Origin of the sequence: Paraburkholderia xenovorans LB400 (assembly GCF_000013645.1) — a bacterium.
Classification (GTDB): Bacteria; Pseudomonadota; Gammaproteobacteria; order Burkholderiales; family Burkholderiaceae; genus Paraburkholderia; species Paraburkholderia xenovorans.
The window spans coordinates 2,185,704-2,240,568 of the sequence record NC_007952.1 but is presented as its reverse complement, the minus strand read 5'-3'; the positions used below and the strand labels follow the sequence as shown (position 1 = coordinate 2,240,568).

Genomic DNA, 54,865 nt, shown 5'->3' with positions numbered 1-54,865 from the left:
GCAGTCAGTGTTCCCGCGTGCGGTGCAAAAGGCCGGCACGTCAGACGCAATCCGTAGCGTCACGCGGCCGGTAAATCAGCGGGCAGGGTCAAGCGTAGGCCGCGCTGCGCAGCGGGTGAACCAATCATTCGTCGAAAGCAAATCAGCAGGCAGGTATGCAGAAGCCCCGATCGGATCATATGCGCTGTGTTCGAGCACACTATCCGGCGATGTGAATCGCGGGTCTGTTATGTGCCGCACGGTTTGCACGAACGACGCCACCGTGGGCCGCCCAGGCGGGTCCACGGTGGCGTAAGACGTATGGAGAGAGGGGAGTTAAACCGCGTGCAGCAGGCGTGCGGACGGTGCGTCCTTGAGTGCGCCGCCAAGCGGCGCCGCGTCCGGCGTGCGGTGCGCGTTGAACGCCAGCGCAAATTGCGCGGCTTGCTGGCCGACCGTGGCGAGCTGATCGACCACCTTCGCGTCGGAACAGGTGTCGACGGTATCGAAGCGCGTTTCCAGCGTGTTGATGCCGGCGCCGAAAGGCGTGGGCCAGCCGCGCAGCGCGTGAACGATCGAGCGCAACGAGGTCAGCACCGAGCCGGCGGCCTGCCAGCCATAAGCAGTGACGATACAGCCGACCGCGCGGCCGTCCAGATACGGGCGCTCGTCGGCGCGCAGTTCCTCGAGCGTGTCGAGCGCGTTCTTGACGAGACCGGACACGCCGCCGTGATAGCCGGGCGTGGCGATGATCAGGGCGTCCGCATGGCGCACGGCCTCGATCAGTTCGAGCTGTTCATCCGTGCGCTGCGGCTGTTCCGGAGCATAGTGAGGCAGGCTATGCAGGAAGGTGCCGCCGAACAGGCGGGTATTCGCGCCCGCGGCCTGCGCGCCGCGCAGTGCGAAACCGAGCGCGCGTTCGGTCGACGAAGCGGCGCGTGTCGTGCCGCCAATGCCGACGACGAGCGGCCGGCGGGGATGATCGAAACTGGTCAACGAAATGCTCCTTCGGTAGCGGCTCACGATGCGCCGGCGCGGGGCTGCGCGCAGCGGACCGGGGCGAACCGGACTTTGAAGTGTCATCTTAATGAGCGCGAGGCGCGGCACGAAGCGACTTTTTGTTCTAACGATATAACCGTGCAGGGTGTTGGCGAGCGGCGGCGCCGCGCCGCATGGGCTGCAATGCACTTGAGATCGCGCCGGATAAGCATATGGCGAAGCATTGTTTGGGGGTGTGATAACCGGCGGCTATGATCGGATCGTCTCCTCCATGACATCTCCTTGACATGGGATTGGGCCTCGCCACGCTAGCGGCGAGGCCATTTTTTTGTCCGGCGAGCGAGCGGCGCGGGCGCCGGCCGCTTCACGATAAAGCCGTTTTTTGCATGCTACGATGGTCCGCGAAGTGAATCACGGCGAGGTCGAGCACGCAATGGCAACCCTTTATGACACCCTCGGCGTGCCCACGCACGCCACGGAAGAAGAGATCAAGCGCGCCTACCGGAAGGCCGCGATGAAGTGGCACCCCGACCGCAATGGCGGCGCCGAGGAAGTTGCGCGCGCCACTTTCCAGGAAATCAGGGACGCGTACGCGATTCTCTCCGACGCCGCGCAGCGCAAGGTGTACGACTCGGTCTACGCCGAACAGATGCGCGGCTGGGAGGCGCAGCATGCGCGCCGGCAGCAGGCGCAAACCGAGCGCGAAGCGGCCGCGCGCGCCGCTGACGAGGCCGCGTATGCGGAGATGGTCGCGCTCGCCATGCGTTTCGCCGACGACGGCCACAACCGCGACGTGCTGTTCGGCGTGCTGCTCGGGCGTCGATGCGAGGTGGGGCGAGCCGCGCAGATCGCCGATAGCGTGTCGGCGTTGCAGGCTGCGCGGCGCGAAGCCGCAAAGGCGCAGGCCGACGCAGCGAATGCTCCCGACGTTTCCGGGGCTCACGATGTTTCCGGTGTTGCCGATGCTTCGGCTGAGTCCGACCCAACTTTAGCGAAACAGGACGCCGCCGTGCAGGACGTGCCGGCGAGGCGCGCCAATCCGGAGAAGCAGGAGAAGCGCGCGGAACCCGCAGCCGCGACTCATCCGGCCGGCGTGCTCGAAGGTCTGTGGTTTCAGTTCCTCAACGGATTGCGGTTTTGACGTATCACGCGAATTGTCCGGCGATTTACAACGGCCCGCAGGAGAGGCGACTCGCGAGTCGCGGCGATTGTCGCGTCGCAGACCGGATGCGAGATCACGGAATCTGCTGCCGTGCGAGAAATGGCGCCCTGGCCGCTAGACCATAGACGTAGACCGAATTGATATAGAGAGCGGACTTTAGCGCCGGAATTGGCGCTTCTAGAATCAAACACAGGGCCGTGACATGCGTCGTTCGGACACGGCAAGCACGAGCGACGCCTGCTCATTGCCAAGCGAACTGCTTCGCTCGACTTCCACGCAGTCGATCCCTGGAGGCACGACGGCCATGTTCACTTTCATCGTAGTCGTTGCGGTGGCGGCGTTTATCCCCTACGTCGCGGCGCCCGGTATTGCCAACGGCGTCAAGGCGATCAGTACACCGCCCGCGGCGATGTCGTTCGATACGCCTCCTGCGGCCGGCGCCGATGGAAGCGATGCGGCCAACCGGATCGTGTCAGGCCAACGCGAGACCGAAGCTTCTGTCTGAGGCTGAAATTGAAGCGCGGCGCCTGGTTGAATTTCTCCCTCTCTTTCGAAGGCTTAATGAAAGCTTCGCGCTTGCGCTGATACACTTTGGGGCGAGCGTGAATGCACAACGAGGCGCACGGACCAGGCACACCAACGCACTGCGTTTGCGAGCGAGAAACCCTGGTACAAATTCTCGTGGCGCGACAAATTTGATCATCGTAGTGTCACGAGGGCGCAAGACTGAGCCGGCAGAATGGCACACAGAAGCATAAAAACACGTGTACGGGGTAAGCGTGACCAGAAAATACAAGGTGCTGTTTCTCTGCCGCGAGAATTCAGCACGCAGCATCATTGCCGAAGCTTTATTGCGGGAACTGGCGGGACACCGGTTTGACGCGTTCAGCGCGGGACCGGAGCCGGCCGCGCGGGTTCATCCATTTGCGGTCGCGCAATTGCGGCCCGGCATTTCGGATCTTGGCGTGCTGAGCCCGAAAAGCTGGCTGGAATTTACCGGCGAATGGGCGCCGCGCATGGACCTCGTGATCGCCCTGGACGAATCCGTGGACGCACGGCATGCGCCCGCGTTTCCAGGTGAACCACAGTTGTGCCTCTGGAGCTTTGCCGATCCGCTCGCGGGCGACATGGCCGAGCCGGAGCGCGCACGCCTGTTCGACAAGGTGTTCTGGCAAATCGTGCGGCAGGTCAGCGCGTTTATCGAACTGCCGCAATACGCCATGCCGGCAAGCACCACGGCAAGCGCGGCAGCGGTCCCCGCAGCCATTGATTCGTCGCACCGCGCCACGACGTGCGACGCATGATCGCAGTCCAGCACTTGCATGAGCCGCAATAGCGCAGCGGTCTAGCGGTTGTTCGAGCGTGCGAGCGGACTGCCGGCGAACGGGTCGTTTTGCCAGTCCACACGTTTCTTCTGCTGCGGAGCGGGCGCGGGCGCCGGCGTGGCCGACAGTTCAAAGTGGTCGATAGACTGACCTGCGCTGATGGCCTGTTTCAGCCATTGGGGCATCTCACCCTGGCCATCCCAGCTATCTCCAGTTGCGCTACGGTAGCGTTCAGCCTTTTGCGCGGCCGGCTCGGATGCGAGCACTGCGGCAAGGTCTTCTGGTTTGATACCAAACTCTTCCATGCGGTGGCGGAGATACGCAATCATGCTATCTCGCTTCCTTTCGTCCATAAGATATTCGTCCTTCTAAAACGTCCAGCGTTCTGTCAATTACAGATTGCAAGGGAAGCCCGCGTGAGCATCGAGCCCATGTGAATGGGGACGGCCCGCGGTGTGGTTATCGATTGAAGGAAATTCCAAAGGCAGCGTCAGAAAACGTCGTTCCCTATATCGCGGCGCAGCATATGGCCTATCCGGCCGCCTATCAAACCAGGTTATCAATCAATGAATATTCAAGCGCTCCGCCGCGCGGCAGACAAGACCGGATAAGTCTCATGCCGACAAGGGAAAAAACTGTATTGACGATGCATTGATTGCAGATGGCCGGTTTCATCTCCACGCTCCGTCTCTCGCCGGTGCCTCGCGCGGGGCCGATTATTTACGTTATGCCAGCATCATAACGCACTGTGTGGCCAAAGCACGCGCCGGTCCGGCTGATTTTGTTTCAAATGCCGTCTTTCGAACTTGCCGGCCGCGGTAAACGGGGCCGGGGTGTTCAGCGATTGAATTCCTGAGTGGCCGAGCTATAAAGAAACAGCGGAGCCAAAATCCGCACCGCCAGCCTGCGGCAACCGATTCCGGCCAGTCGCGAGAACGCGTCCGACATCGGTTCAGGTATGGCAAGTCATTTGCCGTTTAGTTCGATGACTCGCCGCAGCAGTTCGCATCGACATCGACTCGTCCGTCAGCCCATCGGGCAGCCTGGCGTTTTTTTCACGGATCAATTGTTTGGAGGACGAGAACTGCTGCGCCGGATTCAAGGAGTCTGGACATGAAACTACGATTATTGATGGCGGTGGCCAGCGCCGTGCTCCTGCTCGCGCCGCGAACGGCGAGCGCGCAGGAGACTCAGGGCCAGCAGGGCGCGGGTGTGCCGGGCCACACGATGATGCAACAGAACGCGAACGAATCGGCGCAGGCCACGACCGATATGCCGTTCAGCGAATCAGGACAGGGCATGACGCCCGGCGCACAGCCGGTGCAGAATGTGTCATATGGAGGCGTGGCAGCAGGGCAGTCGGACGCGGGAGATCGGCAAAACCAGCCATGCACTTCTTCCGGCCCGTTATGCAGGATTTATTTCGGTCAGTGACAGATCCATCTTCGGGAATGCGGCGCGTGATACAGGCGCTGCATTCCCGTTACTTCCGCCGACTTCCCGCCGCGCCTTCCTTAAGCCTGACTCGTGCCTGACTCATGCCAGCGCCATGCCGTGCTGTGAATGATCGGCGTGTTCGCCGAGATGCCCCATCATCGTGTCGAAATCGTGTCCTTGCACTGACGCGCGTTCAGTGAAACCACGGAATTCGTCCAGCAGTGCGCGCCACGAGTCGTGCCAGCGCGTTTCCCTGATACACGTACCCAACGGATCCGCAATGCGCAACACGCCGTTGTCCGGATAGAAGGTGACGGTGACCGGCATGCCGTCGATCACACAAGTAGCGGTACAGGGGCGGGTGGTAAGCATGGGCGATGTCCTCGTTTTCGGTAAGCGGTTGACAGTGCGTTGAAGGCTGACGTGGCTTCAGCAAACGCTGTGCCCAACTGACTCGTGCACTTGCCTGCATCTTGCCCCGTCATTCTCACGCACGGTTGCACGCCCGTGATCCGCATCGATAACCCTACCTCCGACCGCAATTTTCCGGACTCGTCAGCGGACGATTTATTACGATGTTATGGTGTAGTCCATTCGGGTTTTCACTCGCTAATTTCCAGACCGCATTCGCGTCGCTGCCGGCAAGCAGGCCAATATGGCCTGCTTTTTTAATCGTGCCTCATGCCTCGTGGTTCGCCAACGGATTAGCGCGGTGCGGCCGCTCCAATTCCATCTGTTGTTTAGAAACTCGCAAACAATACTATGTTGATCGAAGATAATCTCGCGGCGAGCCATGCCTCGCTGGACGACGGCACGCCGTCGTCCCTGCGTTCGTGGCTCGCTGTTTTCGCGGTCGCCATCGGCGCTTTCGCTTTCGTGACGACGGAGTTTTTGCCGGTCGGACTCCTGCCGCGGGTCGCCGCGGATCTCGGCGTGCTGCCCGGCACGGCCGGATTGATGGTCACCGTGCCCGGCGTGATTGCAGCTATTTCCGCGCCGGGTCTGATGCTGGTGGCGGGGCGTATGGATCGGCGGCGGGTATTTCTTTTACTCACGGCTTTGCTGCTGGCTTCGAATCTGATTTCGGCCTTTGCGCCGAATTTTCTGGTCATGCTGCTCGGGCGCGCGCTGCTCGGCGCTGCATTGGGCGGCTTCTGGACGCTGGCTACGGCGGCGTCGGTACGGCTCGTCAAGCCGAGAGATTCTGCGCGAGCAATGGCGACCATCCTCACCGGCGTGACGTGCGCCACGGTGATCGGCGTGCCGCTCGGCACGTTCATCGCCAGCTTCGCGTCGTGGCGCCTGTCGTTCATGGCGACCGGCGTGCTGGTCGCTATTGCGCTCGTCGCGCAGTTCTTCTTCGTGCCGTCCTTGCCGTCGGACGCCGCGTTGCGCCTGCGCGATCTGGTGGCGTTGCTGCGCCGCCCGCATCCTCGCCGAAGCATGCTGATGGTCGGGCTCGTGTTCGGCGCGCATTTTTCGTCGTACACGTACATCACGCCTTTCCTGCTGCACAATGCGAATCTGGACATGTCGACGATCACGTGGCTGCTGCTCGGATTCGGCGTAATCGGGTTCTTCTCGAACTTCGCCGTTTCGTCCACGGTGACGCGCAACCTGAAAGTCTCGGTAGCCGTGATGGTTTCGCTGCTGATGTTCGCGCTGGTTTCGCTGCCGCTGCTGCAGCATTCGACGATCGGCGTCATGGCGCTGGTGCTCGCGTGGGGCATTTCGTTCGGCGCATTGCCGCTGTGCTTCAGCATCTGGATTCAGCGCGCTACGCCGGACTCGCCCGAAGCGGGTTCGGCCTTGTTCGTGAGCATCATTCAGGTGGCGATTGCGGTGGGGTCGCTGGTGGGCGGCGTGGTGGTCGACCATGTGGGTATTTCGGCCGACTTTCTGCTCGGCAGCGGTCTCGCGTTGCTGGGGCTCGCCGCGCTGGCGAGCTTCGGGCGCAGCGAGCAGCCTGTCGCGCCTGAGGCGTTGGCTTGCCCGGCATGCCCGGATTGACAACCGGTTCAGAGGCTCAGAGGTTTAGTGCTGGTTCAGCGGTTCAGGTTCACATCCAACCGGCGCTCCGGCCATTCGCTCGGAACCGTGAAGGACGATGCACCGACAACCCGATCACAGCGCGAACCTCGCTCGCAATGGGGGCTGTTTGCAAGCCTGGCCGGCCGCCGCCTTCGGGTTCGCGGCCTGACATAACTCTCACGTCGCAGTCTCAAAGGGTACGGTGATATTCTTGCGCCGCCTACCAATCTGATCCAGGTCCCGATGCGCTCAACTTTCACCAAATGGCTGTTTATCGTCTACATGCTCGGTAGCGGGACGCTGTATTCCATCATCATTCTGCTTCTCTTTCCTTTCGTCGGACGCGCTGGACGATACTGGCTTGCGAAACAATGGTGCCGTGCGCTGGTTTTTGTCATGCGTTGGCTGCCCGGCGTGTCATGTTCGATAGACGGGCTTGAACACCTCCCTGACGGACCGGCGATCATTTTGTGCCGTCACGAATCGACTTGGGAAACGCTCGCTTTTCTGGCGCTTATTCCACGCCGAATCAGTTTTGTGTTCAAGGAAGATCTTCTGCGCATTCCGTTCTTTGGCTGGGTGCTGCGCGGACTCGATATGGTCAGCCTGAACCGTGGTTCCGCCCGGCAGGCTCACCAGGCTGTCACGAAGGAAAGCGCGGAGAGGCTGGCAAAGGGCGACGTCGTCGTCATTTTCCCGGAGGGCACCCGCGTGCGTCACGATGCCCCGTTGAGGATGACATCGGGAGGCGTGCGGCTCGCATGCGCGACCGGCGTGCCTGCCGTCCCGGTAGTCCTGAACGCGGGCAAGGTCTGGCCGACGAAAGGCTGGCCCGACCGTCCCGGGCATATTCGCGTGGTGGTCGGCCCGCCGTTCTCGCCTCGGGAGATGACACAGCAGGAGTTGAGTCATGCCGTGCATGAATGGATGAAGAACGAACTGCAGCGGCTCTGACGCTTTTCGGTGACGCGCGACGCACCGATACGCGCAGGGTCGCGGCAGGATCCGCAGATTTCCCGCGACCTGACGCGAGGGCGGCCGCTGTTGTCGACGGCCGATTGAATTGGAGCCGAATTGAGCATAAGGTGTTTGCTCCCAGTCCAATCGGAGTTTGGTATGCGACGTTTTGCAATGACTGCGGCCGCGTTGATGGCCGCCGGTTTCACCGTGTCCGCAGCTGCCCAGGTTGTCGTCACCATCGGTCATTCGGCTCCGCTCACGGGCCCGCAGGCGCCGAACGGCAAGGACAACGAGAACGGGGCGCGGCTTGCCATCGACGAGCTGAACAAGGCGGGCGTTACCGTCGCGGGCCAAAAGGTCACGTTCAAACTGGACTCGGAAGACGACCAGGCCGATCCGAAAATCGGCGTGCAGGTTGCGCAGAAACTGGTCGATAGCGGCGTGGTCGCCGTTGTCGGACCGTATAACTCGGGCGTGGCGATTCCCGCCTCACGCGTCTACAACGCCGGAAATGTGCCGATGCTGCCCGTCGCCTCCAACCCGGCGCTGACCAAACAGGGCTTCAGGAACATCTTCCGTATCGGCGCGAGCGATGAACAACTGGGCGGCACGATGGGACAATTTGCCGCGAAGACGTTGAAGGCCAAAACGGCCGCCGTGATCGACGATCGCACGGCATATGGTCAAGGCGTGGCGGAGCAGTTCACGAAAGTCGCCAAGGCAAACGGCATTCAGATCATCGACCAGGAATTCACCAACTCGTCGGCTACCGATTTCCTCGGCATTCTCACGAACATCAAGTCCAAAAATCCCGACGTGATCTTTTTTGGCGGCTACGCGGCGCAAGGCGCGCCGATGGCCAAACAGATGCGTCAGCGCGGGCTCAGGGCCAAACTGCTCGGCGGCGACGGCATCTGTTCGGCCGACATGGGCAAGGTGGCCGGCGACGCGGCATCGATCGTCTACTGCGCGCAGGGCGGTATCGCGCTCGAGAAAACAGCGGCCGGCCGCGAGTTCCTGCAAAAGTACAAGGCTGCGTACAACATCGATACCCAGGTCTACGCCGTGAGCTACTACGACGGCGTGAAACTGCTCGCCGACGCAATGGTGAAAGCGGGAACGACAACGGACAAGGCCAAGCTGATCGCGCAACTCGCGAAGGAGAACTATAAGGGCGTTGCGGGCACCTATTCGTTCGACGAGTCCGGCGATCTGAAGGGCGCCCCGACCACCGTGTACACCATCAGGAATGGCTTGCCGGTCCCCTACGGTGAATGACGGACAGTAACGTAACGGCAGGCGACCCACCGACTTCACGAAGCAGATATGAAAATTTCACGCACTATCCAGACTGTCGAAGTTCACACCGGCGGAGAGGCATTCCGCATTGTCACCAGCGGTTTGCCGCGTCTGCCTGGCGACACGATCGTCAAGCGGCGCGCGTGGCTGAAGGAAAACGCCGACGATATCCGCCGGGCGTTGATGTTCGAGCCGCGTGGGCATGCCGACATGTACGGCGGGTATCTGACGGAACCGGTCAGCGCCGCCGCCGACTTCGGCATCATCTTCCTTCACAACGAAGGTTATAGCGACCATTGCGGCCACGGCGTCATCGCGCTCGCGACGGCGGCGGTCGAACTGGGCTGGGTTCAGCGTGAGATACCCGAAACGCGCATCGGCATCGACGCGCCTTGCGGGTTCATCGAAGCATTCGTGAAGTGGGATGGCGAGCATGCCGGCAACGTTCGCTTCGTCAACGTGCCGTCGTTTATCTGGAAGCGGGACGTGACCGTGCAGACGCCGTCGTTCGGTTCGGTGACGGGCGATATCGCGTTCGGCGGCGCGTTCTACTTTTACACCGACGGGGCGCCGCACGGCCTCGAGGTGCGGGAGTCGGCCGTGGAAGAACTCATCCGCTTCGGTGCCGAAGTGAAGGAGGCTGCAAACAGGGCGTTTCCCGTCGAGCATCCTTATATCCCCGAGATCAACCACATCTACGGCACCATCATTGCGAACGCACCGCGGCACGCGGAGTCGACGCAAGCCAACTGTTGTGTGTTTGCGGACCGCGAGGTGGACCGTTCACCCACCGGTTCCGGAACCGGCGGCCGGGTCGCGCAGCTTTATCTGCGCGGCAAGCTTGGCAAGGACGAGACGCTTGTGAACGAGTCCATTATCGGCACGGTGTTCAAAGGGCGTGTCTTGAGCGAAACGACGGTGGGCGATTTCAAGGCCGTCATTCCGGAGGTCGAAGGCAACGCTTTTGTCTGCGGCTTCGCGACATGGCTAGTGGATGAGCGCGATCCGCTTACCTACGGGTTCCTTGTTCGATAGGGCGGACGTCGTGCGGATCGGGTGAAGAAGTGAGCGGCCGGGGATCCGGCTGAACGCGAGGAACTGGACATTGCCGATAACGGCAGAGGTTTGTCCGGTCCGGACCGTTGCGCCGGTTCTCAATGCGCGGTTTCGATTACGCTCCAGATCCGTTCAGCGGAGTCGCCCGTGAATTGTCTGGCGATAACCGCCCGGCATTTGTCGCAGCGATAGTGTTCGAGGACGAGTGTGCCGTTGCATTCCGCCACACCGATCAGCGTGAGGTGTTCCTGCCGTTGAACATCGACAGGCCGGCCGTTGATGCCGGAGCATCCATCGCAGACTTCCATCGCGCCTCCCGACTTTTGCATCCATCGTTCAAAAGAAGCCCGCGCGGGGGCGGGCGAAGACTGATGCACCCGCTGAGGAGACAACGCGGGCCGGATTAGTATCCGGCTCGATGGAGCATTTGTGCAAGTGCAAAAAAATAACGTGCAGCATGTTCGGACCGGTGCAGGCCTCGGTGGAGAAAGCCTGTGCGTTTGCTGTACAACCAGTTCTGCGCCCAATGAAGATAAGGAGAGGCCATGTCGATTGATCTCGCGAGTTTCACGCCCGGCCTGTCATTGACGGGCGGCCTGCTGATCGGGGCCGCGGCTGCCGCGCTTGTTTTGTTCAACGGACGCATAGCCGGCATCAGCGGCATACTCGGCGGCCTCGTCGGCACGCCGCAGAAAGACGCGCAATGGCGTGTCGCTTTTCTTGCCGGGCTCATTGGAGCCCCTGTGCTGGCAGGCTTGCTGGGTAGCCGGATAGCGCCGGATATCCAGGCCGGGTGGGGCGAGATACTCGTCGCGGGCTTTCTGGTCGGCATCGGCACGCGTTACGCGGGCGGTTGCACGAGCGGCCACGGTGTTTGCGGCATTTCGCGAGGGTCCATCCGTTCGGTTGTTGCAACCGCAACGTTCATGGCGAGCGGTTTTCTGACCGTGTTCATTTCCAGACATCTGCTGGGAGGCTGAGATGAGTTTGCTCACCGCGTTACTTTCCGGGCTGCTGTTCGGCGTCGGTCTGATGGTGTCCGGCATGGCCAATCCGGCGAAGGTGCTGGGATTTCTGGACATCGCAGGGCGATGGGATCCGTCGCTGGCATTCGTTATGGCTGGTGCAATAGCCATCGGCTCTATCGCATTCCTGCTGGCAAAACGCCGCAAGCAATCCCTGCTGGGGTTGCCCATGCAACTTCCCGCCAGCACCCACATCACGCTGCGGCTCGTGCTGGGAAGCGCGGTATTCGGCGTGGGCTGGGGACTTGCCGGATTTTGTCCGGGCCCTGCGCTGGTCGCATTGGGCGCCGGTTTTCCCAAGGCCTGGGGATTCGTGGCCGCAATGCTCGCCGGCATGAGTGTGTTCGAGTTCTTCGAGCGCGCGAAACTGAGTCGGCAGCAGGCCTGAATGGCGGTGATGGGCCTGGACACCTTCGCAGGCAGCAAACCCTGTCGATACTCCCTTCGATCCACTTTTGTTATCACCCCCTCCAATACTCGAATTGTTAGCGCATCGCACCGCTCGTATATTGGCTGAACCAGCAGCACAGGCAGCCGGATACAACAACACAAAGGCACGCCGCTCAGGTCTGCCACAGGAGCACAGCGATGAATCGGATCGATCTGGAGGGGCGCGTAGTCGCCATTACCGGCGGCGCGCGTGGCATCGGCTACGCGGTCGCGCAGCGGGCGTTGAACTCGGGCGCATCGGTCGCGCTATGGGACGTGGACGCCGAACGTCTCGCCCGCAGCCAGCGTGAGCTGAGCGAGCTCGGCAAAGTCACGGCAGTCGCCGTCGAACTGACACAGGAAGCCGCCGTCGCGCAGGCCGTGGCGCAAACCGTCGCCGATCACGGCGCGATCGACGTGCTGATCAATTGCGCCGGCATCACCGGCGGCAACGGCACCACCTGGGAACTGGAACCCGACATCTGGCGCCGCGTGATCGACGTGAACCTGATCGGCCCCTATCTGACCTGCCGCGCGGTCGTGCCGCAAATGCTCAGGCAGGGCTATGGCCGGATCGTCAATATCGCTTCGGTGGCGGGCAAAGAGGGCAACCCGAACGCCTCGCACTACAGCGCCTCCAAGGCCGGCCTCATCGGCCTGACCAAATCGCTCGGTAAAGAACTCGCGACGAAGAACATTCTCGTCAACGCCGTCACACCCGCCGCGGCCAAAACCGAGATCTTCGATTCGATGTCGCAGCAACACATCGACTACATGCTGTCGAAGATTCCCATGAACCGCTTCCTGTTACCCGAAGAAGCGGCGTCGCTGATCTTGTGGCTCTCCTCTGAGGACTGCGCGTTCAGCACCGGTTCGGTATTCGACCTGTCCGGCGGGCGCGCGACCTATTGAGCCGCCGCGCGATCACACCGGCGTGACGTCATTAGCGGTACATAAGACAGCAAAACGCAGAGCCGCCGACCGCGCGCGCTTTGTGAAGGAGACGAGATGGACCCGCACGCGCCCGTTTCACTGGAGGCGATCAACGGCAAGGTAATGCGCCGGCTGCTGCCGTTTCTGCTGTTCATGTACGTGCTGGCGTTTCTCGATCGCGCCAACATCGGTTTCGCGCAAAAGGCCTTGCAGCACGATACGGGTTTGTCGAACGCGGCATTTGCCTTCGGGGCGGGCGTGTTTTTCGTCGGCTATGCATTGTTCGAAGTCCCGAGCAATCTGCTGCTGCATCGGGTCGGCGCGCGCGCCTGGATGTGCCGGATCATGGTGACATGGGGGCTCGTCTCGGCCGCGATGTGCCTCGCGCATACGCCGACCGCGTTCTACACGTTGCGGTTTCTGCTCGGCGCCGCCGAGGCGGGTTTCTTTCCGGGCGTGATCTATTACCTCACGCACTGGTTTCCGCAATCGGCCAGAGCGCGCGCGGTGGGTGTGTTTTATTTCGGTGCGCCACTGGCGTTTATTTTCGGCAGTCCGTTGTCGGGTTCGCTGCTCGAATTGCACGGCGCGCTGGGTCTCGCCGGCTGGCAATGGCTCTTTCTGGTGGAAGGCGCGCTGGCTTCGGTGGTGGGCGTATGGGCATTCTGGTATCTCGACAATCGTCCCGAAGACGCGCACTGGCTCGAACCGCAGGAGCGCGCGAGCTTGCGCAGTGCGCTCGAAGACGACGCGCGTGCGGCGTCCGCGCACGGTCCGCAGCGCATATTGGCAGCACTGGTGGATCGGCGTGTGCTGCTGCTGTCGGCGATCTATCTGCTGATCCAGATGAGCGTGTACGGCGTGATTTTCTATCTGCCGCAGCAGGTGGCGGCCTTTCTTGGAACGACGGTCGGCTTGCGTGTGGGTCTCGTCGCCGCGCTGCCGTGGTTGTGCGCGCTCGCCGTGACCTGGTATGTGCCGCGCCGCGCGGATCGAACCGGTGGGCATCGGCGCTGGGCGGTGGCGTTGCTGATCGTCGCTGGCCTGGGTATCGGCGTGTCGGGACTCGTGCATAGCCCCGCGATCGGCTTGCTCGCGCTGTGTTGTGCAGCGAGCGGTTTCATCGCCGCACAGCCGCTTTTCTGGACCTTTCCCACGCGCTATCTCACGGGCGCCGCCGCGGCGGGCGGCATTGCGTTGATCAATTCGCTCGGCGGACTCGGCGGCTTCATTGCGCCGAGCTTGCGCACCGCGGCGGAACGCGCGTTTTCGTCGACGTCGGCGGGACTGGTCGTGCTGGGCGTGTCGAGTCTGCTCGCCGCGCTCATGATCGGTACGCTATTGCGCCGCGATCCCGCCCAGCCGGCCGCCGCTTTCGAAACCTTACTGCATCGCGCCCGCTAGGCGCACGCTCGACGTACTCATAACGGAGCCCCATTCATGGCCATGCCTACCATCCGGCACGTGCGTGCCTTCATCGTCCGCGGCGGCGGTGCGGACTATCACGACCAACCTGGCGGACACTGGATCGACGATCACATCTCCACGCCGATGGCGCGTTATCCGGAGTATCGGCAGAGCCGCCAGTCGTTCGGTATCAATGTATTGGGCACGCTCGTGGTGGAGATCGAAGCAAGCGACGGTACCGTCGGCTTCGCGGTGACCACAGGCGGCGAGATCGGCGCGTTCATCGTGGAGAAACATCTCGCGCGTTTTCTCGAAGGGCAGCTCGTTACCGACATCGAGAAAATGTGGGATCAGATGTACTTTTCCACGTTGTACTACGGTCGCAAAGGTGTGGTGCTGAATACGATCTCGGGCGTCGATCTCGCGTTGTGGGATCTGCTCGCGAAAGTGCGCAAGGAACCGGTGTACCAGCTATTGGGCGGTCCGGTGCGCGACGAACTCGTGTTCTACGCTACCGGCGCGCGGCCTGATCTAGCGAAGGAGATGGGTTTCATCGGCGGCAAGCTGCCGTTGCAGCATGGTCCGGCCGAAGGCGACGCCGGTCTCAGGCAGAACCTGGACAAGCTCGCGGAGATGCGCAGCCGCGTCGGCGACGACTTCTGGCTGATGTACGACTGCTGGATGAGCCTCGATGTGCCGTATGCCACGCGGCTCGCGCAAGCGGCGCACGAATACGGCCTGAAATGGATCGAGGAATGTTTGCCGCCCGACGACTACTGGGGTTACGCCGAACTGCGCCGCAACGTGCCGCGCGGCATGATGGTGTCCACCGGCGAACACGAAGCGACGCGCTGGGGCTTTCGCATGCTGCTGGAGATGCAATGCTGCGATCTGATTCAACCGGATGTCGGCTGGTGCGGCGGCATTACCGAATTGATCAAGATTTCCGCGCTTGCCGATGCTCACAACGTGATGGTGGTGCCGCACGGTTCATCGGTCTATAGCTATCACTTCGTGGTGACGCGGCACAACTCGCCGTTCGCCGAGTTTCTGATGATGGCGCCCAAGGCCGACGAGGTCGTGCCGATGTTCACGCCGCTGCTGCTCGACGAGCCGGTGCCGGTGAACGGACGCATGAAGGTGCCGGACGCGCCGGGTTTCGGTGTGAGGCTGAATCCGGAATGCGCACTGGTGCGGCCGTATGCGCGTTGATCGTTCGTCGCGCCGTTCGGGCACTCCTGGCGCTGCCGGGGCGCGCGCCTCGCAGTGTCGAACCAGCAAAGGAGAATGACGTGCTGCTCAAGGACAAGGTCGTGATCGTGACCGGCGCTTCGCGTGGCATTGGCCGCGCGATAGCCGTTGCATGCGCAACCGAAGGCGCGGACGTGGCGATCAACTACTGGGGCGATAACGACGCATCGTACGGACGCCGTTCCGCCGTCGCCGAAGTGGTCGGCGAAATCGAGGCGCTGGGGCGGCGCGTGATTGCGATCGAAGGCAACGTCGCCGCGCGCGAGACCGGCCAGCAACTGGTGCGCCATACGGTGGAAGCCTTCGGCAAAGTCGACGTGCTCGCCAGCAATGCGGGCATCTGTCCGTTCCATGCTTTTCTCGACATGCCGCCTGAAGTGCTGGAGTCGACAGTGGCGGTCAATCTGAATGGCGCGTTCTACGTGACGCAAGCCGCCGCGCAACAGATGAAAGCGCAGGGCACGGGTGGCGCGATCGTGGCGACGAGTTCGATCAGCGCGCTGGTGGGCGGCGGCATGCAGACGCATTACACGCCGACCAAAGCGGGCGTGCATTCGCTGATGCAGTCCTGCGCGGTTGCGTTGGGACCGTATGGCATTCGCTGCAACTCGGTCATGCCGGGCACCATCGCCACGGACCTGAACGCGCAAGACCTCGCCGACGAAGCCAAAAAAGCCTACTTCGAAAAACGCATTCCGCTCGGCAGGTTGGGCCGTCCGGAAGATGTCGCCGATTGCGTGACGTTCCTCGCCTCCGACCGCGCGCGCTATGTGACCGGCGCAGCGTTGCTGGTGGACGGCGGCCTCTTCGTCAACCTGCAGTAACGTGCAATGCCGATTTCAGTTCACCGGAGCCGAAGCCGCGATCAGCGAACTGGATGCGGCGGCGGCCGTGTCGTCGCGCTTGAGCTTGTGCGAGAAACCGCGCAACAGGTCGATGAAGCGCAGCGCCGGTTCAGCCAGCGGTTCTTCCTTGCGCGTGAGAATGCCGAAGCCCGACAGGCTCTTGCCGATTTCGAGCGGCAACGCAACCAGCAGTTTGCCGCGCAAATGATCGCGCACCACGGATTCGGGCAGCATTGCCACCGCATCGTAATTCTCGAGCAGTTGCAGCGTTGCGAAGATCGACGCGCATTCGGTCAGGTTCACCGGCGTGGCCAGTCCCGCACGCGCGAGTTCCTCTTCGAAAAGCACACGCGCCGGACTGGTGACAGGCTGCGCCACCCACGGCCAGTCGATCAGCTCACGCAGGGTAAGGCGCGCGCGCTGCGCGAGCGGATGCACCGAGCGCACGACCAGCAGCAGCGTCTCGCGTGCGAGCGGCTCGAAACTGAAATCGTTGTGTTGCAGCGGACTGGTGAGGCGCCCCAGCGCCAGATCGACTTCGCGGCGATGCAGCAATTGCACGACCTGATCGCTCGTTTCGCCCAGAATGCGCACATTCAGCAGCGGGCTTTCGGTTTTCAGCGCGGCGACTGCCATAGCCAGCAGATCGGGCGCGGCGCCCATGATCGCGCCGACCGTCAGTTGCCCATGACCGCCGCGTCGCTTGACTTCGAGGTCTTCGGCGAAACGGGTCAGTTCGGCCAGCGCGCGCCGCGCGTAGGCCAGCGTGACGACGCCGAGCGGCGTGGGCGTCATACCGCGCGCGTTGCGCTCGAACAGCAGGAAGCCGAACGCCTCCTCGATATCGCCGAGCATGCGGCTCGCGCTTGGCTGGGCCACGTTGACGGCCTCGGCGGCCTGATGGAGATTGCGGGCGTCGTCGAGCGCGACGAGCAGCGCGAGGTGTTTGAACTTGAGCCGATTGACCAGTGCGACAGTTGCTGAGTGTTGGCTCATGGGGCGGGTGCGATTCGGTTTGTGGATCGCCCAATCCCAACAACGGATTGAGATGCTATCGACGCAGGAATTATAGTCGCATCAGACGCTTCTCCCAGAAAGCGCCCGATACGACGGGAGACAGGCCGCAATGGAAACAATCGCTTTCCGGATGGTGCTCAACCCCGGCATGCGCGAGGAATACGAACGACGTCACGCGCAAATCTGGCCCGAACTGGTTGATGCATTGCACAACGCCGGCGTGCGCGATTACCGGATTTTCTTCGACCCGGACTCGCACCATCTATTCGCCATGCTGACGCGCCATAACCATCACACCATGAACGAGTTGCCGCAACTCGACGTGATGCGCAAATGGTGGGATTACATGGCCGACATCATGCAGACGGCAGCGGATCACACGCCGCTTCAGCAGCCGCTCGAACCGGTCTTTCATCTGAATTCGCTGAGCTGAGCTGACTTCGAAACGATCTTCACCGGACGGAGTGTGCCGCATGCAGGTGGTCGATTCGCATATCCATTTGTGGGACCTGAAAACGCATCGCTATCCGTGGCTCGAAAACCCCGGCGTGTCGTTCGTGGGCGACGCGCGCGATCTGAAGCACGACTACCTGCTCGACGATCTGCTGGGTGAGGCGGGCGACATCGAGGTGCTGAAACTGGTGCACGTCGAAGCGAATCACGATCCCGCTGATCCCGTGGAAGAAACGCGCTGGCTGCAATCCATTGCGGATCGCAAGGAATCGCGCGGCCTGCCGAACGCGATTGTCGCCGCGGTGGATCTGTCCGCGCCGAATGCACCGGCCGTGCTCGAAGCCCATGCGTCGTTCGCCAATACGCGTGGCGTCCGGCAGATTCTGAACGTGCACGAGAACAGACTGTTCGATTACGTCGGCCGTCATTTCATGCGCGAGCCGCAATGGCGCGAGCACTTTGCGTTGCTGCGCCGTTACGACATGTCGTTCGATCTGCAACTGTATCCGTCACAGATGGAAGAAGCGGCGGCGTTGGCGCGCTCGCATGGCGACACGCAGTTCGTGATCAACCATGCGGGCATGTTCGTGGATCGCAGCAGCGTGGCCGGTTATCGCGCATGGCGCGACGGCATGCGCCTGCTCGCCGGTTGCCGCAATGTCGCCGTGAAGATCAGCGGCCTTGCGATGTTCGATCATCGGTGGACCGTTGAAAGCCTGCGGCCGTACGTGCTCGAAACGATCGATACGTTCGGCGTCGAGCGCGCGATGTTCGCCTCGAACTTTCCGGTCGACCGGCTGTTCGGCTCTTACGCGGATTTATGGCATGCGTATGCATCGATCGTCGATGGAGCGAGCGTCACCGAGAAAGAGGCGCTGTTTTGCCGGAATGCGGAACGTTGCTACCGCATTTGAAGTGCACTGGAACGCGAAAAAAGGAGACACGCAGTGCAGCAACCCACATCCGCGGTGCCCAGGCTCGAATTGCGGCGCGCGAGTAAATCATTCGGCCGGGTTCGCGCGCTGTCCGACGGCGATCTCGCGCTATGGCCGGGCGAAGTGCATGCGCTGCTCGGCGAAAACGGCGCGGGCAAATCGACGCTCGTGAAAATTCTCGCGGGCGTGCATCAGCCGGATACCGGCGAGTTGCTGGTGGACGGCGTGGCTCGCCGCTTCGCGACACCCGCCGAGGCGCGCGACGCCGGCCTCGCGGTCATCTATCAGGAGCCGACGCTGTTCTTCGATCTGTCGATCGCGGAGAACATCTTCATGGGACGCCAACCGGTCGACCGCATCGGCCGCATTCAGTACGACGCGATGCGCCGCGAGGTGGATGGCCTGCTGGCGTCGCTCGGTGTCGATCTGCGCGCCGATCAGCTGGTGCGCGGTTTGTCGATTGCCGATCAGCAGGTGATCGAAATTGCCAAGGCGCTGTCGCTCAATGCCAACGTGCTGATTATGGACGAACCCACGGCAGCGTTGTCTCTGCCGGAAGTGGAACGGCTTTTTGCGATCGTGCGCAAGCTGCGCGAGCGCGACGTGGCGATCCTGTTCATCACGCACCGGCTCGACGAAGTATTCGCGCTGACACAACGCGTTACGATCATGCGCGACGGCGCGAAAGTTTTCGACGGCCTCACTGCCGATCTCAACACCGAATCGATCGTTGCAAAAATGGTCGGGCGCGATCTGGAAACCTTCTATCCCAAGGCCGAACGCCCGCCGGGCGAAGTGCGCCTGGCGGTGCGCGGTCTCACGCGCATCGGCGTGTTCAAGGACATTTCCTTCGACGTGCGCGCGGGCGAGATCGTGGCGCTGGCCGGGCTGGTCGGCGCGGGGCGCAGCGAAGTGGCGCGGGCGATCTTCGGCATCGATCCGCTCGATTCTGGCGAGATCTGGATTGCCGGCGAGCGTCTGACGGCGGGCCGGCCCGCCGCCGCGGTGCGCGCTGGACTCGCGCTGGTGCCGGAGGATCGCCGCCAGCAAGGGCTCGCGCTGGAGTTGAGCATCGCGCGCAATGCGTCGATGACGGTGCTCGGGCGGCTCGTCAAGCATGGCCTCATCTCGACGCGCAGCGAGACGCAACTCGCCAGACAATGGGGCACGCGCCTGCACCTCAAGGCGGGTGATCCGGATGCACCGGTCGGCACGTTGTCGGGCGGCAATCAGCAGAAGGTCGTACTCGGCAAATGGCTGGCAACCGGGCCGAAAGTGCTGATCATCGACGAACCCACGCGTGGTATCGACGTGGGCGCCAAAGCGGAGGTGTATGGCGCGCTCGCTGAACTGGTGCGCGACGGTATGGCCGTGCTGATGATCTCGAGCGAATTGCCGGAAGTACTCGGCATGGCCGACCGCGTGCTGGTGATGCACGAGGGACGTATCAGCGCGGATATAGCGCGTGCCGACGCCGACGAGGAACGCATCATGGGCGCCGCACTTGGCCAACCCGTCGGCCATCCAGTCCAACCGATTCCACCGCTGGGACACGCCGTATGATGCGCCATTCTTCCACCCATCCCGCGCCGGTCCATCCGCCGGTCGCGAAGCGCACGGCGGGCTCGCCGGGCGGCTTTGCCGCAAGCATCGCGAAGAGCCGCGAAACAACGCTGTTCGTCGTACTGATTCTGCTGATTGTGGGCACCGGGCTCGCGAAACCGCAGTTCCTGAACCTGCAGAACCTGCGCGACGTGCTGCTGAACGTGTCGATCATCAGCTTGCTGACGGCCGGCATGACCGTGGTGATCCTGATGCGGCATATCGATCTGTCGGTCGGCTCGACGGTCGGCATCAGCGCGTATGCGGTCGGCAGCCTGTATGTCGCGTTTCCGCAGATGCCGGTGATCGTCGCGTTGGCCGCGGGGCTTGCCATCGGTCTCGTGGCGGGCGGCATCAATGCGCTGCTCGTCGCGGTGGGACGCGTGCCGTCGCTGGTGGCGACGCTATCCACGTTGTACATTTTTCGCGGTGCGGACTATGCGTGGGTGCATGGCGGGCAGATCAACGCCACCAGCCTGCCCGATGCTTTCTCTCGTCTCGCGACTGGAACGTTGCTCGGCATTCCGACGCTTGCGCTGATCGCGATCGTCGTGCTGGCCGGTCTCGCCGTGTATCTGAAGCAGTTTCGCGGTGGCCGCGAACACTACGCGATCGGCTCGAATCCGGAGGCGGCGCGTCTCGCCGGTGTGAACGTGGAGCGTCGCGTGATGGCGGGATTTCTGCTCTCTGGCGCGATTGCCGGTTTTGCGGGCGCGTTGTGGCTGGCACGCTTCGGCACCGTGGATGCCAGCACCGCGAAGGGCATCGAATTGCAAGTGGTGGCCGCCGCTGTGGTGGGTAGTGTCGCAATCACTGGCGGCGTCGGCACGATTCTCGGCGCCACGTTGGGCGCGCTCGTGCTCGGCGTGATCAGCATCGCGCTGGTCGTGCTGCACGTGTCGCCATTCTGGGAGCAGGCCATCGAGGGCGCGCTGATCGTCGCCGCGATTACCGCCGATACCTTGCTGGCCCGCTCCGTCGCAAAACGCATGATGAGGAAACGCGATCATGGCTAAACCCGATTCCGCGCTGCTCACGCGCAAACGCGAAACGCCGCTGCAATGGGAAGTGCTGCTGGTGATCGTGCTGATTCTCTCGCTCGCGCTAGGGCGGTTGCTGTCGCCGGTGTTTCTCACCGGCGCGAATCTGAGCAACGTGCTGGCGGATCTGACCGAAATTGCGTTGATGGCGCTGCCGATGACGCTGATCATCGTCGCCGCCGAAATCGATCTGTCGGTGGCCTCGGTGCTCGGCGCGTCCAGCGCGTTGATGGGCGTGCTATGGCACATGGGCTTGCCGATGCCGGTCGTGATCGTGCTGGTGCTGATCGCGGGAGCTTTGGCCGGTCTGCTCAACGGCCTCGTGATCGTCAAGCTCAATCTGCCTTCGCTCGCGGTCACGATCGGCACGTTGGCGCTGTTTCGCGGCCTCGCCTATGTGCTGCTCGGCGACCAGGCGGTGGCGGATTTTCCCGCGGCTTACACGGCGTTCGGCATGGGCACGGTTGGTTCGAGTTTCATACCGCTGCCGTTTGTGATCGTGATCGTCGGCGCGGTGGTGTTCACCGTGCTGCTGCAGTCCACGGCGTTCGGCCGCAGTCTCTATGCGATCGGCGCGAATCCGACCGCCGCGGCGTTCTCCGGTATCGAAGTGGCAAAGATCCGCTTGCGTCTGTTCGTGCTGTCCGGCGCCATGAGTGCGCTGGCGGGCGTGGTCTATACGCTGCGCTTCACGAGCGCGCGGGGCGACAACGGTGAAGGTTTCGAGTTGTCGGTGATCGCGGCGGTGCTGTTCGGCGGTGTGAGCATTTTCGGCGGACGCGGGTCGATGATCGGCGTGCTGCTGTCGCTGCTGATTATCGGCGTGCTGAAAAACGCGCTGACGCTCGACGACGTATCCAGCGAAACGTTGACCATCGTGACCGGCGTGCTGCTGCTGGCCTCGGTGCTGATACCGAATCTGGTGGCGCGCTGGCGCGCGGCGCGCGACCGGCGTTTCATCGCGAAGTCCGCATCTTCAGTCTAAGTTTTTAGCCATGCCTGCATCTGCGAAGAGAAAGTCCAACAACCGATAACCCGGACAACGTCACGTCCAACAACAAGGCAGGAGACACTTCATGTTCAAACCTCTACGTCACACCGGCACCGCGGCGCTCTGCGTTGCGTTGATCGCGATCAGTTGCGCCGCGTCCGCCGCGGGCCTGAAAAGCGGTCTGAAAATCGCATTCGTGCCGAAGCAGATCAACAACCCCTACGAAGTGATCGCCGACGACGGCGGCATGACCGCGATCAAGGAATTCGGCGGCGTGGGCAAAGCGGTAGGGCCGTCGGATGCGGGCGCGTCGTCGCAAGTGCAGTACATCAATACGCTGATTACGCAACGCCAGGACGCGATCGTGATCGCTGCGAACGACGCGAATGCGGTGGTGCCGTATCTGAAGAAAGCGATGTCGCAAGGCATCAAGGTCGTGACCTTCGACTCGGACACGGCGCCCGAGGGCCGGCAACTGTTCGTCAACCAGGCGAATGCGGAAGGCATCGGCCGTGGCCAGGTTCAACTGGTGGCCAAGCTGATGGGCGGCGAGGGTGAGTTCGCCGTGTTGTCGGCCACGCCCAATGCGACCAATCAGAACACGTGGATCAAGTGGATGCAGGAGGAACTGAAAAAGCCCGAGTATTCGAAGATCAAGCTCGTGAAGATCGCCTACGGTAACGACGACGATCAGAAGTCATTTACCGAAACGCAAGGTCTGCTGCAGGCATATCCGAATCTGAAGGCGATCGTCGCGCCGACCACGGTCGGTATTGCCGCCGCCGCGCGTTATATCTCCACTTCGTCGAGTAAGGGCAAGGTGGCGGTGACCGGTCTCGGTACGCCGAACCAGATGCGTGCGTTCGTGAAGAACGGCACCGTGAAGGCGTTCCAGTTGTGGGATCCGGGTCAACTCGGCTACCTGGCTGCTTATGCCGCGGCGGCGCTGTCTTCGGGCACGATCAGCGGTAAGGAAGGCGAGTCGTTCGACGCCGGCAAGCTCGGCAAACGGACCATCGGGCCGCAAGGCGAAATCATTCTCGGACCGCCCACCACGTTCGACGCGAGCAATATCGACAACTTTAACTTCTGAGTGGGCAAGCATCGCCGCGCGACGTGAGGTGACGTGGCGCGGCGCGGCTGAAACTGTCCCGGGCCCGCCGGATAATCGTGGTGAAGATCCGGCAGCGCGATCCTCCTGTTACTTGCATTGCGCACGGAATGGCTTCATGCCTGCTGTACACATGCTCACGTTTTTTGCGTGAAGCGTGACGGTCCTGACTGTGTCTTTGTATTGACACACGAGATACGGATCAGTGTTTTTGGTGTCCCAGCGATCTACACGACCAGCGGGTACGGGTGCAAGGCTCACCATCCGGTCTGGAGGCCCGTCGTACAGAGCCGCGTTGTTCAAGACATGCCGGACTCCGGAATCGAGCACATTGGCCGGACAGGCAAGCGGCGCGGCCACTGCGGCGCCGCTTGCCAACGCGTAGAACGACACACAAAGTTTCTTACTCGACCACATAGAATTGATCTCCGTCGTTAGCTTTCACTCCGTATCCGTTTCTGAAACGAATGGTCCGTTCGTGGGCTGGCTGCGCTGTATGTCCGTTCCACTGATCCAGAACCTGAATGCCGACTGCGTTGCGGCCCAGATAAATGGCTGCGTGACTGCGCCCGTCAGTGTGGTTTCCATACCTGCCGTTAGGGTCGAATGTTGCGATTACCGTTCCTGGGCTGATCAGGGTCGCGGTTCTCACATTTTCTCCCCGGTGCCACGCGGAAGAAGGTGGAGTGGAAACAACAGCGTGGACGAACGTCACGCATTGTCCGTTGCCGACAAGTTGTCCTTTAAGAGAACTTGCTTCGATCATATCTGCTACGTAAGACATTTTTTAGCCGTCTTATTCAGGTGGTTGCGGTAGCAGCCCACACCTTTGTGTACTGACTCATGTTCATGGTGGGCGCGGCGGGCGGATCAATTGTGGCTTCACATTAGCACCGTTTAATTTGAGAAAAATCTGCTTTGATGGTGTCAGAATTCATCGAGCGTGCCCGTTTCATCGCCGTGCGATTCGGCGGGCGAAAAGCTTCAGAAACGATGCTGAATACCCGCCGTCACGCCAGTTTGCGTATCCGCCGCGCCGATCAAATCGCGTGACAGACTGACAGCGTTGTCATGCCTGGCCATCGCATAACCGCCCGCCATATACAGCACCGTGCGCTTGGACAGCGCGTATTGCGCGCGCAGCGAGAACAGCGTCGGATCGGCGTCGCTCGCGTCCTTGATGTCCTGATGGTAGACCGCCGCGAACAGCGAGATGAACGGCGTCACCTCATATTGACCGCCGAGCCAGTACATGTCGCTGCGCAAAGTGGGCGCGGCGGTGTGGAACGTGCGCTGGTAGTTCCGATAACCGGCCATTGCCTTCACGGGGCCGAAGTCGTAGCTCAGGCCTGCGTGAATGCCCTGGATATAGTTGGTGGTATCGGCGGGCGTTACGCTGTCGTTCGCGCCGTTCTGCCGGTCGAAGGTCACGACCGCGGCGAACGGACCGGTCTCGTAGCCAAGAGCGAAGTCGTACTTCGAACTCGACTTCATGCTGCCCGGCACGTTGCCGAAACCGTACATCGCGCCGAACTTGAAGCCGGAGAAGGTGCCGTCATAACGCACCGCGTTGGACGAGCGTGAGAACAGCCCATCCTTGCGGCCGCCCGTCGCCGTTGATGACGTCGCCCACGAGTAGTTCGGCGCGTAACCCATCGGGTCGAACTGCAACATGTAGTCGTACGTGGTCGTGAAATTGCGGCCGAGCGTGATTTGCCCGAAGCGGTTTTTCAGGCCGATGGTTGCACGGCGGTCGAAGATCGCGCCGGAACTGTCGTCGAACTGGCCGTTGGCGATGTTGATGCCGCTTTCCAACTGGAACACCGCCTTCAGACCGCCGCCGAGATCCTCCGCGCCGCGCAGACCCCAGCGCGAAGTGTTCTTGCCGCCGGACACGAGGCGCGCGGCGCCGCCGTCCTTGCTTGCATGGTTCACGTATTCGACGCCCGCGTCGACGATGCCGTACAAGGTCACGCTCGATTGCGCGTGCGCGCTGGCTGCAAACCCGGCGAGCCCGGCGCAAGTCACGCCGACGGTCGCCTTCTTCATGCTCAACTTCATCGATAGTCTCCTGTAGTTGGTTTTGTTACTTCGGTTGGGGATGGGATGCGGTTCTTAACTCGCCTGGGCGAAGGCCCAGCAGTCGTTCGCGGGGAATTCGATCCAGTGGCGGCCGGCCGCGCGCGGCACGTGGCCGAAGGCACGCAAGCGCAGCTCGCCGCAATGGAACAGGTATTCCCAGCGATCGCCGAGATACATCGAGGTGATGAGATCGGCTTCGAGGCGGTTCGCGCCGGGACCGTCCGCGACCTGCACGCGCTCGAGCCGGATCACCGCTTGCGCATGCTGGCCTGCAGTGAGCGCTTCGCGCGCTTGCGCCTGCAACTGCCAGCCGTCGCCGGCTAGCGTCACGCGTTCGCCGTCGATCGCGGCCACGCGTGCGTCGATGCGGTTGTTGCTGCCCATGAATTCGGCGGTATAGAGCGAGCGCGGCGCGCCGTACAGTTCGGCGGGCGTGCCTTCCTGTTCGATGCGGCCGTTGCGCAGCAGCAGAATGCGGTCGGACATCGCCATCGCTTCGGTCTGGTCGTGCGTCACGCACAACGCAGAGAGGCCCAGTGACACGATCAGCTCGCGCAGCCAGGCGCGGGCTTCCTCGCGCAGCTTGGCGTCCAGATTCGAGAGCGGTTCGTCGAGCAGAATCACGGGCGGGTTATAGACCAGCGCCCGCGCAATCGCGACTCGCTGCTGCTGGCCGCCGGAAAGCTGATACGGATAGCGCGCGGCGAGGTGGCCGAGGCCGAGCTGGTCGAGCGCGGCCTGTACCCGTTTTTTCTGCTCGGCGGGCGAGACGCGCCGCAGCTTCAATCCATAGCCGACGTTATCGGCCACCGTGCGATGCGGCCACAGCGCATACGACTGAAACACGAGCCCAAGCGAGCGCTGCTCGACCGGCAGATCGACATGGGCGGCGCCGTCGAAAAACGCTTTGCCGTCCAGTTCGATGCGGCCCGACGACGGTTGTTCGAGGCCGGCCACCGCGCGCAGCAGCGTGGTCTTGCCGCTGCCCGACGCGCCCAGCAGGCAGACTACTTCGCCGGGGTTCAGGTGGAACGACACACCTTTGAGAATCGGGTTGTCGCCATAGCTCAGAAAGAGGTTGTCGACCGAAAGCTTATCCATGCAATTTCACTCCGAAGCGCAGCGCGACGCCGAGCCCGGCGCCGACCATCGCGATGTTGATGACAGAAAGCGCCGCGACCTGATCCACCGACCCGGTGGCCCACAGCGACACGAGTAGCGCGCCGATCACTTCCGTGCCGGGCGAGAGCAGATAGACAGCGGTCGAATATTCGCGCTCGAAGATCATGAAAATCAGCAGCCACGCGGCGAGCAGGCCGAAGCGCACGAGTGGCAGCGTCACATCGAGACTGACGCGCGCACGCGTCGCGCCGACGCTGCGTCCCGCCTCTTCCAGTTCAGGCCCGACCTGCAGCAGCGCGCTCTGAATCAGACGCATGCCGTAGGCGAGCCACACGACGGTGTACGCAATCCAGATGCTCCACATCGAGTTCTTCAACTCCTTGAGACCGGGCACGAACAGGAACACCCACAGGAACGCGAGACCCGCGAGCAGGCCCGGCACCGCACGCGGCAGCAGCACGAGGTAATCGAGCAGCCGCGTGGCCCAGTCGTTGCGGCGATGACCGGCGAACGCCACCAGCGAATAGAAGCCGACCGCCAGCGCTCCGCCGAACACGCCGATGCCGAGCGTGTTGAGAATCGCGCGGACCAGGTTGTTCTGCTCGAACAGTTCGGTGAAGTTGGCAAGCGTGAGCGCGTCCGCGAGATGCACGCCATGTCCCCAGTGCGTGACGAACGCACGCAGCGTAATGCCGGAGATCGGCACGAACACCGTCAGGAATAGCCACAGCGCGACGATGGCGAGCGCGACCCAGCGCCACACGCCGAGCGGCAGCACGGTCTGCCGTCCCGCCTTGCCCTTGACCGTAACGAAGCGGTTGGCGCTCTTCAGCAGCCGGCGTTGCAGCAGCACGAGCGGAAACGTAATCGCGACGATGCACATCGCGACCGCGGCCATCAGGTGATACGAGGGCACACCGAGCTTGTTGGTGAGCTTGTACAGATAGGTGGCCAGCACCAGGTGCCCTTCGGGATCGCCGAGCACGAGCGGCAAGCCGAATACTTCGAAGCCGAGGAAGAACACCAGCACGCCGGCGAACAGCAGCGCGGGCAGGGTCATCGGCAGGCTCACGTCGAGCGCGACGCGAAACGGCCGCGCGCCGGCCACACGCGCCGCTTCTTCGACGTCCGAGCCGAGATTGCGCAGCGCCGCCGACGAATACAGGTACACGTGCGGCACATGCGTGAGGCCGACGATCACCGTGATGGCGAACACCGAATAAACGGTCCACGGTGCTTCGGCGGTGCCGAACAGTTCCATCCACCAGACCGAGTAGAAACCCACTGGGCCGGCCGCGACCACATAGCCGAACGCAAGCACCATCGGCGAAACGAACACGGGAGTGAGCAGCAGCGGTTCGAGCCAGCGGCGGCCGGGCAGGTCGGTGCGTACCATCAGGAACGCGAGAATGCCGCCGAGCGGAATCGAGATGAACAGCATCCCCGCGGCGATCACAAACGAGTTTTTCAGCGCGGACCAGAAGTCCGGGTCGCTGAAAATGAATTCGAAGCCGGCGAGGCCGAGCGTGCGCTTCGCGTCGAAGAACGGCGCGCTCAGCACGCTCTGCAGCAGGATAAAGCCGAGTGGCAGGGCCACCGCCACGGTCAGCACCGCGACGACGAGCCAGCGCAGCAGTCCCATGAACGGCTGCAGTCCGCCGCGCGGCAGCGCGCCGATGGAGCCGCCGTCTGCCGCGTGCGGTGGTGCCGCGCGGTGTCCGGTTGCGCTAGTGGAAAGCATGAGTGTCCCCCTGCGGCACAAAGCCGCATATCGACAGGTATGGAAGGAAGGGCGGCCGCGCGTGCCGGCGCGGACGCCGCTGTGTCAAGCGCGAATGGCTAGCGCTTGATCGACTGTTGCCATTGCTTGAAGAATTCGAGGCGTTTGGACTGGTCGAGGTAGACCAGCAAGCCCGAGCCGATCGGAATCGGTTTGAGCGAATCGCCGAGCTGCTTCGTGAGGCCGGCCATCGACGTTTCACCCTGCACGTCAGCGCGAATCGAGAACAGGCCCGCCTGATTCGCCAGCAGGGTCTGGCCGCGCTCCGAGAGCAGATAGTCGACCCACAGCTTCGCGGCGTTCGGGCTTTGTGCTTTCTTCGAGATCGTCACGAGCCGGCTGACAACTAGGGTGTAGTCCTTCGGATAGACGTAGCCGATCGACGGATCTTTCTTCGCCTTGGTCAGCGCGTACGAGCCGAGAATGTTGTAGCCGATCAGGTTCTCGCCCGAGGAAATGCGCTCCATCATCGCGCCGGTGCTCGATTGCAGCTTCGGGCCGGTGGCGCCGATGGCTTTCACCAGATTCCACGTGACCTGCGGATTGACGCGCACGTCCTGAGTCAGATAGTTGAAGCCGACGCCGGACTTTTCGATGTCGTAAGTGGTGACGCGGCCCTTGAACTGCTCGGGCCTGGCTTGCAGCAGTTTGATCAGATCGGCGCGCGTTTGCGGCACGTCGCCGGGCGGCAACAGACGTTTGTTGTAGACGATCGCGAGCGGCTCGTAGGTGGTGCCGTAAGCCTGCTTCTGGTACTGCGCCCATTGCGGCAACTGTTTCGTTTCGGGCGATTCGTAGGTGGCCATCAAGCCGTCGTTGACGAGCTTGACCTGCAGATCCATGGCCGAACTCCACAGCACGTCGGCGCTGATGCTGCTCGCCGCGTTCTCGCTGATATAGCGGTTGTATAGCTCCGTGCTGCTCATGTCGTTGTAGTCGACCTTGACGCCATACATGCTTTCAAAGTCCTTGATGAGCGGACGCACCAGCGCGGTGTCCGTGACCGAGTAGACAATCAGCTTACCTTCCTTTTTTGCGCCGTCGATAGTGGCCTGATAATCGCCTGGATAGCCGGCCGGAACGGCCGCCCAAGCTGAATTTACGGCGAGTGTTGCAGCGACTGCGAGTACCTTCAAAGCGTTTTGCACGTCTTCCTCCAGAAAACTTCGTGTTGGTTTTGTGTAGGCGAATGGTAAGAGGTCGACGCTTTCTGAACGCTTTCAATTTTTGAAGGAAATGCGTCACAATGGCTGAATTCGCCTCATGGATTTCCCTGGGATTCTGCTTATGCGCGTGCTGCTCGTCGAAGACAATCCGATTCTTTCCCGCTCGCTCACCGACGCGCTGACCAGCGCAAAACTCACGGTGGACTGCATGCACGACGGCGAGTCCGCCGACCACGTCTTGCGCACTCAGGACTACGCACTGGTGATTCTCGATATCGGCTTGCCGAAGCTCGATGGCCTCGAAGTGCTGCGCCGTTTGCGCGCGCGCCGCAACGCCGTGCCGGTGCTGATGCTGACCGCGCACGGTTCGGTGGAGGAGCGCGTGCGCGGTCTTGATCTCGGCGCCGACGACTATCTCGCCAAGCCTTTCGCCCTCACCGAACTCGAAGCACGCGCGCGTGCGCTGTTACGCCGCAGTCACGGCCAGGAACCGCTGCATGCGCAATGCGGCACATTGCTTTACGACAGCGTGGATCGCGGCTTCACACTCGACGGAGAACTGCTCGCGCTGACGCCGCGCGAGCGGTCGGTGCTCGAAGTGCTGATCCTGCGTAACGGCCGCGCGATCAACAAAGACACGCTCTCGGAGAAAATCTTCGGGCTCGACGAATCGGTGAACGCGGACGCCATTGAAATCTATGTGCACCGGCTGCGCAAGAAACTCGAACACAGTTCGGTCGGCATCGTGACGCTGCGCGGGCTCGGTTATCTGCTGGAAGCAAGAAGCGCATGACGCAGCCGAATCTGCGCGTACGGGTCGCGTTGTGGCTGCTGGTGCCGCTGCTTCTGCTGCTCGCGCTGGACGCGTGGCTGACGTATCAGCGCGCCATGAACGCGGCCCATGCGGCTTTTGACCGCACGCTCGAATTTTCGCTGCGCTCGATTCGCGACGGCATCCGCTTGCGCGACGGCGAGATCGAAGTCGATCTTCCGTATCTCGCGCTGGAGATGTTCGAATCGAACGGCGGCGGCAACATCTACTATCAGATTCGCGAGGAAGGCGGCCGCGTGGTGACTGGCTATCCCGACTTGCCGGACCCCGGAAAAATGCCGGGCGAACCCTACAGCGTGCGTTTCTACGACGACGTGTTTCGCGGCCGTCCGCTGCGCATCGCCATGCTCAGGCTGCCCGTGCACGACGTGCCGAGCGCGCAGACGCGGGTGGTGCTGGTGAGAGTCGGCGAAACGATCGAGCAGCGTCAGGCGCTGGCGCGCCAGATTCTGACCGGCTCGCTGCAACAGGAAGGCCTGCTGGTGGTGCTCGCGCTCGGCATTGTGTGGCTGGGCGTGGCGCGTGGCTTGCGGCCGTTGAACCGTCTGTCGGCGAAAGTGGCCGCGCGTGCCGAAGACGATCCTACGCCGCTCGATACGGTCGGACTGCCGAGCGAAGTCACGCCGCTGGTCGATTCGATCAATCAGTACATCGGCCGCACGCAGTTGATGCAGTCATCGCGCAGGCGCTTTTTCAACGACGCCGCGCATCAGTTGAAAACGCCGCTCGCGGTGATTCAGGCGGAGTCCGAACTGGCGCTGCGCGATATCGACGGCATGGAAGCGAAATCGAGCGGCGACCGCCGGCAAGGAGTGCATTTGCGGCGGCTGAATCGCGCGGTGCAACACGCGGTGCGTATCGTTCAGCAGTTGCTGTCGCTCTCGCGGCTCGACGCGCACAGCGGCTACACGGTCAGGCATGCGGCGGTGCCGCTGCATAAGGTGGCGCGCAGCGTGACGCTCGACTGGTCGCCGGTGGCGCGCGCACGCGGCATCGATCTCGGTTTCGAACAGGACGCGCATATCGACGTGATGGGGCAGAGCGATCTGCTCGCGGAACTGGTGGGCAATCTGATCGACAACGCGATCCGTTATTCCGGCGACGGCGCGGTGATTACCGTGCGAGTCGCGCGCGAAGGCGAGCAGGCATTGCTGCAGGTGATCGACAACGGACCGGGCATTGCCGCGAGCGAACGCGAGGCGGTGTTCGAACGCTTCTATCGCAGCGAAGCGACGCAGGCGGTCGAAGGTAGCGGGCTGGGTTTGTCTATCGTGAGGGAAATCGCGCGCGTGCACGGCGCGCTGGTTGCGCTCACCGATGCGCACGGCGGCGGGTTAGTCGTCAGCGTGCTGTTTCCGCCGTTGAATACGGCGTGACGCGGGCGCCAGATCTAGCGGCGAATCGGAAAGCGCCGTGCGTAACCGGTGGGCGACGTGCCGCTGTCCCACGTTTCGCCGTCGATCAATACCTGTGAAGCGCTTTCTTCCGGCACGGCCACGTTCATCGCGGCGGCTGCCTCGCGATACAACTGCGTCTGGTTGATCCGCGCGGCGATGTCCGCATAATCCGCGCGCGCGTCGATCATGCCCCAGCGCTCGAACTGCGTGAGGAACCACGCGCCTTCGAACGCTCGCGGATAATTCACCGCGCCGTTGTCGAAGAACCGCACGGGCAGGCCGCCCGGCGCGGAAGCCGCGATCTCGTTGCCGAGGCGCGCCGCAATCAACGTTGCATCGATGCCCACATAGTCGGGCCGTGCAAGCCAGTGCGCGATTTCCTCGCGATGTCCCGCGCCGTCGAGCCAGCGGCACGCCTCGAGCATGGTTTGCACCAGTGCGCGTGCGGCATTCGGATTCGCGCTGACAAAATCGCGCCGGCAGGCCAGCACTTTCTCGGGATGATCGGGCCACACGTCGCTCGTATATGCGATCGTTCTGCCCACGCCTTGCGCTCCGGCCTGCGCATTCCAGGGCTCGCCGACGCACAGGCCGTCGAGTTTGTCTTCGGCGAGCGCCGCGACCATTTGCGGCGGGGGAATCACCACGCTCTCGATATCGCGCAACGGATCCACGCCTTGCGACGCCAGCCAGTAGTACAGCCACATGGCGTGCGTGCCGGTCGGGAAGGTCTGCGCGAAGACCGGTTTGCGGCCGAGCGTCGCGAGCGCCTTGGGCAGCGTGCCGTGTTCGGCGAGCGCATCGGCGAGACGGTTCGACAGCGTGATGGCCTGGCCGTTGCGGTTGAGCACCATCAGCACGGCCATATCCGTTTGCGGTCCGCCTAGACCCAACTGCACGCCGTACACGAGTCCATAAAGCGCGTGCGCCGCGTCCAGATCGCCCGACAGCAGTTTGTCACGCACGGCGGCCCATGACGGCTGGCGGGACAACTCCAGCGTCAGGCCGTGCGCGTGGCCGAATTCGAGCAGCTTGGCGGCAACGAGCGGCGCGGCATCCGAGAGCGCCACGAAACCGAGCCGCAAATGGGTCTTCTCGAGCTTTCCCGATGCGGACGACGCGGCGAGTGCGGTGCTAGTAGGAGTGTTCATGGACGGCGCTTCATTTGAGCGAGTCGGCCGACGCGAGAATGGCGCGCGCGACTTCGGCGAGTTTGACGCCCTGGTTCATCGCGCGTTTGCGCAGGTTGGCGTAGGCGGCGTGTTCGGTGATCTTCTGCTGATCCATCAGCAGACGTTTGGCGCGATCGATCAGCTTGCGCTCGGCGAGTTCGTTTTCGGCCTGCGCGAGGCGCTCGCGCAATTGCGATTCCTGAGCAAAACGCGCGAGCGCGACTTCGAGGATCGGCGCGAGACGCCCGGTTGCCAGACCTTCGACGAGATAGGCCGTGACGCCCGCGCCGACCGCGTCGCGGATCAACTGCTGGTTGGCGTCGTGGCTGAACATCAGCACCGGGCGCGGTGCGGTGGCGTTCATCACGGCAAGCTGTTCGAGCGTATCGCGCGACGGCGATTCCGTATCGATGATGATGACGTCGGGCCGCTCGCTCTGCACCACGCGATGCAGTGCTTGCGGCGTGGCGGTGCCCGCCAGCATCTCGTAGCCGAGTCGGGCAAGGGCGTCGCGCAGATCGCCGATGGGCTTATCGGTATCGGTTACGAGGAGAACACGCAGCATGGAGTGGGGTTTTATCGACGGCTGTGAGGATTAAAGCAACGGCTATGCCAATCGGTCCATGCCAGGGTGAAACCAACGCAATCACGGACTTGCCGATTACATGGAGCGTTGCCCTTGCACCTGAGTGGGGCATGCGAGGCTCATGCACCGGAGCGGCGCACGAAGACACATTTGCAGGTACCCGATCCGGCGCCCGGGTCTCCGCGCGAGATGGCGAACTGGCTGCGCTCGGAACTCAAACTGGACCGTCCCGCGGAACGGGCGAATCGCGAACCCGCGCACGCCGTGACCTGGGGTGACCGGTCCGTGATGCAACCGGAGCATTGGCAGATCCGGTTCATCGCGCCGAGCTATCTTGTCAGCGCCGAGTACTGGAAGGGCGGCAACACAATCGACGTGGAACGCCGCGATCAAGGCATCATCAACACGCTGGAAGGTCTGCATCGGGCGGAAGGCGCGCGAGCAGGCTGGATCCTGCTGGCGGACTCGATGGCGGGGAGCCTCGTGCTGCTCTCGCTCACAGGTGTGGTGCTTTGGACCGGGCTCAATCGTCGACGGACAATTGGTGCGGTAATCTTTCTTGTCGCGTTGGGTGCGGGCATCGTGCTCGCTTTGCAATCGCTTTGAGTGAGGTGGGGTCGCCGCACTGGCCTGGGCTTCCCGTGGAATGCTCTTCGCGGCCTGTCTGCGTGCATTCCGACAGGCACGATCATGCGCGGGTTTGAACGGGAAACGCGTCACCAGCCCGCCGCACCGCCGTCGCTGCGCGGGTCGTATCCGGCTTCGAGCAGGCCGCCGGCATGGCGGACGATCGCGCCGGCGTGACCCATTGCTTCGTCGTAGGCGGCGAGCACTTCGACGTCGTGGCCGAGCGCGCGCAATGCATCGATGGTCTGCGCGGAAAAGCGCGCTTCGAGCTTCAGCGAATCGGTCGACTGGCCCCAGGTGCGGCCGAGCAGCCAGCGCGGCGCGTCGATCGCGGCCTGCGGATTCCAGCCAAAGCGCGCGATGCGCGAGAACACCGCGCTTTGCGATTGCGGCTGACCGTCGCCGCCCATGTTGCCGTAGACCATCGTGCGGCCGTCGGCGAACCGGGCGAGCGCCGGATTGAGCGTGTGAAACGGACGACGGCCCGGCATCAGCGGATTTGTCGCGGACGGATTCAGCGTGAAACTGCACCCACGGTTCTGCCAGTTGATGCCCGACTCGCGCAGCACGATGCCGCTGCCGAACTCGTGATAGATGCTCTGGATGAAACTGACCGCGACGCCATCCTTATCGATCACGCCCATCCACACGGTGTCGCCGGGACCGCGCCCGTTGCCCCACGGCGCGGCTTGCGTCATCGAAACGCGTTGCGCCATTGCGTCGAGCGCGGCAGGTTCGAGCGTTGCCTGAGGGTCGATGCGCATATGGTCGGGATCGGTCACATGCTCGTCGCGGATCCTGAACGCGAGCTTGGTGGACTCGACGCACGCATGCACGAACGCGGGGCCGAGCGGGTCCATGTCGTCGGTGAGCACGCGGTCGAGTACGCCGAGAATCAGCAGCGACACCAGGCCTTGCGTCGGCGGCGGCATGTTGTAGACGGTGCCGAGCGAATGCGTGAGCGCGAGCGGCGTGCGTTGGCGCGCGTGATGACGTTCGAGGTCATCGAGCGTGAGCAGCGTTTCGAGCCCCGCGAGATCGCTTGCGATGCTGCGTGCGAGATCGCCGCGATAGAAGTCGTCGAAGCCCGCTTCGGCGAGGCGTTGCAGCGTCGCGGCGAGGCGCGCGTTGACGAAGCGTTCGCCGGTTTGCGGCATACGATCGCCGGGCATGAACGTTTCCGCAAAACCCGGCACGTGCTCCAGTTCGCCGCGCTTTGCAGCGATGCAGGCGGACTGGCTGCGCGTCACCGGAATGCCGTGCTTCGCGTAGTGAATGGCGTCTTCGAGCAGACGCGATACGGGCATGCGTCCACCGAGTGCGTCGCTGGAAAAGCGTCGCGCGAATTCCCAGCCGGAGACGGTTCCCGCGACCGTATTCGCCGCGAGCGGCCCGCGCGACGGAATCGCCTCATAGCCACGCGCGCGATAGGCGTCGATACTCGCGCGTTGCGCCGCCGCACCGCATGCCTCGATGCCGAGCGGTGCATGGCCGGGCCGCGAGATCAGCCAGAAGCCGTCGCCGCCAATGCTGTTCATGTGCGGATAAACCACCGCGATGGTTGCCGCGGCGGCGATCATCGCCTCGACAGCGTTGCCGCCTTCGCGCAGCACGCCGAGCGCGCTTTGCGACGCGAGCGAATGAGGCGCCACGGCCATGCCGCGTGTCCCGCGGGAAGGGTTCAGCGTGTTGGCTGCGGCAGAGAGTTCAGATGGCATCGAAGGGGTTCCAGGAATTCATTGGGGCGTTCAATACGATATTCGTACCGGTGTCCTGACGCGCATTCCACACGGATCGCCGTGTCATACCGTGGTGCAATGCGTTCGATCTGGTGCGCCTGAAACCTTCGGCGGTGCACCATTGAAATTGATCAGGCATCCGGAACGAGGCATTGGGCTCAGCTCACATCGACCGAACTTTCGTCCTGCGCGAGCAGCTGGCTGTCCGGCAGACGGAAGGGCACGAGGCTGTCCGAGTTGTTCGCCTCGACGAGGCGGATCATCTGCAGCATGAACACATCGCGCTCGACAGGCGAAAGATGCTCGATGGTGCGATCGTGTGCGCGCTGCACGGCCTGCGCCATTTTCTTCACCAGGCGCTTGCCTGCCGGCGTGAGCTTGACGAGCCTCAGCCGCTTGTCGTGCTCGGCCTGCGTGCGGCTCACGAGACCGCGCGCGGTCAGGCGCGGAATCACTTCCGCGACGCTCGACCGCTCCAGGCCGACTTCGATCGCGAGCGTGTTCTGGTCCATCTCGCCCAGCGAATCGAGCGCGGTAAGCAGGCTGTACTGCACGGGCGTGATGTTGAACTCGCTTGTTTCCTGCGCGAACAGAAAGGTGTGGATCTGATGCATGCGGCGAATGAGAAAACCCGGCCGCGAAAACAGAGGCGAGCGTGCCTGCCGCTCGGCAAGCTCTGCGCGGATACTTTGAATGTCGATATGTTCGGTAGTGGTGGTTCGCATAGGAACGATCTCGGGTCGGAAAACGGACGGGCATGGGCGCGTGCGCGCATGACAACAATATCGCGGCGCACTTTCTCTACGCCATTCTAGGCCGAATCGATGACCTCCCGCAAATTCCGGGGTACACCAACAAATCACCATAAGAAGGCATGATGGGTGTTCGAGGTGCGCGGCCCGGCGCCCGCTCTCCGAATTGGTGCGCATGCCTGTGCGGATTTGCGTGGTACGGCACGCATCGGTACAGACTCACCTATGTAAATGGTTGTTCTAAAAAGGAAATTGACTATTTGACCCGCTTGCCGAAAAACCGGCACACAATTTGCGGTACACCACACATCTCTAACCGGACATTTATCGTACCGTATATGTCACAAGTTCTGCTCAAAGGGGGCCGCGTGATCGACCCCGCCCAGAAAGTCGACGCAGCGCTCGACGTTCTCGTGGACAACGGCGTCATCGCCGCGATCGGCGCCAATCTCGCGAGCGGGGCGCCGCACGCCGAACAGGTTGATTGCAGCGGCAAGCTGGTGCTGCCCGGCCTTATCGATACACATGGCCATGTGTATCAGTACGTCACCGGACGCTTCGGCCTGAACGCGGACCAGTGCGGCGTGCAGTCCGGCGTGACGACCATTGTCGACCAGGGCGGTCCGAGTTGCATCACGATTCCGGGGTTCCGGCACTACGTGGTGGAGCGCTCGGCCACGCGCGTACTCGCTTATATCTCCGCTTATCTCGTCGGCGGTCTGGAGGGCCACTATTATCCGGACCTTTATCGTCCCGATTGCCTCGACGCCGACGCGACCGTCAAGTCGATCCGCGCGAATCCCGATCTCGTGAAGGGCATCAAGGCGCACGCGGAAATTGGCGGCTTTGCGCGCTGGGGGCTCGACGTCATGAAGATCGCCGCGAAGATCGGCCGTGCCGCGGAATTGCCCTTGTATATCCACTTCGGTCAGTTGTGGCCGAAGCCCGAAAGCGGCGGCCTGGCCGTGCAACCCGATTCGATCTTCAATCAGGTCGTGGAGACGCTCAAGCCCGGCGATATTCTCGCGCACCCGTTCAGCCGCCATCCGGGCGGCTTCGTCGAGGAGAACGGGAAACTGCATCCGCTGGTGCATGAAGCGGTTGCGCACGGTCTGAAGATCGACGTCGGTCACGGCTCGCACTTCAGCTTCAGAACGGCGCGCGTCGTACTTGATGAGGGCGTCGTACCCGACACGCTCGGCGCCGACATGCACGGCTACAACACGCACGTTCCGGCACCCGCCGGCACGCCCGACAGTCATCCCGACGAGGAGCATTCGTTCCTCGGCCGCACCCAGTTCAGCCTCGTGAGCGCAATGACGAGCATGCTCGCGCTCGGCCTGCCGCTGAATCACGTGGTCGCGATGGCGACCTGCAATGCCGCGAAGATGGTCGGTATGGAGGACGCCATTGGCACACTGCAGGTGGGACGCGGCGCCGACATCAGCGTGCTCGACGATCGGCGCGGCCGCTGGGTGCTGGAAGACAACGAAGGCACGCAAGTCATCACCGACCGTATGCTGTCGCCCCTGTTCTGCTTGCGAGACGGCGTGCGTCACGAAGCCGTCTCGCCGACGCTGCCGCTCGCGCGCGCCGCGTGAATGACGCGAGGTCCAACACGATGATCAAACGTCCGCAGAAACGCAGCGACGTCAACAGGCCGCAAGGCATCGGCGCATCGCTGGCGCGCAAGGAAGACGAGCGCTTCATGCATGGACGCGGCGAATACGTGCCCAACATCCGCATGGTGGGCATGGTCGATGTGGCATTCGTGCGCAGCCCGATCGCGCATGGGCATATCGTCGGCATCGAGAAGCCGCAAGCGTTCGCGAACGCGATCTATACGCTCGCCGATCTCGAAGGCGTGCGGCCCATCGTCGCGAATTCGGGTCTGCCCGGCTTCAGGAGTTCGCAGCAGCCCGTGCTCGCGAGCGGCAAGGTGCGTCAGGTCGGCGAGCCGATCGCGATGTGCGTGGCCGCGACGCGCGCCGAAGCGGAAGACATCGCCGCGCAGGTGTTCGTCGATTTCGAGGAACTGCCCGCCGTGGTCGACATGCTCGATGCGCGCCGCGAAGGCTCCCCGCTCGTGCATGAGCACTGGGGCGATAACGTCTTCCTGGAAACGTTCGTGGACGCGAAACCCGACGTCGACCTCGAAGCGATTCGCCGCGATGCGCCGATCCGCGTGCGTCGCAAGCTGCGCACCGCGCGTCAGAGCATGGCGCCGATGGAAGGGCGCGGCGTGGTCGCGCACTGGGACCGCAGGCTCTCGCAACTGATCGTGCACACCTCCGCGCAGATGCCGCACATCACACGCACGGGTCTCGCGGAGTGTCTGGGCCTCGACGAAGGCCAGGTGCGCGTGATCGCGCCGGACGTCGGCGGCGGCTTCGGCTACAAGGGCATCCTGCTGCCCGAGGAAGTGTGCTGCGGCTGGCTCGCAATGCAACTGGAAAGGCCCGTGCGCTGGATCGAGGATCGGCGCGAGCAGCTTACTGCGAACGCCAATTGCCGCGAACACGATTACGACATCACCGGCTACGCGGATCGCGACGGCCGCCTGCTTGCGATCGATTGCGAGGCGCATGTCGATTCGGGCGCCTATTCGTCGTATCCGTTCTCCGCCTGTCTGGAAGCGGCGCAGGTCGGCAGCATTCTGCCGGGGCCGTACAAGATGGACCGGTTCCGTTGCCGCACGTGGTCGGTCGCGACCAACAAGCCGCCGATCCTGCCGTATCGCGGCGTTGCGCGAACGGGCGTGTGCTATGCGATCGAAACCATCATGGATGCGATCGCAGTGGAAGCGGGCATCGAGCCATACGAAGTGCGCTTGCGCAGTCTCGTTGGGCCGCACGAAATGCCCTACGACAACATTACGAACAAGCACTTCGACAGCGGCGACTATCCCGAAGCGGTGCGCCGCGCAATGGCCGCGATCGATCTTCCCGCAGTGCGCGCGCGCCAGCGTCGCGGCGAGCCGGACGGACGGCGCGTCGGCTTCGGCATGTCGATCTTCTGCGAGCAGGGCGCGCACGGCACGTCGGTGTATCACGGCTGGGGCATTCCGATGGTGCCGGGCCATGAGCCCGCCGTGATTCGCCTCACGCCCGACGGCGTGCTCGAAGTACGCGCGGGCGTGCATTCGCACGGTCAGAGCATGGAGACGACGCTCGCGCAGATCGCGCACGAAGTGCTGGGCATCGATACGGACCGCGTGCGCATCGTGCTCGGCGATACGGGCGTCACGCCGTATTCCACCGGCACGTGGGGCTCGCGTTCCATCGTGATGGCGGGCGGCGCGGTGGGGCGCGCGTCGAAAGAGCTGAAAGAGCGCCTGATGAAGATCGGCGCGCATCTGCTCAACGAGCCGTTGAACGAGGTGCGCTGGGAAAACGGCGCGGTCGTCGGCAAGGACGCGCGCCGCACGCTGAAGGAAATCGCGCGCACGTGGTACCTCGCGCCGCAACTGTTGCCGCACGATGTCGATCCGCGCGGGCTCGAAGTGTCGACGTCGTATCAGGCGAAACGCGATTCGGGCACCTTCAGCTACGCGTGCCACGCGGTGGTCGTCGCGGTCGATCCGGCGCTCGGTCAGACCGAGATTCTCGACTACGCGATCGTCGAGGACGGCGGCGTGCTGATCAATCCGATGGTGGTCGACGGTCAGGTGTATGGCGGCGCGGCGCAAGGCATCGGCACGGCGCTTTACGAGGCGATGCCGTATAGCGAGGACGGTCAGCCGCTCGCCTCGACGCTCGCGGACTATATCCTGCCCGGCGCGACGGAAGTGCCCGCAATCCGCATCGAACACATGGAAACGCCCGCGCCTTATACGGAGTTCGGGCAGAAGGGGATCGGCGAAAGCGGCGCGATCGGACCACCCGCTGCGATCGCCAATGCCGTGAACGATGCGCTGCGCGGACTCGGTGTGCGCATCGATCAGTTGCCGATCACGCCGCGCGTGATCGTCGAAGCGTTCGCGCAGCAGCGTGAAACGCAAGCGGGCGCGCTCAAGGGAATGACCGCATGAAGGCCGCCACCTACGACTACGCCAAGCCGCTCGCCTGCGATGAAGCGATCGCGCTCGTCACGCCTACCGAGGGCATGGCCAAGTTCGTGTCCGGCAGCCAGTCGCTCGGGCCGATGATGAACCTGCGTCTCGCGCAGCCGGAGATGCTCGTGGATCTGCGCGGCATCGCGGCGTTGCGCGCATGCGGGATCGAAGGCGATGTCGTCACGCTCGGCGCGTGCATCACGCATGCGGAAATCGAGGACGGCAAGATCGAAACCGGCACGCGCGGACTGATGCCATACGTCGCGCGCGGCATCGCGTATCGCGCGGTGCGCAATCGCGGCACGCTCGGCGGCAGTCTCGCGCATGCCGATCCGGCCGCCGACTGGATCAACACGATGCGCGCGCTCGATGCGGAGTTTCTCGTGGCGGGCGCGAACGGCGCGCGCGTCATCGCCAGTAGCGACTGGATGGCCGGCGCGTTCACCACGTCGCTCGAACCCGAGGAGATTCTCACCGGCGTGCGCTTCAGGCGTCTTTCGGCCAATGCGCGCTGGAGCTACTACAAGTTCAATCGCAAGCCGGGTGAGTTCGCGGAAGCGATCGCCGTATTCATCGACGACACGGCGCGAGGTATGTGCCGCGCGGTGATCGGCGCAATCGACGGGCCGCCGTATGCGATCGACGACGCCCGCGCGCTCATCGACGACGCCGATCCGCACACGCACGCCTACGACGCGCATCTCGAAGCAGCGGGCGTCGAAGCGGGGACCTACGAACATCAGGTGCATCGCGTCGCGCTCGCGCGCGCGGCGGCGATCATTCGCAATCAGGGCGGGAACGCATCATGAGCGACGCATTCATCAAGACGATCGAACTGTTCGTCAATCAATCGAAGGTCGTGGATCGCGTGGAGCCGCGCACGAGCCTCGCGGATTTTCTGCGCGAGCAACGCATGCTGTGCGGGACCAACATTGGCTGCGAGCAGGGTGTGTGCGGCGCGTGCACGCTCGACGTGGACGGCGTGCCGACGCGCTCGTGCATCACGCCCGCAATCAGCTGCGCGGGCAGCTCGGTGCGCTCTATCGAAGGCTTCGACGACGACGCCACCATGAACGAACTGCGGGCGGCCTTCACGGCGGAGCACGCGCTGCAATGCGGCTACTGTACGCCGGGCATGCTGATGACGGCGCGCGACATCGTCACCCGCTTGCCCGATGCCGACGACGCACGCGTGCGCCTCGAACTGTCCGGCAATCTGTGCCGTTGCACGGGCTATGTGGGTATCGTGCGCGCGATTCGACGCGTGCTCGATGCGCGACGCGACCGTGCAGCGACGCCGCTCGCGTCGGTTGCGGTGACGGCCTGAAACATCGAATACGGACCTATACGCAATGGAAATCGAACAGAGCTTCACCGTGCCGTATCCGCGCGACGCCGTGTGGGCGCGCTTTCACGATACGCCGGAGGTTGTCGCGTGCCTGCCGGGCGCGTCGCTCACCGCACCGGTCGAGAACGGCCTGCTCAAGCTCGCAATGACGGTCAAGCTCGGGCCGATCGTCGCGTCCTTCGCGGGCGACGGCGAGATGAAGCTCGACGACGAGCAGTATCGCGGCAGCATGACGGGGACGGGCGTGGATCGCAAGAGTTCGTCGCGCGTGAAGGGCGTGGCGTCGTTTTCGCTCGATGCGGTGACGGCCGGCGAGACGCGCGTCGACGTGAAGGTGGATTACACGATCGGCGGCAGCCTCGCGCAATTCTCGCGCGGCGGCATCGTCAAGGAACTGGCGACGCGCATGACGGAAGCGTTCGCGGCGAATCTGCGGGCGAAGCTCGATGAGGCGGGGCCGGTGAGCGTCGCCGATACGGAACCGGCCGTGGTCGAGCCGACGCTCGAGCCTGCTGTCTCGACGCCGCCTGTTGTTGAAGCTGCGGCGGAATCCGCCGTGAGTCAGCGGCCTGTCGTGGAAGCAGTGCCGACGCTCGCGCCGCAGCCGCGCGTCGAACCGCGACTCGCGCCGCGTCCGCTACCGAAGAACGCGCCGCTCGACGTGGGCAATCTGTTCTGGAAGATGCTGTGGTCGCGCTTGCGCGGCGTCTTCAGCTTCGGGAGCCGTTGAGCCATGCACACGGATGCCAATGCGCTGGCGCTGAGACGGATTCACGCGGTGCGTCCGCGATGGAGCGGCGTCGTCGCGGCGCGCGAAGCGGTGAAGCTGCCTGAATTCACGCTGCTTCATGCGGGACCGCCGTTCGACGATGCGCGCAAGCCATCGGCGCCGGTGCTTTCTTCCGCTGTGTTGTGCTGCCTGTACGAAGGCTGGGCGAAAGATGAAGCGCACGCCGAACGTTTGATCGCGCAAGGCGAGGTGCGGCTTGAAAGCGCGCAATCGTACGGCGTGGTGACGCCGCTCGCCGCCGTGATCTCGCCGCGCGCGATGCTGGTCGAAGTATCGGACGCGAACGATCAAACCTCGCGCGCATGGTCGCTGCTCGGCAGCGGCGCGGGGCCGCAGATCCGCTTTGGCGGCCGCGATAGGCGCATCATCGAACGATTGAAGTGGCGTGACGAAGTGCTGGCGCCTGCTTTGAGCGGCGCGCTGGCGCAAGGCCCGATCGATCTCTTCCCGCTGGCGCAAACCGGCATCGACGGCGGCGACGATCTGCACGCGCGCACGACGAGCGCAACCGCCGCGTTGCGCACGTTACTCGCGCCGCGAGTCGATCATGTGGATATCGACGGGATGCTCGCGCAAACGCCGCTGTTCTTTCTTACGCTGTGGATGGCCGCTTGCAAGCTGATGCTTTCGGCGGCATCGGCATCGGCATCGGCATCGGCATCGACGCTCGTGGTGGCGTTGGCGGGCAATGGCGAGCGCGTGGGCATCCGGCTTGCGGGTTCGCCTTCGCGTTGGTTCACCGCTGAAGCGGGCGCGCCACGAGGTCCGCGCCTCGATCCGCAGCAGCACGCCATTGCAGCGAGGCTCACCGGCGACAGCGGTGTGATCGATGCAGCGGGCTTCGGCGCACAAGCGCTCGCATTCGCGGCGGAACCCGCGCAAGCCTTCGAAGCATATCTGCCCGCTGGCTGGCGCGAAAAGCAGCCGCGCATCCACACGGAATCGCATCCCTCGTTCCAACGCCTGCCCGGCGTGCTCGATGCCGCGCGCGTCGTCGAGGAAGGCATTGCGCCGCTCGCCGCCATCGCGATGATCGGTGCGGACGGGCACACGGGCTTGCTCGGACGCGGCCTTTACACCGCACCGTGCGAACTGTTCGAACGCGCGGTGAAGAACTTCCCGGCCGACCACGCATGACTCCCGAAACGATCAACGATCCGGCGACCCTCGCCGCCGTCGAGGCCGTCTTCGACGAATACGAGCGGGCGCTCACGACCAATGACTTGCCCGTGCTCGATACGCTCTTCTGGAATAGCCCGCACACGCTGCGCTACGGCGCGACGGAAAACCTGCAAGGCTATGGCGCGATCCGCGAGTTTCGCGCGATGCGTCCGGGCAAGGGCCTGATGCGCACGGTCATCGATCGCTCGGTGACGACGTTCGGCACGGACTTCGCCGTCGCCAACATCACGTTTTCGCGCAAAGGCGAGGCGCGCGTCGGGCGTCAGTCGCAGACGTGGGTGCGCATGGACGGTCAATGGCGTGTGGTGGCTGCGCATGTCAGCTGGATGGACCCGTCATGACGAGAAACGAACTGCTTCAACCGGGCCTGCACGGAGCATTCGTCGCCGACGGATTCAATGCGCTGCCCGCCGCCGCGTTGCCGCCGCGCACAGGCACACGCCTCGTGGGCCGCAGCCTCGCGGTGAAGGATGTGTTCGATATCGCAGGGCTGCGCACAGGCAGCGGGAACCTCGCCTGGCGCGCCGCGCAGCCGGTTGCCGCACGCACCGCGCTGGCGGTTCGGGCGTTGCTCGAAGAAGGCGCGCAGTGGATCGGCAAGACCCTCACCGATGAGCTGACCTACAGCCTCGCAGGCGTGAACGCGCATTACGGCACGCCGGTGAATCCCGCGGACCCGGCGCGCATTCCGGGCGGCTCGTCTTCGGGCTCGGCGGTGGCGGTCGCGGCCCAGCACGCGGATATCGCGATCGGTACCGATTGCGGCGGCTCCGTGCGTTTGCCCGCGAGCTACTGCGGCATCTGGGGCATACGCGCGACGCACGGCCGCATTGCGGGGGATGGCTGTCTCACGCTCGCGCACAGTTTCGACACGGTGGGCTGGTTCGCGCGCGATGCGCACACGCTCGCGGACGTTTTCGAAGTTCTGGCGCGCAGTATCGTTACCTGGGATGACGAACCGTTCACGCTACACGTTCCGCGCCACCTGCTGGCGTGCGCGGATGAGGAAGTCGCGACGCGTTTCGAAGCATCGCTGCAAGCGCTCGGCGACAACGTGTCGTTCGTTTCGCCGGATGCGTCGCTCGCGCAATGGGCGCAAGCGTTTCGCGTGCTGCAGGCGGCGGAAATCGCGCAACGTTATGGACACTGGGCACGCGAGCATGCGTCGAGCTTCGGCGCCGATGTGGGCGCGCGCTTCGCGGCGAGCCTGACCATCACGCGCGAACAGGTTGCCGATGCGCAGCGCGTGCGGGTCCAGGCGAACCGCGCAATGGCTGAAGCGCTCGCGCCGGGCACCTACTGGCTCGTGCCGACGGTGCCCGGCGTCGCGCCGCGCGCCGATGCGTCGGCGCAAGCGGTCGATCACACACGCGCGCGGTCGCAGCAGATGTTGTGTGTCGCGGGCCTCGCGGGTCTGCCGCAGGTGAGCATGCCGTGGACGACGATCGACGGCGCCCCCGTCGGCATGTCGGTGATCGGCGGCCGCGGCACCGACGAAGGTGTGTTGCGTGTCGCGCGCACCGTGCATGAAGCGATGCGCAAGTCGCCGCGATGAAGCTTTCCGCTTCCTCGCTTTGCCTTGCCAATTGTTGAAAAACCCTCTCCGATCGAACCACTCCGAAGGAACGTTCATGACGAAGCACTTGACCGAAGACCAGGTAGCGCATTTCAAACAGCACGGCTACGTCTACCCGATGCGCGCGATCGACGCAGAGCAGGCAGCGGAGTATCGCCGCATCATCGAGCAATATGAGGCGAGCTCTGGCGAGGACGTCAACCGGACCCTGAAAATCAAGGGGCATCTCGCATTGCCCGCGATCGTCGAGCTTGGCCGCCATCCGGCCATTCTCGATGCGGTCGAGGATCTGATCGGCCCGGACATCATGTTGTTCGGCGCGTCGATCTTCGCGAAGAACGGGCGCGATCCGCGTTACGTGTCGTGGCATCAGGACTCGACGTATTTCGGCCTCACGCCGCACGAGGAGGTGACCGTCTGGGTCGCGCTTACGCCCGCGAATTCGGTGAACGGCGTGCTGCGCGTGCTGCCCGGCTCGCATAGCGGCCCGGATCTCAAGCACGTGGAGACGTATGCGGCGGACAATATGCTCGCGAAAGGGCAGACGCTCGTGGACATCGACGAGAATCTCGCGGTGGAAATGCCGCTTCAGCCCGGCGAATTCTCCATGCATCACGAACGCACCGCGCACAGCTCGCTGCCGAACCGTTCGGACGACAGGCGCATCGGCTTCGCGTTCTTCTATGTGCCGGCGCACGTCAAGTCGACCACGGGCCGCCGCCGTGCGACGCTGGTGCGCGGCGTCGACCGCTTCAATCACTGGGACCCGGACACACTACCCGAATACGACTGCGATCCGCGCTCGATGAGCGAACTGGCCGCTACGTGGGGTAAGTATAAGGATGGCGAAGTAAAACAGGCGGCGGACATGGCCGCACCGCAATGACGGACTTTGCATGCGTCGGCTGCATTGCCGCGACGCATGCATCCTCCAGAAATCCGCTTGCATTGGCGACGCCGGGAAGACGCTCATCAAGTCGATGAGCGTTTTTGCCTCACTCGTCAATCATGCAGCTTCGAAGCCTGATTCCACTCGTCGCCTGTCAGATGCGGCGCACGGAAGCGCGCGAGGAACTGTCGCGCACGCGGAGTCTGCGGCGCGCTGAAGAACTGCTCGGGATGTGCGGTTTCGATCACCTGGCCCGCATCCATGAATACGATGCGACTCGCCACCTGCCGCGCGAACTCCATTTCGTGCGTGACGATCACCATCGTCGCGCCTTCCTGAGCGAGCAGGCGCATCACGTTCAGCACTTCGCCGACGAGCATCGGATCGAGCGCGCTGGTCGGTTCGTCGAAGAGCAGGATATCCGGATTCATCGCGAGCGCGCGCGCAATGCCCACGCGCTGCTTCTGCCCGCCCGAGAGACGGGACGGAAACGCATCCATCTTGCCCGCGAGTCCAACGCGTTCGAGCAGACGCACGGCTTCTGCGCGCACTTCGTCGCGCGGACGCTTCAGTACATACAATGGCGCTTCCATCACGTTCTGCAACACGGTCAGATGCGGCCACAGCGCAAAGTGCTGAAACACCATGCCGATGCGCGCGCGCGAACGGGCGAGCTCGGCATCGCGCAGCTTGATTGCCGAGCCTTCGCGCACACCCATACGCTGATTCGACACATAGACCGTGCCCGCATCGGGAATCTCCAGCCAGTTCACACAGCGCAGGAGCGTGGACTTGCCGCAACCCGACGGCCCGAGCAGGCACACCGTTTCGCCCTTGTGCACCGTGAGCGACACATCGCGCAGCACGCAGTTCTCGCCGAACGACTTCGATATACCGTTGAGTTGCAGGACAGTGTCCGCCGCGGAGCGCAGCGCATTGCCGGCGACGCCGGCCGAAGGCGCGGCGGCAGCGGCGGCGAGCCGGATGGCGGGCGGGACGTCATTGGAAAGATTCATGCTCTGCGTTCCTCGGCAAATCTCGACAGGAGTCCGCTTGCGCCTTCGATCACGAGACAGATGGCCCAGTACAGCAGCACGGCCGTGGCGAACGCGGCGAACGGAATGAAATAGGTGGCCTGAATGCCGTTCATCTGATGCGTCAGTTCGCCGACCGCGATCACCGTGAGGAACGCGCTGTCCTTCACGATCTGCACGAGCTGGTTGCCGATCATGGGCAATGCGACGGTAAAGACCTGCGGCAAGATGATGCGGCGAACCAGACTGAAGCCATGAAAGCCATAGGCGGACGCCGCTTCGATCATCGGCGCCGGCAGGCCGGCCCATGCGCCGCGTAACAGTTCGGCCATGTAGGCTGTGTTGTAGAGAATCAGCGCGATTGCGCCGGCCCACCAGTTGGACAGGCGAATGCCCGCCGTGGGCAGGCCGAAGTAGATCAGATAGACGAACAGCAGAAACGGCGCACAGCGCATCGCATCGACGTAAAGCGTTGCGATCCGCGCGATGGCGGGTCGCTTCGACATCAGCGCAGGCGCGAGCAATGCGCCGAAGACGAGCGATGCAACGGCGGCGATCGCCAGCAGCCCGAGCGTGTCGAGCAGACCGGAAAGCACGTCCGCGCGTTGCTGCCAGATGATCATGAAAGGATCGATCATGAGCGTGCCTCCACCGGCTGACGCCGTTCGATCATGCGTTGCGCGCGGATCAGCACGAACACGATCAGCCCATACAGTACGAGGGCGAAGATAAAAGGCGGCAGCGGATCATAGGTGCGCGCGCCGACACGCAGCGCGGCACGCGTGATCTCGACGATGCCGATCACCGCGACGGCGGGCGTCGATTTGATCTGCAGGGTCATCTCGTTGACGAGCCCCGGCAGGCTCGCGCGCCAGATCTGCGGCAGCGCAATGCGGCGAAAGCGCAGCGCACGGGGCATCGCGAAGGCGAGGGCGGCGTCGTATTGGTCGCGCGGAAAGTTCATCAGCGCGGCACGCCAGATTTCGCAGTTGAAGGCGGCGGTGCTGATGGTGAGCGCGAGAATCGCAGCGGGCGTCGGGTCCAGCGAGATGCCGAACTGCGGCAGCGCGAAGAATATCAGCAAGGTGAGCGTCACCGCGGGACACGAGCGAATGAGGCTCACGTACGCGATCACGACACGATTCAGAAACGGCACGCGCGCCCAGCGGATCAGCGCGAGGCCGAGGCCCAACGGCACACCGAGCACGATGCTGGAGACCGACAGAACCACGGTCGCCAGCGCGCCCTGAGTGATGCTCCAGTAGTCGAAGGCGTTCATCGATGAGCGATCAGAAAGACATCAGTTGACCGACGGCGGCATGTCTTTGTAGGTCGCGCCCAGCCACTTCTGCTGGAGCTGGTACATTTCGCCGCTCTTGCGCAGTTCGAGTAGCGCGGCATCGACCATTTTCAGCACGTCGCTGTTGCCCTTCTTTACCGCCCACGCGATATAGGTCGGTTTGCCGATTGCCTGGCCGACAACAAAGGTATCCGGCCGCGTCTTCACGAGCGAGTTCAGACTGATCTGCGTGTTGGCCACGGCGTCGACGCGTCCGAGCCCCAGATCCTGATACGCCTCCGGATAGGACTGGTACTCGACAATCTGCTTGAGGCCGTTGCCGCCATGCTTCTTCTTCAGTTCCTCGTTGAAGAGCTTGAGGTCCGCGAGCATCGCGCTGCCGGTTTCCGCGCCGACTACCTTGCCGACGAGGTCGTCCGGACTCTTGATCGTCGAGCCCTTCTTGACCGCGTAGAAGGTGACGGCTTCGCATGTCGGCGACGCGAAATCGAAAGTCTTCTTGCGTTCGTCCGTGACGAGCACGGCGGTCAGCGCCATGTCGTACTTGCCCGTCGTCACGCCGGGAAGAATGCCGGACCAGGGCATGACCTGCTGCTTTATGTCGACGCCGATCTTCTTGCGCACGAGTGCGAGCAGATCATTGTCGTAGCCGGTGTTCTTGCCGTCGGCAACGAATTCGAACGGGGTGTAGTCGTCCTCGGTCGCGACGCTCAGATAGCCGCGTGCCTTGATTTCTTCGGCGCTCGCGGCATGCGCGGCATGGCTCACGCCGATGGCGGCGACGAGCGCGAATGCGCACGTGCGCAGGAATGTGACGATGCTGCGCTGCTTCGACTGGCACAAATCGCTGCGGTTGAGACGGACTGACATGAAAAGCCCCCCTTCGTGGTGGTTACGTCGGCGCACAACGCTTCGAATGCACGCGGACGATGGATGACGGTTGTCGAATCGAAAATTCGTTTGGGTACTGACGATTCGTCGTTCGAATATGCAAGGGGTATGCCAACGACCTGCGTGGTCGCAGGTTGTTGACTGATGGGAAGCGCACAGCGTGGGATGTTGGTGAGGAAAAAGCGTGGTGCACCACATATGTTTTAAAAGCGATTGAATCGTGCATCGGCGCACCGACTTGCGGCATACCTCAGAATTGCGCATGGTTCGGTTGCAAGGCGCGTGGCTCACGAGCCCGACCTTTTTTCGGCGGTGCTCCTAAGCGTTCGCATGAATACGCTGTATGCTGATGAACGTCGCGCGTGAGGCGTGAATGACCCGTATCTATCGCAAGAGGAACCCTTTGTTCATGGACGCGCCAACGACTCGCACAAGCGCAGACGAACCCGAACTCGTATCAGATCCGGTGCTCGCATGGCGCAACACGGCGCTCAATGAGCGGCCGGGTTTCCTCATCCGGCGGTTGCACCAGATCCACGTTGCGCTGTTCATGGAGGAGTGCGCGCCCGAGGGCATCACGCCGGTGCAGTACAGCATTCTCACGGCGCTCGAACAGTTGGGGCCTTCGGAGCAGGTGGTGCTTTCGCGCGCGGTGGGACTCGATCGCGCGAATACGGCCGACGTGATTACCCGTCTTGGGCAGCGGCGCTTCGTGCAGAGCCGCGTGTCGCGCGCGGATCGGCGCAAGAAGGTCGCGGAATTGACGGAAGTCGGGCATGCGCTGCTGGGCCGTCTCGAATCGCGCGTGGCCCGTGCGCACGAACGAACCATTGCTGCGTTGCCGCCCGATGAGCGAGCGACATTCCTGCGGCATTTGCTGCTGCTGGTAGATACGAACAACGAACTCAGCCGCACTCCTGTGGCGCGCACACCCTACGGTTCTGATGGACCGGTCAAGGACGGGGTGATCGAAGCGTAGGGTGGCCATTGCGAGCGCGGCATCGAAGCGTCCGCTCATTGCAGCGATAGCGCGAAGCCGGCGGCAGGCCGGCCCCGTTTCCATGAGCGGCGGTGCAATGACTTCAATGGATCGCGTGGGATCGTGTGAGACCGTGTGCCGAATCAGAGCCACCGTCCATTGCCGGTTTGGCAGCCTGTCACATGCCATCAAAAAATATGGCGTAAGCTGAGCGCCTGACCGGTGGGTAGCGTGGGCGGCAAATCTGCGGACCGGGTTCGATCGACTCGCGTTCGTCTCTTTCACGGAGGAACAAAGCAATGCGAACGATGAAGGCAGTGCAGGTGGCGCAGGCTGGCGGACCCCTGGAACTCGTCGAACGGGACGTGCCGGAACCGGGTGCCGGACAGGTGCTCATCAAGATCCAGGCGTGCGGTATCTGCCACAGCGACGTGCTAACAAAAGAAGGGCAGTGGCCGGGTCTGGAATATCCGCGGGTGCCCGGGCACGAAATTGCAGGCGTGATCGATACGGTCGGCGCAGGCGTCGAAGAATGGCAGGCGGGACAGCGCGTCGGCGTCGGCTGGCACGGCGGCCATTGCGGACACTGCGAGCATTGCCGCCGCGGCGATTTTGTTCTGTGCCAGCGCGCGCTCGTGCCCGGCATCAGCTACGACGGCGGCTATGCCGAGTTCATGCTGGCGCCCGTCGAGGCACTGGCGCGCATTCCCGACGATCTCGCCGATGTCGATGCCGCTCCGCTTCTATGCGCGGGCATCACGACATTCAACGCGCTGCGCAATAGCGGCGCGCGCGCCGGCGATGTGGTCGCCATTCTGGGCATTGGCGGGCTCGGCCATCTCGGCGTGCAGTTCGCGCGAAAGATGGGCTTCGTCACCGTGGCCATCGCGCGCGGGCAGGACAAGGCAAGTCTTGCGAAACAACTCGGCGCCCATCACTACATCGACAGCACGGCGGCGAATGTGGCGCAAGCGTTGCAGGCGCTGGGCGGCGCTCGCGTCATTCTCGCCACCGTCACGAGCGGCAAGGCGATGAGCGCCGTGGTGGGCGGCCTCGGGCTGAACGGTAAGCTGATCATGGTAGGACTCTCGGACGAGCCCGTCGAAGTGCCGGTCGCGCAGTTCATCATGGGACGAAATTCGGTGCAGGGCTGGCCGTCGGGCACGTCGGCGGATTCTCAGGACACGCTTGCGTTCAGCGCACTCTCGGGAATCAAACCGATGATCGAAGAATTCCCGCTAACGAAAGCGGCCGAAGCCTACGAGCGGATGATGAGCGGCGCCGCGCGGTTCAGGGTCGTGCTCAACACGGGGCGGTAGGAGTGGGCGGACGACGGACCGAGGCCTTCAGGCGCGTGTGTAGAGGAAAACGAGGAAAGCGGTGAAACACCCGCCGGCAGCAGAAAGCGCCGGGCGCTGAAGAAAACCGGGCAAAAACAGGCTGCAACGAAGCGACGCCGCAGCGCGCCGCTCAGGCTCGAGTCAATGAATCAGCGAATCAAGCCGGAGAAGGCGCGCGAATGGCTTCGCGTACAACTGAATTGCAATGGATCACGTCTGGACCGTGCGGAGCGCGGTCAGCGTGCCGCCGGCCTTAACGGCGGCGGAATTGCGAATTGCGAGCACCGCCGCCACCGGTGGCGCGCTCGTCTTTATGACGGAAATTGATCCGGCCTTTGGTCAGGTCGTAGACCGACAGTTCCAGCGTCACGCGGTCGCCCGCGAGAATACGGATATGGTTCTTGCGCATGCGTCCGGACGCGTAAGCGCCAACCACGACGCCGTTGTCGAGCGTCACGCGGTAACGGCTATCCGGAAGTACTTCGTCGACGATACCGTCAAGTTCAAGCAGTTCTTCTTTCGCCATGCATAACTCCTGGTCGATGGGATAAGGGGTGTTGGTCGCCCACGCCGGGCAGCACAACATCAGATTGGGGCGATAGCGGGTTTTTCGAGCCCGCTGTCCTGCGGCATCAGCCTATGCGCTGATAGTACCGCTCAAAGATCGGCGACGGACTGGCCGTCTACACGGCCGTCGATCAATTGCTCGGCGTGAGCCATGCACGCAATGCGCGCCTTGCCCGTGCCGTCGAACGGAAACAGGTACTGCAGGCGGAACACACGGCCGTCGGCAGCCGGATTGGCGCCCACACGGCAGATGCGCACCGACGCGTCGTAGCCGGCGTCCGGATTGCGGCTCGTCTGACCGTCCGCCGGGCGGCGCGGATAGACGAGCGGGTGAATTTCGTAACCCTTGTACGTCTTGACAGCTGAATTCATGAAGCACGTGTCCTGTATTACGTGGCCGCCGTGTCACGCGTGTTACGCGCGGCAAGACGGGCCGGGCAGCGCAGCACCTTGGGGCGCGCCGCCATGGAAAAAGGTTGGCACAGGCCCGATGACAAGGACTTGAGCGCGGCCGCGCAAAATCGCGGATTCGATGGAGAGAAAACACGCTGATGTCGCGCGGACATCGGGCAGTAAATGAACCCTCAGCTGCACAACTCGCGACGGCGAATGCATGCGGCGCATTGCCGGAATGACGGGACCGCCAACAGACGGCGGTCGAACAGCCGGGGGTGGTGCGAAGATGCCGGTTTGAGCCTGCCCGGTGTTACTTGCGGTTCTATCCGCAATATTGCCTGATTGTTGCCCGGTAACGCCGGAACTACGAATGCGGGATACAGCTATTCCAATATGATGCACTAAATAGGGCTAATTGGATAGCAAAAAGTTCCGCGCACGGGCAAACCGCCCAGCCGGCGGGGCTTCGCGTACCACGTAGCGGGCGCGCACGGCGTGCCTCGCCATGAGCGGTACGCCGGGTGAGGGAGGGCGCCGTCGCGGCGCGGGCGCTGGACGATCAACAGGCTCGTGCTTCAGCGGGACGTTTCGGCGACGCGCTTCTGCAACTCGCGCGATGCCGCGAGCGGAATGCGGGCGTCATCCCAGCCGGCCAGCCATTCGACTTCTTTCGACGTGAAAATCTGCCCGTGATTGCGCAGCGTGTACTGCAGCGAATCGATGATGTGATTGCGGATGATTTCGGGCGTGCCCGCGTCATCGAGCACGGCGCGAAACGCTTCGAGCGTAGCCATCTGTTGCTCCGTGAAATAGATGCTCCTTTTATCGCACGAAAAAAAATCTCTCGCCAAGCGGACAAAATTCGCCGCGCGGTAAAGCGCCCGCCTCCGCCGATGGCTTTTTTGAGGGCGTGATCGGCGCCGCGGTCGCCGCGGCCGGGCCGGGTGGCTACAATGGCGAGTTGCCGCGTCCTTCGATCCCTGCGATTTCCCCATGCGCAACCCAAACGTGTCTCCCGTGAAAGACCTGCTGCTCGAGCGCTACGCTCCTATCGCCGACGGCATCGCGGCGCTTTTCTATCCGTGCGCCGAAGTGGTGATTCACGACCTGCGCGATCAAACCATCGCGTACCTCGTGAACAACCTGTCGAAGCTCGAAGTCGGCGGGCCGTCGGTGCTGGACGAAGTCCATTACGCGGCGCGCGGGCAGACCATCGGCCCGTACGAAAAGCTCAACTGGGACGGCCGGCGCATGCGTTGCGTGAGCAACATCCTGTTCGACGACGACGGCAAGCCGGCCGGCATGCTGTGCATCAACTTCAATATCGCGGTGTTCGAAGACGTGCGCTCCACCCTCGATCTGTTCATCAAAGGTGGCAATCTGACGGACGCACCCGCGGAGGACCTGTTTCGTGACGACTGGCAGGACCGCATCAACACGTACCTGCACACGTGGCTGCGCGAACGGCAGATCGGCATCAATGCGCTCACGCGCGAACACAAGCGCGAGATCGTCGAGGCGCTGCATGCACAAGGCGCGTTTCGCGGCCGCAGTTCCGCGAACTACGTGGCTGCCGTGCTGACAATGGGACGCGCCACCGTCTACAAGATTCTGAAGCAGATGAAAGAGGGCGGCTGACGCTTCGACCGTTGCCGCGCGAAGGCACTGCGTTTTTTCGATTCAGGGGATGCGAATGGTGCGCTACAGGCACTACAAAGGCGGGATCTACGAACTGGTTTGCGAGGCCACGCTCGAATCGGATCCGACAGTCACGATGATCGTGTACAAAGCCGCTAATGGTACGATCTGGACACGTCCGGCTTCGGTATTTTTCGAACTGGTCGAAGTGGACGGCGCCACGGTGCCGCGCTTCGCACCGATCAACCAGGCACTACCAGCTACAGGAATCTGAATGCGTCTTCTGCTTGCCATCATTCTGCCGTGGTTTCAGTTCTTCACGATTGGCCGTCCGTTTGC

The 54,865-nt window shown here is 63.2% G+C and carries 59 protein-coding genes (1 of these 59 running past the window's edge); 37 read left to right on the top strand and 22 right to left on the bottom strand.

The genetic code is table 11. The features are described 5' to 3' along the window. Positions 1–315: 315 nt before the first annotated feature. Complete coding sequence (locus BXE_RS31890; RefSeq protein ID WP_040124579.1) at positions 316–975, bottom strand: NADPH-dependent FMN reductase; 660 nt, start codon at positions 973–975, stop codon at positions 316–318. A gap of 436 nt (positions 976–1,411) precedes the next feature. Between BXE_RS31890 and BXE_RS31885 the strand changes: the two genes are divergently transcribed. From BXE_RS31885 to BXE_RS31875, 3 genes are all read left to right on the top strand, one after another. Beyond that, entirely contained in the window at positions 1,412–2,119 is a 708-nt protein-coding gene (locus tag BXE_RS31885) for a J domain-containing protein (protein ID WP_011492247.1), read from the top strand. 325 nt (positions 2,120–2,444) lie between these two features. Continuing rightward, positions 2,445–2,645, top strand: coding sequence for a hypothetical protein (locus BXE_RS31880; protein ID WP_040124581.1), 201 nt, complete (start codon positions 2,445–2,447; stop codon positions 2,643–2,645). Positions 2,646–2,919: 274 nt separating this feature from the next. Then, positions 2,920–3,444: a low molecular weight phosphatase family protein gene (locus BXE_RS31875; RefSeq protein ID WP_011492245.1), complete on the top strand. Its 525-nt coding sequence runs from the start codon at positions 2,920–2,922 to the stop codon at positions 3,442–3,444. Between the two features lie 41 nt (positions 3,445–3,485). Here BXE_RS31875 and BXE_RS31870 read toward each other — a convergent pair whose 3' ends face one another. Further along, the gene (locus BXE_RS31870; protein WP_011492244.1) at positions 3,486–3,818 is read right to left on the bottom strand and encodes an H-NS family nucleoid-associated regulatory protein; all 333 of its coding nucleotides are present in this window, start codon (positions 3,816–3,818) and stop codon (positions 3,486–3,488) included. A gap of 760 nt (positions 3,819–4,578) precedes the next feature. Here BXE_RS31870 and BXE_RS31865 point away from each other — a divergent pair. Further along, positions 4,579–4,899: a hypothetical protein gene (locus BXE_RS31865; protein ID WP_011492243.1), complete on the top strand. Its 321-nt coding sequence runs from the start codon at positions 4,579–4,581 to the stop codon at positions 4,897–4,899. A gap of 102 nt (positions 4,900–5,001) precedes the next feature. On the opposite strand, the gene BXE_RS31860 is transcribed toward BXE_RS31865, so the two are convergent. Then, positions 5,002–5,274 carry a hypothetical protein gene (locus tag BXE_RS31860; RefSeq protein ID WP_011492242.1) on the bottom strand — a complete coding sequence of 91 codons (273 nt, stop codon included), beginning with the start codon at positions 5,272–5,274 and terminating at the stop codon, positions 5,002–5,004. Positions 5,275–5,664: 390 nt separating this feature from the next. Here BXE_RS31860 and BXE_RS31855 point away from each other — a divergent pair, with 390 nt between their 5' ends. The 4 genes from BXE_RS31855 to lhpH all read left to right on the top strand — a co-directional run bounded on the left by BXE_RS31855 (position 5,665) and on the right by lhpH (position 10,227). Continuing rightward, positions 5,665–6,912, top strand: a complete 1,248-nt coding sequence (locus tag BXE_RS31855; protein WP_011492241.1) for an MFS transporter — start codon at positions 5,665–5,667, stop codon at positions 6,910–6,912. Between the two features lie 264 nt (positions 6,913–7,176). Continuing rightward, positions 7,177–7,887, top strand: coding sequence for a lysophospholipid acyltransferase family protein (locus BXE_RS31850; protein ID WP_007177659.1), 711 nt, complete (start codon positions 7,177–7,179; stop codon positions 7,885–7,887). Positions 7,888–8,049: 162 nt separating this feature from the next. Then, positions 8,050–9,171 carry a branched-chain amino acid ABC transporter substrate-binding protein gene (locus tag BXE_RS31845; protein ID WP_011492240.1) on the top strand — a complete coding sequence of 374 codons (1,122 nt, stop codon included), beginning with the start codon at positions 8,050–8,052 and terminating at the stop codon, positions 9,169–9,171. 48 nt (positions 9,172–9,219) lie between these two features. After that, complete coding sequence (gene lhpH / locus BXE_RS31840) at positions 9,220–10,227, top strand: trans-3-hydroxy-L-proline dehydratase (protein ID WP_011492239.1); 1,008 nt, start codon at positions 9,220–9,222, stop codon at positions 10,225–10,227. A 119-nt stretch (positions 10,228–10,346) separates the two neighbouring features. Here the strand turns inward: lhpH and BXE_RS31835 are convergent, their stop codons facing one another. After that, a complete protein-coding gene (locus tag BXE_RS31835; RefSeq protein WP_233518946.1) occupies positions 10,347–10,577 on the bottom strand; it encodes a hypothetical protein in 231 nt (76 codons plus the stop codon). A 216-nt stretch (positions 10,578–10,793) separates the two neighbouring features. Here BXE_RS31835 and BXE_RS31830 point away from each other — a divergent pair, with 216 nt between their 5' ends. From BXE_RS31830 to BXE_RS31805, 6 genes are all read left to right on the top strand, one after another. Continuing rightward, a complete protein-coding gene (locus BXE_RS31830; RefSeq protein ID WP_011492237.1) occupies positions 10,794–11,228 on the top strand; it encodes a YeeE/YedE family protein in 435 nt (144 codons plus the stop codon). Position 11,229: 1 nt separating this feature from the next. Beyond that, entirely contained in the window at positions 11,230–11,661 is a 432-nt protein-coding gene (locus BXE_RS31825) for a YeeE/YedE family protein (RefSeq protein WP_011492236.1), read from the top strand. A 200-nt stretch (positions 11,662–11,861) separates the two neighbouring features. Further along, positions 11,862–12,614, top strand: coding sequence for an SDR family NAD(P)-dependent oxidoreductase (locus BXE_RS31820; RefSeq protein WP_011492235.1), 753 nt, complete (start codon positions 11,862–11,864; stop codon positions 12,612–12,614). A 96-nt stretch (positions 12,615–12,710) separates the two neighbouring features. Next, the gene (locus BXE_RS31815; RefSeq protein WP_011492234.1) at positions 12,711–14,039 is read left to right on the top strand and encodes an MFS transporter; all 1,329 of its coding nucleotides are present in this window, start codon (positions 12,711–12,713) and stop codon (positions 14,037–14,039) included. 36 nt (positions 14,040–14,075) lie between these two features. Continuing rightward, a complete protein-coding gene (gene rhmD / locus BXE_RS31810) occupies positions 14,076–15,254 on the top strand; it encodes an L-rhamnonate dehydratase (protein ID WP_011492233.1) in 1,179 nt (392 codons plus the stop codon). Positions 15,255–15,334: 80 nt separating this feature from the next. Continuing rightward, a complete protein-coding gene (locus BXE_RS31805) occupies positions 15,335–16,117 on the top strand; it encodes an SDR family NAD(P)-dependent oxidoreductase (protein WP_011492232.1) in 783 nt (260 codons plus the stop codon). A gap of 15 nt (positions 16,118–16,132) precedes the next feature. Here BXE_RS31805 and BXE_RS31800 read toward each other — a convergent pair whose 3' ends face one another. Continuing rightward, positions 16,133–17,134, bottom strand: coding sequence for a LysR family transcriptional regulator (locus BXE_RS31800; RefSeq protein ID WP_011492231.1), 1,002 nt, complete (start codon positions 17,132–17,134; stop codon positions 16,133–16,135). Between the two features lie 130 nt (positions 17,135–17,264). Here BXE_RS31800 and rhaM point away from each other — a divergent pair, with 130 nt between their 5' ends. From rhaM to rhaS, 6 genes are all read left to right on the top strand, one after another. Then, entirely contained in the window at positions 17,265–17,588 is a 324-nt protein-coding gene (rhaM, locus tag BXE_RS31795) for an L-rhamnose mutarotase (RefSeq protein ID WP_011492230.1), read from the top strand. A 40-nt stretch (positions 17,589–17,628) separates the two neighbouring features. Next, positions 17,629–18,522 carry an amidohydrolase family protein gene (locus BXE_RS31790; protein ID WP_011492229.1) on the top strand — a complete coding sequence of 298 codons (894 nt, stop codon included), beginning with the start codon at positions 17,629–17,631 and terminating at the stop codon, positions 18,520–18,522. A 33-nt stretch (positions 18,523–18,555) separates the two neighbouring features. Beyond that, a complete protein-coding gene (locus BXE_RS31785) occupies positions 18,556–20,106 on the top strand; it encodes a sugar ABC transporter ATP-binding protein (protein WP_011492228.1) in 1,551 nt (516 codons plus the stop codon). After that, positions 20,103–21,161 (top strand): ABC transporter permease, encoded by a 1,059-nt coding sequence (locus BXE_RS31780; protein WP_011492227.1) that lies wholly within the window; start codon positions 20,103–20,105, stop codon positions 21,159–21,161. Before BXE_RS31785 ends, BXE_RS31780 begins: the two co-directional genes overlap by 4 nt. Then, the gene (locus tag BXE_RS31775) at positions 21,154–22,170 is read left to right on the top strand and encodes an ABC transporter permease (protein WP_011492226.1); all 1,017 of its coding nucleotides are present in this window, start codon (positions 21,154–21,156) and stop codon (positions 22,168–22,170) included. The genes BXE_RS31780 and BXE_RS31775 overlap by 8 nt, the downstream gene beginning before the upstream one ends. 91 nt (positions 22,171–22,261) lie before the next feature. Continuing rightward, a complete protein-coding gene (gene rhaS / locus BXE_RS31770) occupies positions 22,262–23,269 on the top strand; it encodes a rhamnose ABC transporter substrate-binding protein (protein WP_011492225.1) in 1,008 nt (335 codons plus the stop codon). A 108-nt stretch (positions 23,270–23,377) separates the two neighbouring features. Here rhaS and BXE_RS48070 read toward each other — a convergent pair whose 3' ends face one another. The 6 genes from BXE_RS48070 to BXE_RS31750 all read right to left on the bottom strand — a co-directional run bounded on the left by BXE_RS48070 (position 23,378) and on the right by BXE_RS31750 (position 29,419). After that, positions 23,378–23,704, bottom strand: a complete 327-nt coding sequence (locus tag BXE_RS48070) for an STY0301 family protein (protein ID WP_011492224.1) — start codon at positions 23,702–23,704, stop codon at positions 23,378–23,380. Further along, a complete protein-coding gene (locus BXE_RS44700; protein WP_011492223.1) occupies positions 23,691–24,071 on the bottom strand; it encodes a BPSL0067 family protein in 381 nt (126 codons plus the stop codon). The genes BXE_RS48070 and BXE_RS44700 overlap by 14 nt, the downstream gene beginning before the upstream one ends. 200 nt (positions 24,072–24,271) lie before the next feature. Then, positions 24,272–25,348 carry a porin gene (locus BXE_RS31765; RefSeq protein ID WP_011492222.1) on the bottom strand — a complete coding sequence of 359 codons (1,077 nt, stop codon included), beginning with the start codon at positions 25,346–25,348 and terminating at the stop codon, positions 24,272–24,274. A gap of 54 nt (positions 25,349–25,402) precedes the next feature. Then, positions 25,403–26,470 (bottom strand): ABC transporter ATP-binding protein, encoded by a 1,068-nt coding sequence (locus BXE_RS31760; protein WP_011492221.1) that lies wholly within the window; start codon positions 26,468–26,470, stop codon positions 25,403–25,405. After that, entirely contained in the window at positions 26,463–28,232 is a 1,770-nt protein-coding gene (locus BXE_RS31755) for an ABC transporter permease (protein ID WP_011492220.1), read from the bottom strand. Before BXE_RS31755 ends, BXE_RS31760 begins: the two co-directional genes overlap by 8 nt. Before the next feature lie 98 nt (positions 28,233–28,330). After that, positions 28,331–29,419, bottom strand: a complete 1,089-nt coding sequence (locus tag BXE_RS31750; RefSeq protein WP_011492219.1) for an ABC transporter substrate-binding protein — start codon at positions 29,417–29,419, stop codon at positions 28,331–28,333. Positions 29,420–29,558: 139 nt separating this feature from the next. Between BXE_RS31750 and BXE_RS31745 the strand changes: the two genes are divergently transcribed. Then, a complete protein-coding gene (locus BXE_RS31745) occupies positions 29,559–30,230 on the top strand; it encodes a response regulator (RefSeq protein ID WP_011492218.1) in 672 nt (223 codons plus the stop codon). Continuing rightward, positions 30,227–31,645, top strand: coding sequence for a sensor histidine kinase (locus BXE_RS31740; protein ID WP_011492217.1), 1,419 nt, complete (start codon positions 30,227–30,229; stop codon positions 31,643–31,645). The genes BXE_RS31745 and BXE_RS31740 overlap by 4 nt, the downstream gene beginning before the upstream one ends. A 14-nt stretch (positions 31,646–31,659) precedes the next feature. Here the strand turns inward: BXE_RS31740 and BXE_RS31735 are convergent, their stop codons facing one another. Beyond that, the gene (locus BXE_RS31735) at positions 31,660–32,817 is read right to left on the bottom strand and encodes a CmpA/NrtA family ABC transporter substrate-binding protein (protein ID WP_011492216.1); all 1,158 of its coding nucleotides are present in this window, start codon (positions 32,815–32,817) and stop codon (positions 31,660–31,662) included. Positions 32,818–32,827: 10 nt separating this feature from the next. Then, the gene (locus BXE_RS31730) at positions 32,828–33,403 is read right to left on the bottom strand and encodes an ANTAR domain-containing response regulator (protein ID WP_011492215.1); all 576 of its coding nucleotides are present in this window, start codon (positions 33,401–33,403) and stop codon (positions 32,828–32,830) included. A 66-nt stretch (positions 33,404–33,469) separates the two neighbouring features. Between BXE_RS31730 and BXE_RS31725 the strand changes: the two genes are divergently transcribed. Continuing rightward, positions 33,470–34,030 (top strand): PepSY-associated TM helix domain-containing protein, encoded by a 561-nt coding sequence (locus BXE_RS31725; protein WP_081435593.1) that lies wholly within the window; start codon positions 33,470–33,472, stop codon positions 34,028–34,030. A 110-nt stretch (positions 34,031–34,140) separates the two neighbouring features. On the opposite strand, the gene BXE_RS31720 is transcribed toward BXE_RS31725, so the two are convergent. Both BXE_RS31720 and BXE_RS31715 read right to left on the bottom strand, forming a co-directional pair. Then, the gene (locus BXE_RS31720; protein WP_040124593.1) at positions 34,141–35,769 is read right to left on the bottom strand and encodes a gamma-glutamyltransferase family protein; all 1,629 of its coding nucleotides are present in this window, start codon (positions 35,767–35,769) and stop codon (positions 34,141–34,143) included. A 179-nt stretch (positions 35,770–35,948) separates the two neighbouring features. Continuing rightward, positions 35,949–36,515 (bottom strand): MarR family winged helix-turn-helix transcriptional regulator, encoded by a 567-nt coding sequence (locus BXE_RS31715; protein WP_040124595.1) that lies wholly within the window; start codon positions 36,513–36,515, stop codon positions 35,949–35,951. 365 nt (positions 36,516–36,880) lie between these two features. Here BXE_RS31715 and BXE_RS31710 point away from each other — a divergent pair, with 365 nt between their 5' ends. The 9 genes from BXE_RS31710 to BXE_RS31670 all read left to right on the top strand — a co-directional run bounded on the left by BXE_RS31710 (position 36,881) and on the right by BXE_RS31670 (position 46,378). Continuing rightward, the gene (locus tag BXE_RS31710) at positions 36,881–38,143 is read left to right on the top strand and encodes an amidohydrolase/deacetylase family metallohydrolase (protein WP_011492212.1); all 1,263 of its coding nucleotides are present in this window, start codon (positions 36,881–36,883) and stop codon (positions 38,141–38,143) included. 20 nt (positions 38,144–38,163) lie between these two features. Beyond that, positions 38,164–40,572: a xanthine dehydrogenase family protein molybdopterin-binding subunit gene (locus BXE_RS31705; protein WP_011492211.1), complete on the top strand. Its 2,409-nt coding sequence runs from the start codon at positions 38,164–38,166 to the stop codon at positions 40,570–40,572. Further along, positions 40,569–41,405 (top strand): FAD binding domain-containing protein, encoded by an 837-nt coding sequence (locus BXE_RS31700; RefSeq protein ID WP_011492210.1) that lies wholly within the window; start codon positions 40,569–40,571, stop codon positions 41,403–41,405. The genes BXE_RS31705 and BXE_RS31700 overlap by 4 nt, the downstream gene beginning before the upstream one ends. Continuing rightward, complete coding sequence (locus BXE_RS31695; protein WP_011492209.1) at positions 41,402–41,923, top strand: (2Fe-2S)-binding protein; 522 nt, start codon at positions 41,402–41,404, stop codon at positions 41,921–41,923. The genes BXE_RS31700 and BXE_RS31695 overlap by 4 nt, the downstream gene beginning before the upstream one ends. Positions 41,924–41,948: 25 nt before the next feature. Then, positions 41,949–42,674 (top strand): SRPBCC domain-containing protein, encoded by a 726-nt coding sequence (locus tag BXE_RS31690; protein WP_011492208.1) that lies wholly within the window; start codon positions 41,949–41,951, stop codon positions 42,672–42,674. A 3-nt stretch (positions 42,675–42,677) separates the two neighbouring features. Further along, positions 42,678–43,871: a DUF1116 domain-containing protein gene (locus BXE_RS31685; protein ID WP_011492207.1), complete on the top strand. Its 1,194-nt coding sequence runs from the start codon at positions 42,678–42,680 to the stop codon at positions 43,869–43,871. Continuing rightward, the gene (gene hpxZ, locus BXE_RS31680) at positions 43,868–44,257 is read left to right on the top strand and encodes an oxalurate catabolism protein HpxZ (protein ID WP_011492206.1); all 390 of its coding nucleotides are present in this window, start codon (positions 43,868–43,870) and stop codon (positions 44,255–44,257) included. Before BXE_RS31685 ends, hpxZ begins: the two co-directional genes overlap by 4 nt. Then, on the top strand, positions 44,254–45,471 hold the full coding sequence (locus BXE_RS31675; protein WP_011492205.1) for an amidase: 1,218 nt from the start codon (positions 44,254–44,256) through the stop codon (positions 45,469–45,471). The genes hpxZ and BXE_RS31675 overlap by 4 nt, the downstream gene beginning before the upstream one ends. 76 nt (positions 45,472–45,547) lie before the next feature. Beyond that, positions 45,548–46,378, top strand: a complete 831-nt coding sequence (locus tag BXE_RS31670; RefSeq protein WP_011492204.1) for a phytanoyl-CoA dioxygenase family protein — start codon at positions 45,548–45,550, stop codon at positions 46,376–46,378. Between the two features lie 116 nt (positions 46,379–46,494). Here the strand turns inward: BXE_RS31670 and BXE_RS31665 are convergent, their stop codons facing one another. From BXE_RS31665 to BXE_RS31650, 4 genes are read right to left on the bottom strand one after another with little or no spacing between them, the layout of a single operon-like run. Beyond that, entirely contained in the window at positions 46,495–47,397 is a 903-nt protein-coding gene (locus tag BXE_RS31665) for an amino acid ABC transporter ATP-binding protein (protein WP_011492203.1), read from the bottom strand. Next, positions 47,394–48,053: an amino acid ABC transporter permease gene (locus tag BXE_RS31660; protein ID WP_011492202.1), complete on the bottom strand. Its 660-nt coding sequence runs from the start codon at positions 48,051–48,053 to the stop codon at positions 47,394–47,396. The genes BXE_RS31665 and BXE_RS31660 overlap by 4 nt, the downstream gene beginning before the upstream one ends. After that, positions 48,050–48,694 carry an amino acid ABC transporter permease gene (locus BXE_RS31655; protein ID WP_011492201.1) on the bottom strand — a complete coding sequence of 215 codons (645 nt, stop codon included), beginning with the start codon at positions 48,692–48,694 and terminating at the stop codon, positions 48,050–48,052. Before BXE_RS31655 ends, BXE_RS31660 begins: the two co-directional genes overlap by 4 nt. A gap of 21 nt (positions 48,695–48,715) precedes the next feature. Then, the gene (locus tag BXE_RS31650; protein ID WP_011492200.1) at positions 48,716–49,585 is read right to left on the bottom strand and encodes a transporter substrate-binding domain-containing protein; all 870 of its coding nucleotides are present in this window, start codon (positions 49,583–49,585) and stop codon (positions 48,716–48,718) included. A gap of 430 nt (positions 49,586–50,015) precedes the next feature. On the opposite strand from BXE_RS31650, the gene BXE_RS31645 reads away from it, so the two are divergent. Beyond that, positions 50,016–50,585, top strand: a complete 570-nt coding sequence (locus BXE_RS31645) for a MarR family winged helix-turn-helix transcriptional regulator (RefSeq protein ID WP_011492199.1) — start codon at positions 50,016–50,018, stop codon at positions 50,583–50,585. Between the two features lie 299 nt (positions 50,586–50,884). Then, entirely contained in the window at positions 50,885–51,904 is a 1,020-nt protein-coding gene (locus BXE_RS31640; RefSeq protein WP_011492198.1) for an alcohol dehydrogenase, read from the top strand. A gap of 274 nt (positions 51,905–52,178) precedes the next feature. Here BXE_RS31640 and infA read toward each other — a convergent pair whose 3' ends face one another. The 3 genes from infA to BXE_RS31625 form a co-directional block, all read right to left on the bottom strand. Beyond that, on the bottom strand, positions 52,179–52,451 hold the full coding sequence (gene infA / locus BXE_RS31635) for a translation initiation factor IF-1 (protein WP_007177610.1): 273 nt from the start codon (positions 52,449–52,451) through the stop codon (positions 52,179–52,181). 131 nt (positions 52,452–52,582) lie between these two features. Continuing rightward, the gene (locus tag BXE_RS31630) at positions 52,583–52,864 is read right to left on the bottom strand and encodes a hypothetical protein (protein WP_007177609.1); all 282 of its coding nucleotides are present in this window, start codon (positions 52,862–52,864) and stop codon (positions 52,583–52,585) included. Positions 52,865–53,463: 599 nt separating this feature from the next. Next, a complete protein-coding gene (locus BXE_RS31625; RefSeq protein WP_040124600.1) occupies positions 53,464–53,682 on the bottom strand; it encodes a hypothetical protein in 219 nt (72 codons plus the stop codon). Between the two features lie 199 nt (positions 53,683–53,881). On the opposite strand from BXE_RS31625, the gene BXE_RS31620 reads away from it, so the two are divergent. The 3 genes in view from BXE_RS31620 to BXE_RS31610 are tightly spaced (at most 55 nt apart) and all read left to right on the top strand, a layout consistent with a single transcriptional unit that may run on beyond the window. Further along, positions 53,882–54,526 (top strand): helix-turn-helix transcriptional regulator, encoded by a 645-nt coding sequence (locus tag BXE_RS31620; RefSeq protein ID WP_007177607.1) that lies wholly within the window; start codon positions 53,882–53,884, stop codon positions 54,524–54,526. A 55-nt stretch (positions 54,527–54,581) separates the two neighbouring features. After that, entirely contained in the window at positions 54,582–54,800 is a 219-nt protein-coding gene (locus tag BXE_RS31615; RefSeq protein ID WP_011492195.1) for a DUF1653 domain-containing protein, read from the top strand. After that, positions 54,801–54,865: the 5' portion of a YqaE/Pmp3 family membrane protein gene (locus BXE_RS31610; RefSeq protein ID WP_007177605.1), read on the top strand. It continues 130 nt past the right edge of the window; only the first 65 of its 195 coding nucleotides appear in the window; its start codon is at positions 54,801–54,803; the stop codon falls past the right edge of the window.

Bases quoted from the DNA above. Each gene is read 5' to 3' on its own strand.
- BXE_RS31730 (WP_011492215.1), bottom strand. From the start codon at position 33,403: ATGCTGCGTGTTCTCCTCGTAACCGATACCGATAAGCCCATCGGCGAT.
- BXE_RS31695 (WP_011492209.1), top strand. From the start codon at position 41,402: ATGAGCGACGCATTCATCAAGACGATCGAACTGTTCGTCAATCAATCG.
- BXE_RS31670 (WP_011492204.1), top strand. From the start codon at position 45,548: ATGACGAAGCACTTGACCGAAGACCAGGTAGCGCATTTCAAACAGCAC.
- BXE_RS31690 (WP_011492208.1), top strand. From the start codon at position 41,949: ATGGAAATCGAACAGAGCTTCACCGTGCCGTATCCGCGCGACGCCGTG.
- BXE_RS31620 (WP_007177607.1), top strand. From the start codon at position 53,882: ATGCGCAACCCAAACGTGTCTCCCGTGAAAGACCTGCTGCTCGAGCGC.
- BXE_RS48070 (WP_011492224.1), bottom strand. From the start codon at position 23,704: ATGTGGTCGAGTAAGAAACTTTGTGTGTCGTTCTACGCGTTGGCAAGC.
- rhaS (WP_011492225.1), top strand. From the start codon at position 22,262: ATGTTCAAACCTCTACGTCACACCGGCACCGCGGCGCTCTGCGTTGCG.
- BXE_RS31825 (WP_011492236.1), top strand. From the start codon at position 11,230: ATGAGTTTGCTCACCGCGTTACTTTCCGGGCTGCTGTTCGGCGTCGGT.
- BXE_RS31845 (WP_011492240.1), top strand. From the start codon at position 8,050: ATGCGACGTTTTGCAATGACTGCGGCCGCGTTGATGGCCGCCGGTTTC.
- BXE_RS31815 (WP_011492234.1), top strand. From the start codon at position 12,711: ATGGACCCGCACGCGCCCGTTTCACTGGAGGCGATCAACGGCAAGGTA.
- BXE_RS31755 (WP_011492220.1), bottom strand. From the start codon at position 28,232: ATGCTTTCCACTAGCGCAACCGGACACCGCGCGGCACCACCGCACGCG.
- BXE_RS31800 (WP_011492231.1), bottom strand. From the start codon at position 17,134: ATGAGCCAACACTCAGCAACTGTCGCACTGGTCAATCGGCTCAAGTTC.
- BXE_RS31615 (WP_011492195.1), top strand. From the start codon at position 54,582: ATGGTGCGCTACAGGCACTACAAAGGCGGGATCTACGAACTGGTTTGC.
- BXE_RS31645 (WP_011492199.1), top strand. From the start codon at position 50,016: ATGGACGCGCCAACGACTCGCACAAGCGCAGACGAACCCGAACTCGTA.
- BXE_RS44700 (WP_011492223.1), bottom strand. From the start codon at position 24,071: ATGTCTTACGTAGCAGATATGATCGAAGCAAGTTCTCTTAAAGGACAA.
- BXE_RS31640 (WP_011492198.1), top strand. From the start codon at position 50,885: ATGCGAACGATGAAGGCAGTGCAGGTGGCGCAGGCTGGCGGACCCCTG.
- BXE_RS31830 (WP_011492237.1), top strand. From the start codon at position 10,794: ATGTCGATTGATCTCGCGAGTTTCACGCCCGGCCTGTCATTGACGGGC.
- BXE_RS31705 (WP_011492211.1), top strand. From the start codon at position 38,164: ATGATCAAACGTCCGCAGAAACGCAGCGACGTCAACAGGCCGCAAGGC.
- BXE_RS31885 (WP_011492247.1), top strand. From the start codon at position 1,412: ATGGCAACCCTTTATGACACCCTCGGCGTGCCCACGCACGCCACGGAA.
- BXE_RS31675 (WP_011492205.1), top strand. From the start codon at position 44,254: ATGACGAGAAACGAACTGCTTCAACCGGGCCTGCACGGAGCATTCGTC.
- hpxZ (WP_011492206.1), top strand. From the start codon at position 43,868: ATGACTCCCGAAACGATCAACGATCCGGCGACCCTCGCCGCCGTCGAG.
- BXE_RS31765 (WP_011492222.1), bottom strand. From the start codon at position 25,348: ATGAAGTTGAGCATGAAGAAGGCGACCGTCGGCGTGACTTGCGCCGGG.
- BXE_RS31760 (WP_011492221.1), bottom strand. From the start codon at position 26,470: ATGGATAAGCTTTCGGTCGACAACCTCTTTCTGAGCTATGGCGACAAC.
- BXE_RS31870 (WP_011492244.1), bottom strand. From the start codon at position 3,818: ATGGACGAAAGGAAGCGAGATAGCATGATTGCGTATCTCCGCCACCGC.
- BXE_RS31735 (WP_011492216.1), bottom strand. From the start codon at position 32,817: ATGAACACTCCTACTAGCACCGCACTCGCCGCGTCGTCCGCATCGGGA.
- BXE_RS31835 (WP_233518946.1), bottom strand. From the start codon at position 10,577: ATGCAAAAGTCGGGAGGCGCGATGGAAGTCTGCGATGGATGCTCCGGC.
- BXE_RS31740 (WP_011492217.1), top strand. From the start codon at position 30,227: ATGACGCAGCCGAATCTGCGCGTACGGGTCGCGTTGTGGCTGCTGGTG.
- BXE_RS31880 (WP_040124581.1), top strand. From the start codon at position 2,445: ATGTTCACTTTCATCGTAGTCGTTGCGGTGGCGGCGTTTATCCCCTAC.
- BXE_RS31655 (WP_011492201.1), bottom strand. From the start codon at position 48,694: ATGAACGCCTTCGACTACTGGAGCATCACTCAGGGCGCGCTGGCGACC.
- BXE_RS31820 (WP_011492235.1), top strand. From the start codon at position 11,862: ATGAATCGGATCGATCTGGAGGGGCGCGTAGTCGCCATTACCGGCGGC.
- BXE_RS31720 (WP_040124593.1), bottom strand. From the start codon at position 35,769: ATGCCATCTGAACTCTCTGCCGCAGCCAACACGCTGAACCCTTCCCGC.
- BXE_RS31715 (WP_040124595.1), bottom strand. From the start codon at position 36,515: ATGCGAACCACCACTACCGAACATATCGACATTCAAAGTATCCGCGCA.
- BXE_RS31710 (WP_011492212.1), top strand. From the start codon at position 36,881: ATGTCACAAGTTCTGCTCAAAGGGGGCCGCGTGATCGACCCCGCCCAG.
- rhaM (WP_011492230.1), top strand. From the start codon at position 17,265: ATGGAAACAATCGCTTTCCGGATGGTGCTCAACCCCGGCATGCGCGAG.
- BXE_RS31685 (WP_011492207.1), top strand. From the start codon at position 42,678: ATGCACACGGATGCCAATGCGCTGGCGCTGAGACGGATTCACGCGGTG.
- BXE_RS31850 (WP_007177659.1), top strand. From the start codon at position 7,177: ATGCGCTCAACTTTCACCAAATGGCTGTTTATCGTCTACATGCTCGGT.
- BXE_RS31625 (WP_040124600.1), bottom strand. From the start codon at position 53,682: ATGGCTACGCTCGAAGCGTTTCGCGCCGTGCTCGATGACGCGGGCACG.
- BXE_RS31630 (WP_007177609.1), bottom strand. From the start codon at position 52,864: ATGAATTCAGCTGTCAAGACGTACAAGGGTTACGAAATTCACCCGCTC.
- BXE_RS31865 (WP_011492243.1), top strand. From the start codon at position 4,579: ATGAAACTACGATTATTGATGGCGGTGGCCAGCGCCGTGCTCCTGCTC.
- BXE_RS31860 (WP_011492242.1), bottom strand. From the start codon at position 5,274: ATGCTTACCACCCGCCCCTGTACCGCTACTTGTGTGATCGACGGCATG.
- rhmD (WP_011492233.1), top strand. From the start codon at position 14,076: ATGGCCATGCCTACCATCCGGCACGTGCGTGCCTTCATCGTCCGCGGC.
- lhpH (WP_011492239.1), top strand. From the start codon at position 9,220: ATGAAAATTTCACGCACTATCCAGACTGTCGAAGTTCACACCGGCGGA.
- infA (WP_007177610.1), bottom strand. From the start codon at position 52,451: ATGGCGAAAGAAGAACTGCTTGAACTTGACGGTATCGTCGACGAAGTA.
- BXE_RS31665 (WP_011492203.1), bottom strand. From the start codon at position 47,397: ATGAATCTTTCCAATGACGTCCCGCCCGCCATCCGGCTCGCCGCCGCT.
- BXE_RS31660 (WP_011492202.1), bottom strand. From the start codon at position 48,053: ATGATCGATCCTTTCATGATCATCTGGCAGCAACGCGCGGACGTGCTT.
- BXE_RS31700 (WP_011492210.1), top strand. From the start codon at position 40,569: ATGAAGGCCGCCACCTACGACTACGCCAAGCCGCTCGCCTGCGATGAA.
- BXE_RS31790 (WP_011492229.1), top strand. From the start codon at position 17,629: ATGCAGGTGGTCGATTCGCATATCCATTTGTGGGACCTGAAAACGCAT.
- BXE_RS31855 (WP_011492241.1), top strand. From the start codon at position 5,665: ATGTTGATCGAAGATAATCTCGCGGCGAGCCATGCCTCGCTGGACGAC.
- BXE_RS31650 (WP_011492200.1), bottom strand. From the start codon at position 49,585: ATGTCAGTCCGTCTCAACCGCAGCGATTTGTGCCAGTCGAAGCAGCGC.
- BXE_RS31745 (WP_011492218.1), top strand. From the start codon at position 29,559: ATGCGCGTGCTGCTCGTCGAAGACAATCCGATTCTTTCCCGCTCGCTC.
- BXE_RS31775 (WP_011492226.1), top strand. From the start codon at position 21,154: ATGGCTAAACCCGATTCCGCGCTGCTCACGCGCAAACGCGAAACGCCG.
- BXE_RS31780 (WP_011492227.1), top strand. From the start codon at position 20,103: ATGATGCGCCATTCTTCCACCCATCCCGCGCCGGTCCATCCGCCGGTC.